This is a genomic window from Nocardia sp. NPDC059229, assembly GCF_042754165.1.
In the GTDB taxonomy this organism is placed as follows: Bacteria; Actinomycetota; Actinomycetes; order Mycobacteriales; family Mycobacteriaceae; genus Nocardia.
In genome coordinates, this window is sequence record NZ_JBHZAK010000001.1 from 933,327 (window position 1) to 990,997 (window position 57,671).

The 57,671-nt window shown below is 69.5% G+C and carries 46 protein-coding genes (2 of these 46 cut by a window edge); 22 read left to right on the forward strand and 24 right to left on the reverse strand.

Annotation, left to right across the window (positions count from 1 at the left end; genetic code table 11):
• The 5 genes from ACFXHE_RS04360 to ACFXHE_RS04380 form a co-directional block, all read left to right on the forward strand.
• Positions 1 to 1,025, forward strand: the 3' end of a protein-coding gene (locus ACFXHE_RS04360; protein ID WP_379379643.1) for a DUF5682 family protein. Its footprint begins 1,318 nt before the window's first position; only the last 1,025 of its 2,343 coding nucleotides appear in the window; the start codon falls outside the window, past its left edge; it ends in the stop codon at positions 1,023 to 1,025.
• A 47-nt stretch (positions 1,026 to 1,072) separates the two neighbouring features.
• Positions 1,073 to 2,245 (forward strand): VWA domain-containing protein, encoded by a 1,173-nt coding sequence (locus ACFXHE_RS04365; protein ID WP_379379645.1) that lies wholly within the window; start codon positions 1,073 to 1,075, stop codon positions 2,243 to 2,245.
• 97 nt (positions 2,246 to 2,342) lie between these two features.
• Entirely contained in the window at positions 2,343 to 3,788 is a 1,446-nt protein-coding gene (locus tag ACFXHE_RS04370) for a protein kinase (RefSeq protein ID WP_379379647.1), read from the forward strand.
• A gap of 172 nt (positions 3,789 to 3,960) precedes the next feature.
• The gene (locus ACFXHE_RS04375; RefSeq protein WP_379379649.1) at positions 3,961 to 4,890 is read left to right on the forward strand and encodes a DMT family transporter; all 930 of its coding nucleotides are present in this window, start codon (positions 3,961 to 3,963) and stop codon (positions 4,888 to 4,890) included.
• Positions 4,891 to 4,950: 60 nt separating this feature from the next.
• Positions 4,951 to 5,823: an SDR family oxidoreductase gene (locus ACFXHE_RS04380; protein WP_379379651.1), complete on the forward strand. Its 873-nt coding sequence runs from the start codon at positions 4,951 to 4,953 to the stop codon at positions 5,821 to 5,823.
• A 643-nt stretch (positions 5,824 to 6,466) separates the two neighbouring features.
• Here ACFXHE_RS04380 and ACFXHE_RS04385 read toward each other — a convergent pair.
• Together ACFXHE_RS04385 and ACFXHE_RS04390 are read right to left on the reverse strand one after the other, a co-directional pair.
• Entirely contained in the window at positions 6,467 to 7,387 is a 921-nt protein-coding gene (locus ACFXHE_RS04385) for an alpha/beta hydrolase (RefSeq protein ID WP_379379653.1), read from the reverse strand.
• Positions 7,384 to 8,460 carry a saccharopine dehydrogenase NADP-binding domain-containing protein gene (locus ACFXHE_RS04390; RefSeq protein ID WP_379379655.1) on the reverse strand — a complete coding sequence of 359 codons (1,077 nt, stop codon included), beginning with the start codon at positions 8,458 to 8,460 and terminating at the stop codon, positions 7,384 to 7,386. The genes ACFXHE_RS04385 and ACFXHE_RS04390 overlap by 4 nt, the downstream gene beginning before the upstream one ends.
• A gap of 63 nt (positions 8,461 to 8,523) precedes the next feature.
• On the opposite strand from ACFXHE_RS04390, the gene ACFXHE_RS04395 reads away from it, so the two are divergent.
• Positions 8,524 to 9,132, forward strand: a complete 609-nt coding sequence (locus ACFXHE_RS04395) for a TetR/AcrR family transcriptional regulator (RefSeq protein WP_379379657.1) — start codon at positions 8,524 to 8,526, stop codon at positions 9,130 to 9,132.
• 177 nt (positions 9,133 to 9,309) lie between these two features.
• Here ACFXHE_RS04395 and ACFXHE_RS04400 read toward each other — a convergent pair whose 3' ends face one another.
• From ACFXHE_RS04400 to ACFXHE_RS04435, 8 genes are all read right to left on the reverse strand, one after another.
• Positions 9,310 to 10,206, reverse strand: a complete 897-nt coding sequence (locus tag ACFXHE_RS04400; protein ID WP_379379659.1) for an exonuclease SbcCD subunit D — start codon at positions 10,204 to 10,206, stop codon at positions 9,310 to 9,312.
• The gene (locus tag ACFXHE_RS04405) at positions 10,203 to 11,918 is read right to left on the reverse strand and encodes an ABC transporter permease (protein WP_379379661.1); all 1,716 of its coding nucleotides are present in this window, start codon (positions 11,916 to 11,918) and stop codon (positions 10,203 to 10,205) included. The genes ACFXHE_RS04400 and ACFXHE_RS04405 overlap by 4 nt, the downstream gene beginning before the upstream one ends.
• Positions 11,915 to 12,967 (reverse strand): extracellular solute-binding protein, encoded by a 1,053-nt coding sequence (locus tag ACFXHE_RS04410; RefSeq protein ID WP_379379663.1) that lies wholly within the window; start codon positions 12,965 to 12,967, stop codon positions 11,915 to 11,917. The genes ACFXHE_RS04405 and ACFXHE_RS04410 overlap by 4 nt, the downstream gene beginning before the upstream one ends.
• Before the next feature lie 40 nt (positions 12,968 to 13,007).
• Complete coding sequence (locus ACFXHE_RS04415) at positions 13,008 to 14,018, reverse strand: ABC transporter ATP-binding protein (RefSeq protein WP_379379665.1); 1,011 nt, start codon at positions 14,016 to 14,018, stop codon at positions 13,008 to 13,010.
• Positions 14,019 to 14,176: 158 nt separating this feature from the next.
• The gene (locus tag ACFXHE_RS04420; protein WP_379379667.1) at positions 14,177 to 16,705 is read right to left on the reverse strand and encodes an ABC transporter permease; all 2,529 of its coding nucleotides are present in this window, start codon (positions 16,703 to 16,705) and stop codon (positions 14,177 to 14,179) included.
• Positions 16,705 to 17,478 carry an ABC transporter ATP-binding protein gene (locus tag ACFXHE_RS04425; protein WP_379379669.1) on the reverse strand — a complete coding sequence of 258 codons (774 nt, stop codon included), beginning with the start codon at positions 17,476 to 17,478 and terminating at the stop codon, positions 16,705 to 16,707. The genes ACFXHE_RS04420 and ACFXHE_RS04425 overlap by 1 nt, the downstream gene beginning before the upstream one ends.
• A gap of 100 nt (positions 17,479 to 17,578) precedes the next feature.
• On the reverse strand, positions 17,579 to 19,300 hold the full coding sequence (locus ACFXHE_RS04430; protein ID WP_379379671.1) for a serine/threonine-protein kinase: 1,722 nt from the start codon (positions 19,298 to 19,300) through the stop codon (positions 17,579 to 17,581).
• Positions 19,301 to 19,507: 207 nt separating this feature from the next.
• Positions 19,508 to 21,403: a serine/threonine protein kinase gene (locus ACFXHE_RS04435; protein WP_379379673.1), complete on the reverse strand. Its 1,896-nt coding sequence runs from the start codon at positions 21,401 to 21,403 to the stop codon at positions 19,508 to 19,510.
• Positions 21,404 to 21,627: 224 nt separating this feature from the next.
• On the opposite strand from ACFXHE_RS04435, the gene ACFXHE_RS04440 reads away from it, so the two are divergent.
• From ACFXHE_RS04440 to ACFXHE_RS04455, 4 genes are all read left to right on the forward strand, one after another.
• Positions 21,628 to 22,398 (forward strand): deoxyribonuclease IV, encoded by a 771-nt coding sequence (locus ACFXHE_RS04440; protein WP_379379675.1) that lies wholly within the window; start codon positions 21,628 to 21,630, stop codon positions 22,396 to 22,398.
• Positions 22,399 to 22,545: 147 nt separating this feature from the next.
• Complete coding sequence (locus ACFXHE_RS04445; protein ID WP_379379677.1) at positions 22,546 to 23,496, forward strand: TauD/TfdA dioxygenase family protein; 951 nt, start codon at positions 22,546 to 22,548, stop codon at positions 23,494 to 23,496.
• A 276-nt stretch (positions 23,497 to 23,772) separates the two neighbouring features.
• Complete coding sequence (locus tag ACFXHE_RS04450; protein WP_379379679.1) at positions 23,773 to 24,984, forward strand: CaiB/BaiF CoA transferase family protein; 1,212 nt, start codon at positions 23,773 to 23,775, stop codon at positions 24,982 to 24,984.
• The gene (locus tag ACFXHE_RS04455; RefSeq protein ID WP_379379681.1) at positions 24,981 to 25,907 is read left to right on the forward strand and encodes a hydroxymethylglutaryl-CoA lyase; all 927 of its coding nucleotides are present in this window, start codon (positions 24,981 to 24,983) and stop codon (positions 25,905 to 25,907) included. The genes ACFXHE_RS04450 and ACFXHE_RS04455 overlap by 4 nt, the downstream gene beginning before the upstream one ends.
• A gap of 11 nt (positions 25,908 to 25,918) precedes the next feature.
• Here ACFXHE_RS04455 and ACFXHE_RS04460 read toward each other — a convergent pair whose 3' ends face one another.
• Positions 25,919 to 26,164, reverse strand: a complete 246-nt coding sequence (locus ACFXHE_RS04460; RefSeq protein WP_364607325.1) for a hypothetical protein — start codon at positions 26,162 to 26,164, stop codon at positions 25,919 to 25,921.
• A gap of 303 nt (positions 26,165 to 26,467) precedes the next feature.
• Here ACFXHE_RS04460 and ACFXHE_RS04465 point away from each other — a divergent pair, with 303 nt between their 5' ends.
• Complete coding sequence (locus ACFXHE_RS04465) at positions 26,468 to 26,965, forward strand: hypothetical protein (protein ID WP_379379683.1); 498 nt, start codon at positions 26,468 to 26,470, stop codon at positions 26,963 to 26,965.
• Between the two features lie 22 nt (positions 26,966 to 26,987).
• On the opposite strand, the gene ACFXHE_RS04470 is transcribed toward ACFXHE_RS04465, so the two are convergent.
• From ACFXHE_RS04470 to ACFXHE_RS04480, 3 genes are all read right to left on the reverse strand, one after another.
• Positions 26,988 to 27,761 carry a hypothetical protein gene (locus tag ACFXHE_RS04470; protein ID WP_379379685.1) on the reverse strand — a complete coding sequence of 258 codons (774 nt, stop codon included), beginning with the start codon at positions 27,759 to 27,761 and terminating at the stop codon, positions 26,988 to 26,990.
• Between the two features lie 230 nt (positions 27,762 to 27,991).
• A complete protein-coding gene (locus tag ACFXHE_RS04475; RefSeq protein WP_379379687.1) occupies positions 27,992 to 29,119 on the reverse strand; it encodes an acyl-CoA dehydrogenase family protein in 1,128 nt (375 codons plus the stop codon).
• Between the two features lie 9 nt (positions 29,120 to 29,128).
• Positions 29,129 to 30,298 carry an acyl-CoA dehydrogenase family protein gene (locus tag ACFXHE_RS04480; protein WP_379379689.1) on the reverse strand — a complete coding sequence of 390 codons (1,170 nt, stop codon included), beginning with the start codon at positions 30,296 to 30,298 and terminating at the stop codon, positions 29,129 to 29,131.
• 228 nt (positions 30,299 to 30,526) lie between these two features.
• On the opposite strand from ACFXHE_RS04480, the gene ACFXHE_RS04485 reads away from it, so the two are divergent.
• Positions 30,527 to 31,270 (forward strand): hypothetical protein, encoded by a 744-nt coding sequence (locus ACFXHE_RS04485; RefSeq protein WP_379379691.1) that lies wholly within the window; start codon positions 30,527 to 30,529, stop codon positions 31,268 to 31,270.
• A gap of 81 nt (positions 31,271 to 31,351) precedes the next feature.
• Here the strand turns inward: ACFXHE_RS04485 and ACFXHE_RS04490 are convergent, their stop codons facing one another.
• Positions 31,352 to 33,154 (reverse strand): DEAD/DEAH box helicase, encoded by a 1,803-nt coding sequence (locus ACFXHE_RS04490; RefSeq protein ID WP_379379693.1) that lies wholly within the window; start codon positions 33,152 to 33,154, stop codon positions 31,352 to 31,354.
• Positions 33,155 to 33,369: 215 nt separating this feature from the next.
• Here ACFXHE_RS04490 and ACFXHE_RS04495 point away from each other — a divergent pair, with 215 nt between their 5' ends.
• Both ACFXHE_RS04495 and ACFXHE_RS04500 read left to right on the forward strand, forming a co-directional pair.
• Positions 33,370 to 34,230, forward strand: coding sequence for a carbon-nitrogen hydrolase family protein (locus ACFXHE_RS04495; protein ID WP_379380405.1), 861 nt, complete (start codon positions 33,370 to 33,372; stop codon positions 34,228 to 34,230).
• 42 nt (positions 34,231 to 34,272) lie between these two features.
• A complete protein-coding gene (locus tag ACFXHE_RS04500) occupies positions 34,273 to 34,920 on the forward strand; it encodes a phosphoribosyltransferase (RefSeq protein WP_379379695.1) in 648 nt (215 codons plus the stop codon).
• Here the strand turns inward: ACFXHE_RS04500 and ACFXHE_RS04505 are convergent.
• Positions 34,914 to 35,441 carry a gamma carbonic anhydrase family protein gene (locus ACFXHE_RS04505; RefSeq protein WP_354833823.1) on the reverse strand — a complete coding sequence of 176 codons (528 nt, stop codon included), beginning with the start codon at positions 35,439 to 35,441 and terminating at the stop codon, positions 34,914 to 34,916. The two genes, ACFXHE_RS04500 and ACFXHE_RS04505, sit on opposite strands and share 7 nt — an antisense overlap.
• A 36-nt stretch (positions 35,442 to 35,477) precedes the next feature.
• The gene (locus ACFXHE_RS04510; protein WP_379379697.1) at positions 35,478 to 36,200 is read right to left on the reverse strand and encodes an alpha/beta hydrolase; all 723 of its coding nucleotides are present in this window, start codon (positions 36,198 to 36,200) and stop codon (positions 35,478 to 35,480) included.
• A gap of 390 nt (positions 36,201 to 36,590) precedes the next feature.
• On the opposite strand from ACFXHE_RS04510, the gene ACFXHE_RS04515 reads away from it, so the two are divergent.
• Positions 36,591 to 40,175, forward strand: a complete 3,585-nt coding sequence (locus tag ACFXHE_RS04515; RefSeq protein WP_379379699.1) for an AAA domain-containing protein — start codon at positions 36,591 to 36,593, stop codon at positions 40,173 to 40,175.
• 21 nt (positions 40,176 to 40,196) lie between these two features.
• Here ACFXHE_RS04515 and ACFXHE_RS04520 read toward each other — a convergent pair whose 3' ends face one another.
• Together ACFXHE_RS04520 and ACFXHE_RS04525 are read right to left on the reverse strand one after the other, a co-directional pair.
• A complete protein-coding gene (locus tag ACFXHE_RS04520) occupies positions 40,197 to 41,375 on the reverse strand; it encodes an amino acid deaminase/aldolase (RefSeq protein ID WP_379379701.1) in 1,179 nt (392 codons plus the stop codon).
• 64 nt (positions 41,376 to 41,439) lie between these two features.
• Positions 41,440 to 41,922 (reverse strand): TetR family transcriptional regulator, encoded by a 483-nt coding sequence (locus tag ACFXHE_RS04525; protein WP_354833816.1) that lies wholly within the window; start codon positions 41,920 to 41,922, stop codon positions 41,440 to 41,442.
• Between the two features lie 375 nt (positions 41,923 to 42,297).
• Between ACFXHE_RS04525 and ACFXHE_RS04530 the strand changes: the two genes are divergently transcribed.
• On the forward strand, positions 42,298 to 43,032 hold the full coding sequence (locus ACFXHE_RS04530) for a tyrosine-protein phosphatase (protein ID WP_379379703.1): 735 nt from the start codon (positions 42,298 to 42,300) through the stop codon (positions 43,030 to 43,032).
• A gap of 32 nt (positions 43,033 to 43,064) precedes the next feature.
• On the opposite strand, the gene ACFXHE_RS04535 is transcribed toward ACFXHE_RS04530, so the two are convergent.
• Positions 43,065 to 44,303 carry a class I adenylate-forming enzyme family protein gene (locus ACFXHE_RS04535; protein WP_379379705.1) on the reverse strand — a complete coding sequence of 413 codons (1,239 nt, stop codon included), beginning with the start codon at positions 44,301 to 44,303 and terminating at the stop codon, positions 43,065 to 43,067.
• 355 nt (positions 44,304 to 44,658) lie between these two features.
• The gene (locus ACFXHE_RS04540; protein WP_379379707.1) at positions 44,659 to 45,453 is read right to left on the reverse strand and encodes an enoyl-CoA hydratase/isomerase family protein; all 795 of its coding nucleotides are present in this window, start codon (positions 45,451 to 45,453) and stop codon (positions 44,659 to 44,661) included.
• Positions 45,454 to 45,530: 77 nt separating this feature from the next.
• Here ACFXHE_RS04540 and ACFXHE_RS04545 point away from each other — a divergent pair, with 77 nt between their 5' ends.
• A complete protein-coding gene (locus tag ACFXHE_RS04545) occupies positions 45,531 to 46,586 on the forward strand; it encodes a glutathione S-transferase family protein (RefSeq protein WP_379379709.1) in 1,056 nt (351 codons plus the stop codon).
• Here the strand turns inward: ACFXHE_RS04545 and ACFXHE_RS04550 are convergent.
• A complete protein-coding gene (locus tag ACFXHE_RS04550; protein WP_379379711.1) occupies positions 46,562 to 46,981 on the reverse strand; it encodes a VOC family protein in 420 nt (139 codons plus the stop codon). The two genes, ACFXHE_RS04545 and ACFXHE_RS04550, sit on opposite strands and share 25 nt — an antisense overlap.
• Positions 46,982 to 46,985: 4 nt before the next feature.
• Positions 46,986 to 47,825 carry a helix-turn-helix domain-containing protein gene (locus tag ACFXHE_RS04555; protein ID WP_379379713.1) on the reverse strand — a complete coding sequence of 280 codons (840 nt, stop codon included), beginning with the start codon at positions 47,823 to 47,825 and terminating at the stop codon, positions 46,986 to 46,988.
• 126 nt (positions 47,826 to 47,951) lie between these two features.
• Here ACFXHE_RS04555 and ACFXHE_RS04560 point away from each other — a divergent pair, with 126 nt between their 5' ends.
• The 3 genes from ACFXHE_RS04560 (at position 47,952) to ACFXHE_RS04570 (ending at position 50,480) form a co-directional block, all read left to right on the forward strand.
• A complete protein-coding gene (locus tag ACFXHE_RS04560) occupies positions 47,952 to 48,668 on the forward strand; it encodes a hypothetical protein (protein WP_379379715.1) in 717 nt (238 codons plus the stop codon).
• Positions 48,665 to 49,612, forward strand: coding sequence for an ABC transporter ATP-binding protein (locus ACFXHE_RS04565; RefSeq protein WP_379379717.1), 948 nt, complete (start codon positions 48,665 to 48,667; stop codon positions 49,610 to 49,612). The genes ACFXHE_RS04560 and ACFXHE_RS04565 overlap by 4 nt, the downstream gene beginning before the upstream one ends.
• A 79-nt stretch (positions 49,613 to 49,691) precedes the next feature.
• Positions 49,692 to 50,480 carry an ABC transporter permease gene (locus ACFXHE_RS04570; RefSeq protein WP_379379719.1) on the forward strand — a complete coding sequence of 263 codons (789 nt, stop codon included), beginning with the start codon at positions 49,692 to 49,694 and terminating at the stop codon, positions 50,478 to 50,480.
• Here ACFXHE_RS04570 and ACFXHE_RS04575 read toward each other — a convergent pair whose 3' ends face one another.
• Positions 50,481 to 51,014, reverse strand: coding sequence for a VOC family protein (locus tag ACFXHE_RS04575; protein ID WP_379379721.1), 534 nt, complete (start codon positions 51,012 to 51,014; stop codon positions 50,481 to 50,483).
• A 142-nt stretch (positions 51,015 to 51,156) separates the two neighbouring features.
• Here ACFXHE_RS04575 and ACFXHE_RS04580 point away from each other — a divergent pair, with 142 nt between their 5' ends.
• Positions 51,157 to 54,903 (forward strand): ABC transporter ATP-binding protein, encoded by a 3,747-nt coding sequence (locus tag ACFXHE_RS04580; RefSeq protein ID WP_379379723.1) that lies wholly within the window; start codon positions 51,157 to 51,159, stop codon positions 54,901 to 54,903.
• A 112-nt stretch (positions 54,904 to 55,015) separates the two neighbouring features.
• On the forward strand, positions 55,016 to 57,671 hold the 5' portion of the coding sequence (locus ACFXHE_RS04585) for a multifunctional oxoglutarate decarboxylase/oxoglutarate dehydrogenase thiamine pyrophosphate-binding subunit/dihydrolipoyllysine-residue succinyltransferase subunit (RefSeq protein ID WP_379379725.1). It continues 1,130 nt past the right edge of the window; only the first 2,656 of its 3,786 coding nucleotides appear in the window; the start codon lies at positions 55,016 to 55,018; its stop codon lies beyond the right edge, outside the window.

Genomic DNA, 57,671 nt, shown 5'->3' on the forward strand with positions numbered 1-57,671 from the left:
GATCGCGCCTGCTGCACCGGCTCCGGCTGCTGGGTATCGGGTGGGGCAAGCTGACCGACAGCCAGGTGCGCAATACCGGCACCTTCCGGGAGACCTGGACGCTGCGGTGGCGGCCGGAGCTGGCGATCTCGATCGTCGAGGCGTCGCGCTGGGGTACCACGCTGCCGTCGGCGGCCGAGGCGAAAATCCTCGATACGGCGCACGACCCGGACGCGACGGTCGGGAAGGTGGCGTCCGCGCTGGAGGAGGCGCTGCTGGCCGATCTCGGCGGGGCCACCGATGGGCTCATCGTGCGGCTGGAATCGGTTGCGGCACTGGATCACGACGTCACCCATCTGATGTCCGCGCTGCCCGGATTGCTGCGCATCGTGCGCTACGGCGATGTGCGCGGCACGGACAGCGCGGCGCTGACCCGGGTGGCGGACAGTCTGCTGGTTCGCAGTTGCGCGGGTCTGCCGGGCACGGTGACCGGGCTCGATGCCGATGCGTCCGCTGCGCTGCGGGCTCAGATCGATGCGGTGCATCTGGCGCTGTCGGCACGTGACGACGAATGGGCCACCGGGACTTGGCTGTCCACGCTGGAGACCCTCGCCGATCGCGATGACGTCAACGGCGGGATCGTCGGGCGCGCGGTCCGCCTGCTCTGCGATGCCGAGCGCATCGACGGCGCGGAATCCGGGCGCCGACTATCCGCGGCGCTGTCGGTCGGGCGCACCGCTCCCGACAAGGCGGCCTGGATCGACGGCTTCCTGGGCGGGCGCGGTCTGCTGCTGGTCCACGACCGAAACCTGTTGTCGCTCATCGACGATTGGTTGTGCGGGCTCGACGAGGCGCAGTTCGTCGCAACCCTGCCGCTGCTGCGCCGGACCTTCGGAGCGTTCGAATCCGGCGAGCGGCAGGCCATCGGCCAGGCCGTACGGCACGGCGCGCCAACGGCTTCGGGCGCCCGCAGCACCGACTACGACACCGGCCGCGGCGAGCTCGCCATGCGCGGGGCGGCCGAGATCCTCGGAGTGGCGCGATGACTGCACATCGAAACCGGGGCGTTGCCGAAACTTTCGAGGGGATGGTCATGAACGAGATCGACGAGGCACAGGGGCGGCGGTGGCGGCTGGTGCTCGGCAGCGCCGGCGAGGCCGGGCTCGGGGGCGACGGGCTGGGCAATGCCGACGATCAGGCGATGGATCGGGCGCTGGGGGCGCTCTACGATTCCGGCGGGCAGGGCGGGAGCGGGCGACGCTCGGGCGGGCTCGGGGGTTCCGCGCCGCAGGTGTCGCGGTGGCTGGGCGATATCCGCCGGTACTTCCCGTCGACGGTGGTGGAGGTGATGCAGCGGGACGCGGTGGATCGGCTCAACCTCACCGAATTGCTGCTCGAGCCCGAGCTTTTGGAGGCGGTCGAGCCGGATGTGCATCTGGTGGGGACACTGCTGAGCCTGAACCGGGTGATGCCGGAGACCACCAAGGCCACCGCCCGCATGGTGGTGGAGAAGGTGGTGCAGGAGATCGAGCGGCGGATCGCGGCGGCGACCGTGGCCGCCGTGGGCGGGGCGCTGAACCGGGCGGCGCGGGTGTCGCGGCCGAAGCTGCGGGATATCGACTGGGACCGGACCATTCGCAAGAACCTGGCGAACTATCTGCCCGAGCATCGGACCGTGGTGCCCGAGCGGCTGGTCGGGTACGGGCGCAAGGCGCAGGCGGTCAAACGGGATGTGGTGCTGGCCATCGATCAGTCGGGGTCCATGGCGTCGAGCGTGGTGTACGCCTCGGTGTTCGGCGCGGTGCTGGCGTCCATGCGGTCGCTGCGCACCTCGCTGGTGGTATTCGATACGGCCGTCGTGGATCTCACCGAGAAGCTGGCGGATCCGGTGGAGGTGCTGTTCGGCACGCAGCTGGGCGGCGGCACCGATATCAATCGCGCCATCGCCTACTCGCAGTCGCTCATCACCCGGCCGGCCGACACGCTGTTCGTGCTGATCTCCGACCTGTACGAGGGCGGCGTCCGCGCGGAGATGCTGCGGCGCATTCGCGCCATGAAGGAGGCCGGGGTGCAGGTGGTGGTGCTGCTGGCGCTCTCGGACGAGGGCGCTCCGGCCTACGACCGTGACAATGCGGCGGCGCTGACCGCGCTGGGTGTGCCCGCGTTCGCCTGCACTCCGGACCGCTTCCCCGACCTGCTCGCGGTGGCTCTGGATCGCGGCGATGTTGGGGCGTGGGCACACAAGGCTCTGCACTGCCAGACATAATGGGCACGCACCACGTGGTGACCCAGCCATGACGTGCACTGGATGATGGAAAGCCGCCCGGAGCGAAGCGGAGGGCAAAAAGATTCGGAGGGCTGATTTGCGCTCTGGTGATGTGTTCGCCGGTTACGTCATCGAACGCGAGCTCGGTCGCGGCGGTATGGGCTCGGTGTATCTGGCCAAGCATCCGCGGCTGCCGCGCATGACGGCGCTGAAGCTGCTGAATCAGGAGATGTTCGCCGACGACGAGATTCGCGCCCGCTTCATCCGCGAGGCGGATCTGGTCGCCCGGCTGGACCACCCGAATATCGTCACCGTGTACGACCGCGGTGACGAGGGCGAGCAGCTGTGGATCTCCATGCAGTACATCGACGGGATCAACGCCTCCTCGATCACCCCCGGCACGCTGCCGCCGCTGCGCGCTGCCCAGATCATCGGCGAGACCGCCAAGGCACTGGACTACGCGCACGGTCTGGGTGTCCTGCACCGCGATGTGAAGCCGGCCAATATCCTGCTGGCCCGCTCGTCGTCCAAAACCGGCTCCGGCGAACGTGTCTACCTGACCGACTTCGGCATCGCCCGCCTGCGTGATGACACCGGCCACCTCACCCAGACCGGCACGGTCACCGCCACGCTCGCCTACGCCTCGCCCGAGCAGTTGACCGGCGCGTCGCTCGACGGCCGCTCCGACCAGTACTCCCTGGCCTGCACGCTCTTCCAACTCCTCACCGGCACAGTCCCGTTCGAGGGCACCAGCCCCGCCGCGGTCATCCGCGGCCACCTCCAGCAGCCCCCGCCGCCGGCGAGCCCGCTCCGCCAGGCGCTGCCGCGCACCATCGACGCGGTCCTCACCAAGGCTCTCTCCAAGCGGCCGGCCGATCGGTACCGCTCCTGCGTCGAATTCGCCGCCGCCGCCGAACGTGCCCTCCAGGCGCCCCGCACCGCGGCGCCCCCGCGCCCGCCGACCCCCGCGCATCCGCAGCCGGTCGTCGCCCCGCGCCCGCCGACGCCCGTGCGCCCACAGCCGGTGATCCAGCAGCCGCCCAATCCGACACCGTCGACGCCGCGCCCGCTGGTGGGCCCAGGCCCGGGCCCGTCCTACCCGAACCAGGCCCCGTCCTACCCCAGCCCGGGCCCCGCGTACCCGGTCCCGCCCACGTCGAACCCGTCCTTTCCCAACCAGCCGATTCCGAATCAGCAGGTATCGACCCCGGCGTACACGAATCAGCCCGCGCCGCAAACCTTTTCGAATCCGGCGGTAGCCCCGGCCCCGTCGTACAACCAACCGCAGGCCTACACCCCGCGGACCAACCCACCCCCGACCTACACTCCCCCGCAACACAATTCGAACACGACGGCCTGGCTGATCGCCGCCATCGTCACCGTCCTGGTCATCGTCATCATCGTGATCGCGGTGATCATCAAGAGCAGCAAGTCCAAGGCCGACGCCCCGCAACACCCGGACACAGTCGTCACCCTCGCCTTCGCCGACGCCCTGACCCCCGACAACGCCCTGGGCGACAAGCCCTTCCACATCACCCTCTGAACCAGCCCTGCCGGCCAACCGAGTTCCACCACAGCCAGGCACCACCCGCCCGGCGGCGATGAGCCGTCGGCGGAGCAGCGGCCCCGCCGGTAGGCGTCGCAACGGGCGGCTTCGATGACGCACGTCAGAAATTCGGTGGTCGGATGCGCAATCACGCGGTCAGACTGCACCGGTGGCGACGACGGAAAGGGTTGGGCGGCCGCCGATCCGAGTCCAGGCGACCGGGTGGGCTCTGACCTCATGCGCACTGTTCGCGAGTTCCGGTCCGGTGGCCAAGGCGGTGATGGCGACGGGCTGGTCCCCGGCGGCGGTGACTTCGGTTCGGATCACGTTGGCCGCAGTATTCCTCGTCCCGGTGGTTGCCGTATTGCGGCCGTGGGCGCTGCGGTTCCGCCGTGCCGACCTGTGGTTACTGCTCGGCTATGGGGCGCTCGGCGTCGCCGGGGTGCAAATGTTGTTCTTCGTTGCGGTGGCCCGGATTCCGGTTGCGGTAGCGATGGTGCTGGTCAATCTCGCGCCCGTGCTGGTCGCGCTCTGGGTGCAGACAGCACGGCACACTCGACTGCCCGCGCCGGTTTGGCTGGGCATCGGATTGGCGCTGACCGGCTTGGCCCTGGTCGCACAGCTCTGGCAGAGCACCCACCTGAACATGCTCGGTCTTGCCGCCGGTCTGGGCTCGGCGATCTGCTCGGCCGGATACTTCCTGCTCGGCGAACACGGTGCCGGCAGGCACGACCCGGCCGGGCTGACTGCCCTCGGATTGACCATCGGCGCGGTGGTGGTGGCCGTGTTCACCCCGCCGTGGACGCTACCCACCCACTTACTCACAGCCCCTGCAGTATTGGGCGGTCTGCAGGCTCCGGTGTGGCTGCTCTTGCTGACCCTGGCCGTCGCCGGCACCGTGCTGCCCTACCTGGCCGGACTCCGAGCCCTCCGCGACCTGCCCTCAGCTCCGGCGAGCGTGCTGGCCGTGGTGGAACCGCTGGTCGCCGCCGTCCTGGCCTGGCTGCTGCTCGGCCAATCGCTCGGACCGACACAGATAGTCGGGGCGGTGATCATGCTGATCGGCGCAATACTCGTGCAACTGAACACCTCGAGGTAGTACGGGAAATAACGAATTCTCGTGATGTGGTGGGGTGGTCTTCAGCGGAAGTATTCATGCATGAGCAGCACAGAGATTCGCAACTCCCGCCCGACCGTTCTCGTCACCGGAGCGACCGGGGGCGTCGGTCGTCACCTTGTCTCCACCCTCCTCGCTCGCGGCGTCGCGGTCCGCGCGCTGACCCGTAAGCCCGAGGACGCCAACCTGCCCGAGGGGGTCGAGGTTGTCGCGGGTGATCTCGCTGACGCCTCGACCCTCGGGGCGCAGGTGTTCGAGGGTGTTGATCGCGCCTTCGTGTTCCCGGCGCGGGGCGTCGACACCTTCATGGAAGCGGCTGTGGCCGCTGGAGTGGACCGGTTCACGGTGTTGTCCTCGCTGGCCGCGGCGATGGAATTCCCCCGTGACCACGGCTCGGCGAGCCAGCTGCACCACAGTGCCGTGGAAGCCGCCGTCACCGAGCGCACCGACGGGTGGACGATCCTGCGCCCCGGCACCTTTGCCAACAACCTGCTCGAATGGCGGTGGCAGATCAGCTCGGGTGCGCCGATCCGGGCACCGTACCTGGCGTCCGCTCAGGCCCCGATCCACGAATTCGACGTCGCCGAGGCCGCGGCCGAGACGCTGCTGTCCGACGAGCACATCGGCCAGATCATCCCGATCACCGGCCCGCAGGCGCTCGCCCGCACCGAGCAGGTCGCCACCCTCAGCGCCGCGCTCGGCCGGGAGATCCCGCTGATCGAGATCACGGCCGACGAATTCCGCGCCGAGACAGCGCAATTCATCCCCGAGCCGATCATGAAGATGCTGCTCGACTACTGGAGCGACACCCTCACCACCCCCGACCGGGTGCGTCCCGCCACCGCGGTGACCGGCAAGCCCGGACGCACCCTCGCCGAGTGGGCCGAAGACCACCGCGCCGACTTCGGCGCCTGACAACTCCACCGATCACGTGGCCCGGCCATCCAGACCGGGCCACTCCGTCGTACCGTCGCCGCTCTCGCTTCACGATCCCCCTCCTTCCGCCGAGGGAGGGCAGTATGAGGAACCGGGGAGGTGAAGTTGTCAAGGCTGAGGACGGCACGTAAGCACTTGCAAAGGAACATGATTCGCCGGATGCAAGGCTGCATGAAGGGCTACGATCACGAGCGTTACTGGGCCGCCATCTCACCTGCGTGCCTGCCGTGAAGCGCATCGAACGGAGGCACAAGTGCCATTCGGACCGCGCGGGTCGCGGCATGAGCGCGCACTCGAGTTCGCTGGAGCCAGCCAGGTGATGTGGCCGCAGGGATGATCCCAGGGCGGTGCCGGGGCGAGCGGATGAGGTGAGGGAGCTGGCGCTATTTCGTCAGACCCAGCATCGCGGCCATGAGTCCGAAGTTCGCTGCAGGCTGTCAGTCGGTGCACAACCCTCTATCCCAGCCGTCCGACTTCATCTGGATGCGTTCGCCGGACTGTTGTTTCCACAGTGATTGCGCTTACCGCCGTCCTTTCGATGTTTTCATCGCGGGATCTTTCGAACGGTCGCCGAATCGCCGACGGGGTTGCGGCGAACCAGGCGAAATTCATCCGGTTCGCGCTACGAGGAGGTTGGGCGTGCCGATCGGGCGTGCCTGGTGAGGAATTCCAGCTCTACTCTGAGCACGTCGGAGTGGTCGATCCCGCCGTCATAGACGTCGTAATGCCCGCCGCGGCTGCGGTAGAGCTCGCCGCGGGGCGCTCGCGCGGCGGCCTGGGTGGCGGGTCCGGTAGGGGCCATGGTGTCGGATTCGGCGACGACCATCAGTAGGGGGCATTGGATTCGGTGGGCCGTTCGGACGGGGCGGTGGACGGCGATGTCGAGCAGTGATCGTGCGGTGATGCGGTTGGGCCAGGGCTCTCCGTCGGTCGGGGTGAGTCGATGTAGTCCAGTCAGTGAGTCGTTTGTCGCGATCACGCCGAGGCTGTCGGGTCCGACGCTGAGCGGCAGGTATTTCGGCGGGTTGCCGGCGACGCCCGAGAGCGCGTCTGCCACTGCGGTGGCGGTCAGGCGCAGCGCGCGCGGTGGAGCCACATTCCCCATCCCGGCCAAGCCGTCGACGAGGGGGCATTGCGCGATGGCTCCGGCCAGTGCCGGATCGGTGGCGGCGATATCGAGGATGTGCATGCCGGCGAAGGAGGTTCCCCAGATGAACAGCCGGTCGTTGTCGAGCGAGTCGTGGCGACGCGCCCACGCGAGGGCGGTGCGGTAGTCCTCGCGCTGGCGGCGGATCGACAGGAACTCGCGTGGTTCGCCGCCGGAGCGGCCCCAGTGCCGGTAGTCGAATACGAGGGCAGCAAAGCCGTTGTCGGCGAAGAACTCCGCGAACGGTGCCAGCCCGGCCGCCTTGACTCCGCCGATGCCGTGCGCCATCACCACCGTCGGATGCGGAGCCGGTGACGACGGCAGGTACAGCCAGCAGTCCAGTTCGGTGTCCGCGCCTGCGGGGATACGCACGTGCTCTCGGGTGGTGTTGGTCATCGCGGGTCCTTCGCCGTGGAGTCGACAGTGATGGTGCCGCCCGCGGAGCGGGCGAGATCGGGGCCGAACAATGCGCCGGGGGTGAACGCGCCGGGGCGGCCGTCGCCGCCGGCGAGCCGGGCCGCGACCGTGGCCGCGACCCGGCTGGTGAACGCGTAGCCCTCACCGGTCTGCAACCACGCCTGGCGTGTTTCCCCGCCCTCCCATTCCGCGCACGCGTACGCCCACGAGATCTCACCGGGCGTGCTCGGTGGTGTCAGTTGCCAGCGGTCGATGAGCCGGATCACGGTGCGCCGCAACGCATCCACCCGAAGCGCCGCGCCCACCATCGGCAGCGAGGCTCGCGCCATACGGCCGGTGGGCACCTCACTGGAAGTCGCGATCACCGCACCGGCGCCCGAGGCGCGCAGCGCCGCTACCAACTCACCGGTGGGTACCGCCACTGTGGCACGCGCGGTGCCGTCGGGCAGCGGAGTGTGTTGCAGGTGAGCGCCGAGCCGGGTCCGCACGAGGCGGCCGTCCCGGTAGATCAGCCCGCCGGTCGCCGCCGCATCCACCACGCTGGCCAGCACCGCCGGACCCAGGCCGTCCACGACGGGCATCGCCGCGACCCGGACCCGGATCGGGGCCGGGCGCCCCGCGCACAGCTCGTAGACCAGCGCTTCGCTGGCGAGGGTGCCGAATCCTGCACCGGTGACAAGGGTCGCCCCTGCGGCCCGGGCCGCCGAATCCAGCTCCAGCAATGACTGCACGGGCTGGAATTCGTTGGCCAGATCCACGTAGTGACTGCCCGCGGCCACACAAGCCTGCGCGGTCGGGACCGTCGTCGTACCGAACGGCCCGACCGTGTTGACGACGACGTCCGGTCTGCCCGCAGCGATTTCGCCGAGCGGATCATCGGTGACCAGCGTCCGTGGCGGTACCCCGCCCGACGCCTCGATCGTCGCGGCGGCCTCGGCCAGCCGCTGAGCATTGCGGCCGACCAGCACGATCCGATGCCCACCGGCACGTAATTCGGCACTGATGTTTCGCCCGGCGCGGCCGGTCGCGCCGATGATCCAGATTTCACCCATGCACATACGCTACGTTGTGTAGCGTATGTCTGGCAAGAGTTAATCCGATACAATCCGTAGCGTATGTCTGACAAGGGTAAATCCGCCGGGATGGGCCGCCCCCGCAATACGGCCCTGGACACCGCCATCGCCACCGCCGTCGAACAGCTGCTGCTGACAGACGGTTACAGCGCAGTCACCATCGACCGCGTCGCTACCGTGGCCGGTACCACACGCACCGCGCTGTACCGCCGCTTTCCTGGGCGCGTCGCCCTCATCGCCAGCGCCCTGGCCGGGCATTTCGGCACCGATCCAGCACCCGACACCGGTACCCTGCGCGGCGACCTGATCGAGCTGCAACGCCTACAGGTCGAGTTCTTCCGCACCCCGGTCGTCGCAGCAGGCATCGCCGGCCTGCTCGGCGACCTCAGCGGCGACCCGCAATGGAGTGCGTTGTTCCACGAAGCCTTCATGGCGCCACGCCGCCGATCGACCCAGGCAATGTTCCAACGCGCCGTCGACCGCGGCGAGATCCCACCGTTCACTCATCCCACCGTCGTCTCCGACATCCTGACCGGCCCCCTGCTGCTGCACGCAATGCTCCCCGCCACCGGCCCCCTCGACGACACCCTCGTCGCCGCCACCGTCGACGCAGCCCTGCACCTCCTCAACGTCGGTATTCGCGACGCGTAACCCGCCACACCCCGGAGCCTTCGGCCCCCGGCAGCCCGATATTCGAGCCGACTCGCCGCTGCCCACGTCGGTCGAGCAACTGGGCCGTGTGTGGCCATCACGCGACGCAGCAGATCAGCCGAACGCACGCTCTTCGGCCAGGCGGCAATGCGGGTCGCCGGCAGCGACATCCGGCGATCAGGGGAGCGCCACTGCGAAGTTGGGGTAGTTGCGGGCTGCGGCGCGGGCGGGGGCGAGGAGGTGGGTGGGGGCGTTCAGGGTCCAGATCACGAGACGGGCGGTCGGCGGGTAGTTGTCGAACTGCTTCCAGATGTCGTCTTCTGTTGTGGCGGTGAGAGGTTCGCGGATGACCGGCGAGGTGTCGACGGGGTGGGTAGTAAAGGTGCCGGAAAGGCGCAGTTCGAGGTAACCACGCGGGCCCGTCTCGGACTTGCGGGCGGGATGGGGGCTTCCCGCGTAGGAGGCCGGGCCGAGGTGGGTGCGCTGGTGGACGTGGCCCAGGGCCCAGTAGTCGTAGCCATGCGCGGCCAGCGTGGCGAGAGTGGTTGGGGCGCAGGCGCGGCGGCTGTGTTCGCCGGTGAGGCTGGTGTGGAGGAGGGCGATGTTGGTCGCGGCGGCGAGGGGCGTGGGGTAGCCGACGGCGAGGTCGCGGAGGTCGTCGCGGGCGGCGATGGATTGGGCGTGCAGGGCGATGCCGAGGTCGGGCCAGTGGTGGGTGGCAGGGTTGCCGGCGGGGGCGAGCCAGGTCGTGGGTGGGAGCCGGAGGTGTTGCGGGAGGGTGGATTCGGCGTCGTGGTTGCCCCAGATGAGGGCCACGGGGATGCCCGCATCGTGCAGGTCGGCCAGCGCCTGTTCGGCGGTGGCGAGGGCACGCGGGGTGGCTTCGTGCCGGTCGAAGAGGTCGCCGGCGAGGAGGACGCCGTCGTAGCGCTCGTCGAGAATCCGTTGCAGGAGAGCGGCGAAGGCGGCGTAGGCGTCCTCGACCGGATCGATGGCGGGGCATCCGGGATAGTCCGGGACCGCCCGCAGGCGGGCGCCCAGGTGGATATCGGCGACGTGTGCCAGCCGGATCATCGGGTGGACCGGTCGGTGAGGCAGCGCCGCCACCACTCCAGGATCACCAGGACAACGGTCGAGCTGAGCACGCCGATCACCGTCATGGCCATGGCCTCTGCACGGTGGCCCTGATCGAATTGGCCGAGAATCCACGGCGACAGCAGCGGCAGCGAGGACGGCCGCACCATCGAGGACGCGACGACCTCACGCACACCGAGCAGGAACGCCAGCAGCCAGCCCGCGACGATGCCGGGGACGAGCAGCGGAATCGTGATGCGGCGCAGGATCTGCCAGGTGTTCGCGCCCGCGGCGGCCGCGGCCGCCAGCAGGGTGTCGTCGATGGCGGCATAGGCGATCTTCACCTGCTGCAACGCCATGGGCAGGGTGATGACCACATAGGCGAGCACCACCATCGCGCGCGTGTTGTACGGCGTGACCGGCAGCCAGGGCGCGTTCCAGAAGAAGATGAAGCCGATGACCAGAACGATGGTGGGCACGGTGTCGGGCGCGATACCGAGCAGATCGACGCCTCGCCGGGCCGCGGATCGCGCCCGCGGCACGGCATCCCGGCCGCGCCGGACGATCACCAGGGCGCAGGCGACGGCCAGCACGGTCGTCACGGTGGCCGCGATGAAGGCCAGCACCACGCTGTTCTGCAGCGCCTCCAGCCCCCGGCCCGGACGCAGTACCCGCGCGAAGTAGTCGAAGGTGAGATTGTCCGGTGTCGGCGGTTTGGACCGCAGAATCGTCATGGCGCCCAGCAGGATCGCGATATACGGCACCACCACCGACACCAGCAGCACCAGGCCCGGCCACAGCAGCGCGGCCGCGGTCCAGCGACCGGTCCCGACGGTGGCGCGGCGCGCGGCGCGGCCGCCGAACCCGATATCGCGGCGGCTCACCCACTGCTGCAGCCCCCACACGGTCATGCCCATCGCCAGCAGCAGGCTCGACAATGCGGCGGCCCGCGGGAAATTCAGCGGGTCGATGGTGACGTTCCCGTAGATCTCCGACACCAGCACCGGGAAGCCGATCTGATTGCCGAGCGTGACCGGTGTGCCGAATTCGCCTGCGGCGCGGATGAACACGATCAACGCTCCCAGCGCATAGGTGGGTGTCAGCAGCGGGGCCAGCACCAGCCGCAGCCGCTGCCCGGCGGATGCCCCTGCCACCGCGGCCATTTCATCCGCGCTGGCGGGGATGGTGTCGAGCCGGTTGCGCAGCAGCAGGTACAGGAAGGTGAAGATTTCGCACGCCATGATGGCCGCCATCCCGACCGGGGTCTCCACCACCGCGCGCAACCCCGCGCCGAACGGCCCGAACCACCGCTCGGCGAGACCGTTGACGCGGGTGAAGTCCAGCCACGCCATGGCCGCCACATACGGCGGGGTGAGAAACGGGACCATGACGGCGATGTCGATCCACCGGTGCCGCCGCAGCGGCGTCCACGACATGAGGAAGGCGAGGGGCGCGGCCATCACGGTGGCGATGACCACGACCAGCACACCAAGCAAAACCGTATTGCCGACGATCCGCAGATTCGCCGATTCGGTGAGCTGCCCGAGCGCGGACGGCCGCCCGTCGTAGCCGGTCACCGCCCGGATGAGCACCGCCACCAGCGGCGCGGCCACACCGACCAGCAGCAACGCCAGCAGGGCGTAGACCCCGCCGCCGGTGCGCGGGCGGGTGGCCGCGCGACCGGGTGCGGCCTCGTCGAGGCGTGCGGTCACGCCGCGCCCAGATAGCGCTTGGTGAATTCGGCGAGCACGTCGCTGCCACTGCTCTTCACCTGGTCCCAGGTGAACGAAAGCTGCTTGACGTCCTCGTATTTGCGGGTGCCGTCGGCGACGGACACCTCGGGCCGCGCCGGAATCATCTTGTGCGCGGCCGAGATCTGCTGACCCTGCTGGGCGAACATGAAGTCGAGGAACGCCTTCGCCGCGGCCGGGTTCTTGGCGGTCTTCAACACGAACACCGGGCGCGGGGTGATGGTGGTGCCCGAGGACGGCGAGATCACCTGCAGCGGTTCGCCCTTGGCGATGGCGTCGTAGGCGGAGTAGTCGACGCCGCCCAGGATCACGGCGTGCGATCCGGCGGTGACATCGTCGAGGGCCGGACCGTTCGCCCCGTGCACCACCATGCCGTTGGCGAAGAGCTTGTCGAACCGCTCCCAAGTCTTGTCCTTGCCCCAGGCCGCGACCATGGCGGCGATCAGGTCACGGGCGGTGCCGGATTCACGTGGGTCGGGCATGATCACCTTGCCCTTGTAGTCCGGCCCGGCCAGATCGGCCCAGTCCTGCGGGCGGGCGGTGGTGGCCTTGGTATTGACCACCAGCGTCAGCGCCGAACCGTCGCGGCCGACGAAGGCGTCGTCCTTGCCGGCCCAGCCGGCGCGGATCTGGTCGGATCCGGCCGGGCGGTAGGGCAGGGTGCGGCCGTCGGCGGCGTACTTCGCGGCCGGGGTCCAGGAGGCCAGGTAGGCGATATCGGCCTGCGGATTCGCCCATTCGGCATCGAGTTTCGCGGTGATCTTGCCGGTCTCACCGGCGAAGACGTTCACCTTCACGCCGGACGCCTTGGTGAAGGCGGCCACCAGGTCGTCGGTGAGTTCCTGCGGGTTGGCCGAGTACAGGGTGAGTTCGCCCGACAGGCCCGCCGGGGCGGTCCAGGTGCTGGTGACCGCGGTCTTCGCGGTGTCATCGGCGGCCGAACCGCAACCGGCGAGTACGAGCGCCGACGCGAGCGTGGCCGCGGCGAAAGCGCGACGGGACATCGACATTTCGGGGATTCCTTTCGAAAAAGCCTGGTGGAGAGCGGGTTCAGGCAGCGGGAGTGACGACGTCGGCTGCCCGCACCGCCAGCCGCAGTTCGGTCCCGGCCGCGTGCGCACGCCGGTCCGGAACCGTCCAGAGCCGGTCGACGCCGTCGACCGCGCAGCGCAACTGATATGCGCCGCCGGTGAAGACGGACGACCGGACCGTCCCCGACACGGTCACTTCGTCTGGCGCGGCGGGCGTGTCGCCGAGGACCCGCACGGCCTCGGCGCGCACACCGCCACCGGACGGCAGCGGATTGAAGGTGCCGACGAACTCGGCCACGAACAGATCGGCGGGCCGGTGATACAGCTCCTCCGGACTACCGTGTTGCAGCACGCGCCCGGCCCGCATCACCACGATGCGGTCGGACATGCTCAACGCCTCCGCCTGATCGTGGGTGACGAAAACCGTGGTGAGACCCAATTCCGTGGTCAGCGAGCGAATCTCGGTGCGCAACTGCTCCCGCAGCGCCGCATCCAGCGCCGACAGCGGCTCGTCCATCAGCAGCAGGCTCGGCCGCGCCACCAGCGCCCGGGCGATGGCCACCCGCTGCTGCTGCCCGCCGGACAACTGATGTGGCATCTTCTCCGCCGCCGCGGCCAGCTCGACCCGCGCCAGCGCCTCGGCCACCCGCTGCCCCGCCTCGGCGCGCGCGACGCCGGTAACCCGCAGCGGGAACCCGACATTCGCCGCGACAGTCAGATGCGGCCACAACGCCAGGTCCTGGAACACCATCCCCAGACGCCTGCGCCGCGGCGGCACGAAATCCCCCCGCCCGACATCGCAGACCACCTCGTCACCGAGCCGAATCCGCCCCCGCTGCGGCCGATCCAACCCCGCCAGCAGCCGCAACAGCGTGGACTTCCCACACCCGGACGGCCCCAGCACCGACACGAACTCCCCGGGTTCGATCACCAGATCGGTGGGCAGCAAACCGGTCCCGTCCGAATAGGTACGGCTCAGTTCCTCCAGGACGACCCGCGTCCCGAGTCCCTCCCCGGCCACAGCAAACATGGCGGCTGACAGTAGGCAGCAAATCTGACTTCTTCGGGCGCGCCGGGTGAACGTCCGATGACAACTCGTCTCAGCCCCGGCAGCGAGGCCGCGGCAGCGGAGACGAAATGGGCCCCTCGGGATCGAAATCCCGAGGGGCCCAGATCGATCCGGAGTGCTTACAGGTCGGCGATGGCGGCCAGTGGGGGTGTGCGGGCGGCTCGCACGGCGGGCCAGAGGGCGGCGAGGACGCCGACCACGCCGGAGGCGAGGAGCATGAGCACGATTTGAACCCAGGGCACGGCGATGGTGGCAATGCCCAGGTCGGCAAGGGTTTTGAGGAAGCCTACGCCGAGAGCGAGGCCGAGGATGACGCCTACCACCGCGCCGAAGATGGCGATGAGCATGGATTCGAGATAGATGCTGCGGCGGACCTGGGCCCGCTGCATGCCCACCGCGCGGAGCATGCCGATTTCGCGGCGGCGCTCCACCACCGACAGGGCCAGCGTGTTGACGATGCCGAGGATGGCGATGACCACCGCCAGCGCCAGCAGGCCGTAGAGGATGGCCAGCAGGGTGTCGATCTGTTTGCCCTGGGCGCCCTTGAAGTCGTTGCGGTCCAGGACCTGGACGATGACGTACTGCTCGGTGGCCTTCTCCAGGTTCTTCCGCATGGCGGGGAGGTCGGCGCCGGGCTGGGCGGCGACCAGGACCAGGAAGCTGGACTGGTAGCTGACCGGAACCGTCTTCTGGTACAGGGCCATGGGGGTGACCATGTTCTGCAGCAGCTGGGTGTCCTTGTAGATGCCGGCGACGGTGACCTTGAACTTCTTGTAGTCCATGCTGGAGATCTCGACGCTCTCGCCGAGCTTCCAATCATGGTCGGAGGCATAGGTTTCCGACACCATGATGTCGTCGTCGCCGAGCTTGTCGGTGCCCTGCTCCACGGTGTAGTTGAGCACCTTGGCCATCGGCCCCTCGGGCGCGGTGCCGATCACCTGCTTGCCGTCGACCCTCAGGGCGACACCGTGGAAGGCCACCACGTCCTTGACCTGCGGCACCTGCCCGACGGTGGCGGTGGCGGCCAGCGGGACGCCGATGATGCCGCCGGGCGGCCCGGCCAGGATGTAGTCGGCCTTCACGCCCTTGTCGACCAGGTCGCTCACACTGGCCTTGGCCGAGGAGCCGAGCATGCCGATGGCGGACACCAGCATCAGGCCCAGGGTCAGCGCGAAAGCGGTCGCGGCGGTCCGGCGCGGATTGCGAATCGCGTTGTTGCGCGCCATCCTTCCGACCGGACCGAACGGCCGCACCAGCACACCCAGCCCGCTCACCACCGGTCGCGACAACGCCGGGGAGGCGAACAGCACCGCGAAAATCAGTGCGGCAGCGCCGATTCCGACCACCGTGGCCGCACTGCCGCCGGTGCCGCGCGCACCCAGCACCACCAGCACCGCGCCGGCCACCGCCAGCACCGCGCCGATAATGGTGCGCAGCCGCAACGACTCTCCGGCCGAGTTGGACTCCGAGCGCATCGCCTCCACCGGCGGCACCTTGGCCGCCCGCCGCGCCGGCGCGTACGCACTGAGCACCGTCACCACGGTGCCGACGCCGAGGGCCACCAGCACGGTGCGCGGCTGCAGCGACATGGTGCCGGTGGGCAGCCCCAGCTTGAAGGCATTCAGCAGCCCGGACAGGCCGAACGCCAGGCCGACGCCCGCCGCCAGACCCAGTGCGCTGCCGATCAATCCGACGATCAGCGACTCCCCCACCACCGACCGCGAGATCTGCCCGCGGCTCGCGCCGACCGCGCGCAGCAGCGCCAGCTCGCGCAGCCGCTGCGCCACCAGCATGGAGAAGGTGTTGTAGATGATGAACGTGCCCACCAGCAGTGCGATGGACCCGAACGCCAGCAGGAAGTAGTTGATGAACTTCAGCGCATTGCCGAGCTGCGCCTTGAGGTCGTCACGCACCTGCTGGGCGTCCTGCACCTTGTAGTCGGGCAGCGCCGCCTTGAGCCGATCGCGCAGATCATCGGCCTTCAACCCGGGCTGGGCCGCGATGTCCACGTACGCCACGTGCAGGCCGTCGGTGAACAGCTGGCGGGCCTGCGCATCCTCGAACTGCAGCGCGACGAACCCGCCGGTATTGGAGGCGTCGATGTCGTAGATGCCGGAGATGGTGACGTCGATATTGCCCTTGGACGGCACCAGCACCGTGGTGTGATCGCCGACCTTCAGCCCGGCCCGCTCCGCACCGCCCTTGTTGATGGCGACCTGACCCGGCTGGGCGGGCGGCACGCCGTCGATGAACTTGTCCGGCTCGGCCACCGACTTGCCCGGCGGCAGATACGACTGCCCGAAACTCGGTGCGCCACCGGTCTGTACGGCGTGCCCGTCCTTCAGCAGCACCACCGGGCCGTTGACGCTGGGCGCGACGGTCTTGACGCCGTCCAGGTGGGAGAGCTTGTCCACCACGTCGTTCGGCACACCGAGCGACTGCTGCTCCTTGGGCTGCACCCGCACGTCCACGCCCTTGGCCTGGGCGGCGAAGATGCCGTCGAAGGTGCTCTGCAACGTGTCGGTGAAGATGAATGACCCTGAGATGAAGGCGGTTCCGAGCACCACCGACAGCACGGTCAGCACCAGGCGCACCTTGTGCGCGGCGAGATTGCGCAAGGCGACCTTGCGCATCGGGGAGGCAGCCATCAGAGCGTCTCCAGCGACTTCATCTTGTCGAGCACGGAATCGGCGGTGGGCTCCCGCAATTCGTCCACGATCTGACCGTCGGCGAGGAAGACGACCCGGTCGGCGTAGGAGGCCGCGCGCGGATCGTGGGTCACGATCACCACCGTCTGCCCGAACTCGTTGACCGCCGCCCGCAGGATGCTGAGCACCTCACCGGAGGAGTGCGAGTCCAGGTTGCCGGTCGGCTCGTCACCGAAGATGATGTCCGGCTTGCCCGCCAGCGCGCGAGCACAGGCCACGCGCTGCTGCTGACCGCCCGACAGCTCGGCGGGCCGGTGGGTGAGCCGGTCGCCCAGGCCCAGGCGCTTGACCACCGTCGCCAGCCACTCCTCGTCGGTCTTGCGGTTCGCGATATCCAGCGGCAGCGTGATGTTCTCCAGCGCGGTCAGCGTGGGGACCAGATTGAACGCCTGGAAGACGAAGCCGATGCGGTCGCGGCGCAGCGTGGTCATCTGCTTGTCCGAGAGCTTGGTCAGGTCGGTGTCACCGATGTGGACCGCGCCCGCGGTGGCGGCATCGAGACCGGCCAGGCAGTGCATGAGGGTCGACTTGCCCGAGCCCGAGGGCCCCATGATCGCGGTGAACTCGCCCTTCGCGAACTCGGCCGTCACCCCGTCCAGCGCACGAACCTGTGTGTCGCCCGATCCGTAGATCTTCACAAGATCGGTCGCTCGGGCGGCGACCGCGGCCGTGCTCTGCTCGAGCGTGGCGGATTCCGAGACGTTCGAAGTCATGATGTCCAGTGTGTCTAGGTTCTGGGATGGACGCCATCCGGGATGTCCCGGATGCCGATGTCCTCACAGACTCCACACGAACACCCGCGTCGAAAAGCCCTCAATTGATGGGGGCGGACCGCCACCAATCCAGCAGCTGGTCGTCGGTGGCGAGGAAACCGGTGCTGTACATCAGGAAAGCGTGCTTGCCGTCCTGGGAGTGGAACTCCGTCACCAGGCGCGGACGCAGCAGGGCGCTGTCGCTGAGCTGGTAGTTCGTGTACAGGTTGCCGCGCACCTTGACGTCGGACCGGGAGAACCCCGACAGCGTGTTCAGGGCGTCCTCGGCATCGGCGGCCGACCGGTACATGACGAAGCGGTAGCTCGGGTGGCCGACACCGCCCGCACAGTTCCAGGCCACCGCCCAGTTGCCCAGGTCGGGATCGCCGGATCCGGTGTCGGGCGGGGGCGCGGAATGCTGGTAGGTCGAGCAGGCCGCGCCCTGGTAGCCGGTGCCGGAGTTCGAGTCGGCGTTCGGGTCGGACTGCGGCAGCATCTGCGGGAAGCGCTGGCTGAGCACCTGCGCGTCGGTGCCGGAATGCTCCGGGATACCGGCGGCGGGATCGGTGGTCTCGGTCGGGGTCGGCTCGTCGTCGGTGGTCGGCGTGGGCGCCTCGGAGGTGGTCGCCGGGGTGTGCGAGGTCCCACTCCGATCCAGCGCGGCCAGACACCCGCCGACCGCCACCAGCGGCAGCACCACGACGGCCGCCGCGCCCAGCAGGCAGCCCCGCAGCTTCGAACGCTTCTTCCGCGGCGGCGCCGAACGCGGCGCGGGCGGGGCGGGCGCCGGCGCCTGGGCGGTGTAGCGCATGGTCGCGGGCGGCTGCTGTCCGGGAACGGAATTCGGATCGACACCGTACGGGGTCGTCGGCGCGGGACCGAATTGCCCTGGCGCCGCCGGTGATCCGCCGGACTGCGCAACGAACGGCGAGTGCGCCACCACGGTGGCCCCGGCCGGATTCTCCAGCGCCTGCTGGGCGGCCGCGGCGAACTCGCCGCACGAATCGAACCGTCCCTCAGGGTGTTTGGCGAGCGCGCGGGCCAGCACGGCGTCCAGCGCCTGCGGCAGTCCGGCCCGCAGCGCGCTGACCGGCGGCGGCGCCTGATTGAGGTGACCGTGGATGATGCCCACCGGATGCTCGGCGGCGAACGGCACATCCCCGGTCAGCAACCGGAACAGCGTGCAGGCCAGCGAATACTGATCCGAGCGCGGATCCAGCGGCTGACCCGAGAGCTGCTCCGGGGAGGCATAGGTCAGCGTCGCGGTGAACGAGCCGGTCTGGGTCAGCTTGGTGGCGTCGTCGCGCAGGCGGGCAATGCCGAAGTCCGCCAGGAACACTCTCTCCTCGCCGTCCAGCCGTTCGAGCAGGATGTTGGCGGGCTTCACATCCCGGTGCAGCACGCCGCGGCGATGCGCGAAATCCAGGGCTCGCGCGGTCTCGGCGATGATCCGGATCGCCTGGTGCGGCGGCAGATTCGCGGCCTCCAGCTGGGACGCGTCGGGACCGTCGATGTAGCGCATGGCGATCCACGGCTGCGCGTCGTCGATGCCCCGGTCGTAGACCGGCACGATATTGGGGTGATCCAGCCGCGCGACGAGATCACCCTCCCGCTCGAACCGCCGCCGGATCTCGATATCGCCGAACACGTCCCGGCTCAGCAGCTTCAGCGCGATCAACCGCGGAAGACGGGGGTGCCGGGCCAGATACACCGACCCCATGCCGCCGCGGCCGAGTTCGCGTTCGATCTCGTAACCCGCGAACACTTCCCCAGCGCGCAGCACAACGTCCCTTTCTGAATAAATTTGCCTCCGCTTCGCTGCGGCGGGTTCGCGGCCCTGAAGGTCTCGTTCTTCCCTTCTCCGCTCCTCCGCTTCGCTTCCCCCGCTACGTCAGTCCAGAACAAGCGCTCCATCGACCTGTGCTCGGGCCGCGAACCAGATACTGCGCCGACCCTAGCCTGATCGAGCCGGGGTTTCGAATGCCGCAGCTCAGTTGATGGGGGCGTTCTTCCACCACTTCAGGACCGGATCGAGGCTGCCGGTGAGGCCGTCGGTGTACATGAGGTACTGGGTGCGGTTGTTGTCGCCGGTGAAGGCGGTCACCAGCCGTGGGTGGCTGTCGTCGGTGAGCTGGTAGTTGGTGTAGGTCTTGCCTCCGTTCGCGTCCTGCGACTTGGTGTCCGGGGTCAGACCGCTCAGGACGGTCTGCACGGTGGCGGCCGAGTCGTAGGCGAAGATGCGGTAGAAGGGATCGTTGTTGTTGCTGCCGCCGTAGCAGCGCCACTGCACCTTCCAGTCGCCGAAGTCCGGGGTGCCGTCGGTGGCGTCGGAGGAGACCGGCGAGTCGGCCACCCAGCAGGTCGCGCCGTTGTAGCCCTTGCCGCCGGTCTTGACCGCGGGCAACAGCTTCGGGAACTGCTTGGCCGCGACCGACCAGTCGATCTGCTGGGCGCCACCGGGCGCGGCGCCCGCCGAGGTGTTCACCACACTGCCCGGCGCACCACCGGCCTTGGTGCCGCCGGCCTTGCTGCCCGCCGCCGCGATCACCGCGACCACCACGATGAGCAGCACCACCACCGCCAGCACGATGCCGATGATGAGGCCGGTATTCGACTTCGCCGGCGCCGCCGGCCGATGCGCCCCCACCGGCGCGACCGGCGGACGCTGCGGCTGCCCCGGGCTCGGATAGGTGTAGGACGGCGGCTGGGTGTACTGATTGGTCCCGCGCCCGGTGTAGTTACCGGCGACCGGCTTGGGCGGGGCCGGATTGACCTGTGTCGGAGCCGGATACGGCACCGCCGGGGACGGCGGCGCGGTCTGCGGACGCGGGCCCGCGGTCGGCATGGGCGCACCGGTCATCGGCACACCGGTCGAGTACGAGCCTCCGGTCACCGGATTGCCGGTCTGCATGGCGCCACCCGTATACCTGGGCATACCGGTCGGCATGGCGCCCCCGGTCGGGGACGGCGCCACCGGGTTCGGCCCGCCGGTGTACGGCATGACCGGCATCGGCGGCGACGTGCGCTGCACCAGCGGAATGGCCGGCGCGCTCGGATTGGCCAGGGCGTGGCGGGCGGCGGCCGCGAAGTCGCTGCAGCTGGGGAACCGATCCTCGGGACGCTTGGCCATGGCCTTGGCGATCACCATGTCCAGGCTCGGCGGCAGCCCGCCGCGCGCACTGCCCAGCGGCGGCGGCGGATTCTGCAGATGCCCCTGGATGACGGCCGCCGGATTGGTCGCCGAGAACGGACCTGACCCGGTGAACAGCCAGAACAGCGTGCAGGCCAGCGAATACTGGTCGGAGCGGCCGTCCAGCGCGGAGCCGGTCAGCTGCTCGGGCGAGGCGTAGGCCAGGGTCGCGGTGAACGTCCCGGTCTGGGTGAGGTGACCGCTGTCGTCGCGCAGCCGCGCGATGCCGAAGTCGGTCAGGTACACCCGCTCGCCCTTACCGCCGGTGGAGCGGGCCAGCAGGATATTGGCGGGCTTCACATCCCGGTGCAGCACCTCGTTGCGGTGCGCGTAGTCCAGGGCGTCGGCCATCTCGGCGACGATCTGCACGGCCCGCTCGGGCGGCAGCGTCTGCGGATTCACGCTGGCGGCGTCGATGCCGTCGATGTACTGCATGGAGATCCACAGCTGGCCGTCCTCGAGCCCGCGGTCGTAGACGGTGACAATATTGTGGTGGTCCAGTTGCGCGACCAGGTCGGCCTCGCGCTCGAAGCGGGCGCGGACCTCCTTGTCGAAGACCATCTCCCGATTCAGCAGCTTGAGCGCCGTCATTCGCGGCAGCCGCGGATGCTTGGCCAGGTACACCGAACCCATGCCACCCCGGCCGAGCTGCCGTTCGATGACATACCCAGCAAAAACGTCACCGTTGGACAGCATGACGATCTCCCACTTCCCATTCCACGTGCCGGGACCCACCAGCGCGCGAGGTACCACAGACGATCGGCGTGATCGTTCGGGCCGATCCGAAAACACCGAAACTGTAGCCGATTCGCGGCCTACCGAACTATCTACGCGCAGTCCGCTAACGCAACACTCAACGTTTGCTTATCGCCGCTGGTGACCCGGTCTGCGCTGTCGGGGGTCGGGGATACGCTGGCCGCATGCGCATTGGAGCTCACGTCCGAATGGACAGCGACCCGATCGGCTTCGGCGAGAAGCTCGGGGCCGACGTCATCCAGATGTTCGTGGTGGATCCGCAGAGCTGGGACAAGCCCCAACCCCACCCGCGGGCCGAGGAGATCAAGGCCAGCGATATCGACCTGGTGGTGCACTCCTCCTATCAGATCAATGTGGCCAGCCTGAACAACCGGCTGCGCATGCCCTCGCGCAACGCGGTGGCGCAGCAGGCCAAGGCCGCCGCCGAGCTCGGCGCCTTCGGGCTGGTCGTGCACGGCGGCCACGTGCGCTCCGACGAGGAGATGGCCGAGGGATTCGTCAACTGGCGCAAGCTGTTCGAGCGGCAGCAGGACAAGGGCGGATTCGCGGTGCCCATCCTCATCGAGAACACGGCCGGCGGAAACCACGCCATGGCACGGTATTTCGACGATATCGGGCAGCTGTGGGACGCGGTCGGCGACTTCGGGGCCGGGTTCTGCCTCGACACCTGCCATGCCTGGGCGGGCGGTGAGGAACTGGTCGGGATCGTGGAGCGGATCAAGGGAATCACCGGGCGCATCGACCTGGTGCACCTGAACTCCTCGCGGGACGCCTTCGATTCGGGCGCGGACCGGCACGCCAACTTCGCCGACGGGACCATCGACCCGCAGTTGCTGGCCGAGGTGTGCCGCACGGCCGGAGCGCCGGTGATCCTGGAGACCCCCGCCGACGGTGTCGCCGACGACCTGGCCTATCTCCGCGAACACCTCGGGTAGTTCTGCGCGAACACCTCGGGTAGCGCCGGGCGTTCGCTCACGAGCCTTTCGATCCGGCTGATCCTGAACCTGTTTCACCGGACGCCCCGATGGTGTGCTGGTTATGGCTCGAATCCGGGCCGGACTCCATCGGGCGAAAGGCATTGTATGTCCGTCGATTACGCCATATCCAACCTCACTGTCGTGCAGCTGGGCAGCAAGATCGGCGCGCGCATCGACGGCGTGCGACTGGGCGGCGATCTGGATTCGGTGACCGTGCAGGGCATCCAGGACGCGCTGCACAAGCACAAGGTCATCTTCTTCCGCGGGCAGGAGCACCTGACCGAGGACGGGCAGTACGAGTTCGCGCAGCTGCTGGGCGCACCGACCACCCCGCACCCGACCGTCACCTCCAAGGGCGTCAAGACGCTGCCCATCGACTCCGAGTACGGCCGCGCCAACAGCTGGCACACCGACGTCACCTTCGTGGACCGGATTCCGAAGGCGTCCATCCTGCGCGCGGTGCACCTGCCGCCCTACGGCGGCTCCACTACCTGGGCCTCGACCGTGGCGGCCTACGACTCGCTGCCCGCGCCACTGCGGGCCCTCGTCGAGAACCTCCGCGCCCGCCACACCAATGCCTACGACTACGCCGCCGACCGCACCGAGGTCGCGCGCGGCGAGAACGCGCAGGTGACGGCCAATATCAAGGCCTACCGCGAGGAATTCGAGTCCACCTACTACGAGACCGAGCACCCGGTGGTGCGCGTGCACCCCGTCACCGGCGAACGCGCGCTGCTGCTCGGGCATTTCGTGAAGAACTTCGTCGGCTTCTCCGCCGCCGAATCGCAGGCCCTGTTCCAGCTGCTGCAGAACCGTGTCACCCGGTTGGAGAACACCACCCGCTGGAACTGGCAGCTCGGCGATGTGGCGATCTGGGACAACCGCGCCACCCAGCACTACGCCATCGACGACTACGACGGCCAGCCCCGCCGCCTCACCCGCATCACGCTCGCCGGCGACGTCCCGGTCGGCGTGAACGGAGAAACCAGCACCATCATCACCGGTAATGCCGAGCACTACTCGATCATCGAGGAGGTCGCACCCCGCGCCGCCTGAAGCTGTGTTTGATTTGCCCTCCGCTTCGCTCCGGGCGGGTTCGCGGCCCTGAAGGTCTCGTTCTTCCCTCCTCCGCTCCTCCGCTTCGCTCCCCCGCTCCGAGCGCGGGGAGGCGGAGCGCAGTCCAGAACGAGACGGGCCGCGAACCGACAGGGTGATCCGAAATTTCGTGGAGTCGTTGTAGGTTCCGCGATCGGCACGCCGGTGCAACTGTCCTCTCGACCGTCGCACCGGCTTCGCCGTTTTCGGGGTACGCCCATCGTGCAGACTGTGAGCATGGATATTCGGCCGCTCGACGGCGTTCGGGTTCTGGAACTGGGCAACTACGTGGCCGCGCCGACGGCAGGGCGGATCCTCGGGGACTTCGGGGCCGAGGTGATCAAGGTGGAGCGGCCGAAAACCGGTGATGAGCTGCGGAATTGGCGGCTCTACGGCGGTGGCACGTCGATGCTGTACCGGACGGTCAACCGGAACAAGAAGTCCATCACGCTGGATCTGCGCACCGAGGCCGGACGCAGGATCGTGCTGGATCTGATCGAACAGTGCGATGTGCTGCTGGAGAACTTCCGGCCCGGGATGCTCGAGAAGTGGGGGCTCGGGCCCGAGGTCCTCAACGAGGCCAATCCGAATCTGGTCATCACCCGCATCTCCGCGTACGGCCAGACCGGTCCGCTCGCGCAGCGGCCGGGCTTCGCGGCGGTGGCCGAAGCGGTCGGCGGGTTGCGCGAACTCGTGGGCGATCCGGACCGGCCGCCGGTGCGGGTCGGCGTGTCCATCGGCGATTCCATTGCCGGGATCTACGCCGCGTTCGGCACCGTGATGGCGCTGTTCCAGCGCGAGCGGGTGCAGCGGGTTCCCTTGGAGCAGCGCGTCATCGACGTGGCGCTCAACGAATCCATCCTGTCGGTCATGGAATCCCTGGTGCCCGACTATCTGGCCTACGGCATCAATCGCGAACGCGTCGGCGGGCGCATGGAGGGCATCGCGCCCAGCAACGCCTATCCGTGCAGCGACGGCACCAGCATCATCATCGGCGGCAATGGCGACGCCATCTTCCAGCGGTACATGCAGGTCATCGACCGTCCGGACCTCGCCGCCGATCCGGAGCTGCAGGACAATGCCGGACGCTGGCGCCACCGCGAGCGGCTCGACGCCTCGATCGCCGAGTGGACACGGGTGCGCACCCGCGAGGAGGCGCTGCGGGTGCTGGAGGCGGCCGCGATTCCGTGCGGGCCCATCTACACCGCCGCCGACATCGTCTCCGACGAGCAGTACCGGGCGCGCAATATGATCCAGCCCTTCCGGGTGGACGTGGGCGAGCCCGAACCCAAGGAGGTCGGCTTCCCGGGCATCGTCCCGGTGATCGGCGGCCGTTCGCTGCCCATCCGCAATGTCGGCCCGGACCTCGGCGAGCACACCCGCGAGGTGCTCACCGGCCTGCTCGGCCTGACCGACGCCGATATCGATGCCCTGGAGGCGAACTCATGACCCTGCGCGATGTCACGCTGCGCGACGGCCTGCAGCTCACCGGGAAAGTGCTGCCCACCGAGCGCAAGGTCCAGATCGCGCGGCAGCTGCTGGCGCTGGGCGTGCCCGAGCTGGAGATCGGATCCATGGCGCGCCCGGATCTGGTGCCGCCCATGGCCAATACCCTCGATCTGGTCGCCCGGCTCACGCCCGCGGAACTGGAACGCTGCTGGGTCTGGGTGGCCACACCCCGGCACGTGGCGCGGGCCGCGGAGGCCGGCGTGCGCAATTTCCAGTACTGCTTCTCGGTGTCGGATGCGCACAACAAGGCCAATATCGGCCGCACCACCGAGGACAGCCTGGCCGCCATGCCGGAGGCGGTGCGGCTCGCGGCGGAGGCGGGCGGGCGCATTCAGCTCTGTCTGGCAACGGCTTTCACCTGCCCGTTCGACGGGCCCATGGATCCCGCGCGGGTCCTGGCCATCGCCGCCGATCCGCGCACCGAGGGGTCGGCGGACATCGTGGTGGCCGATACCCTCGGCCAGGCCCATCCGGGTCAGGTCGGCGGGCTCATCGGGGCGGTGGCCGCGACCGGGCACTGGGGAACGCCACAGCACCGCATCGTTTTTCACGGTCACGACACCTGGGGCATGGGCGTCGCGAATTCCCTGGCGGCCCTGGCCGCCGGCGCGGCCGTGGTGGACGGTTCGCTGGGTGGGCTGGGCGGGTGTCCTTTCGCGCCGGGCGCCTCCGGCAACACCTCGAGCGAGGATCTGCTGTTCGCTACCCGTCCGGAATGGTTTACCCCGTCCGTATTGTCGGATCTGGTGGGGATTTCCGAAGAGTTGCTGATGGAACTCGCTGAGCCCAACCGATCCCGGACGATTGAGGGCGCACGATCCGAAGCCGAAGCATTCGAATGGGTAATTGCCGCAAATGACTAATTCGCGGAGAATTAGCCAGTGTGCGCGTCGGCCCGAAGTTTGAGCAACACCAAACCCGCGGTGCAGGCGAGAATCAGTCCGGCGACGGTGATTTCGACGCGTAGCCCGGCAATGCCGAGTACCGCGCCGGCGAGCCCACCCAGGAAGATCAGCCAGGCGACGACGCGGGCCAGGATTGCCGACATCCGCAGCCCGGGGGCCGCAGGTTCTCCTGCACGCGCCGATGCGCGCAGCGGAGATGCCGAAAATGCACCCATCATCCACTCCTCGATGACGCCCGCCGGGTCTCGCGATTCTTCGGCGCGCCCCTCGGCAAATTTCGAGCGTCTCACGTGTAACTTTGGACACACATTACGGCTCTGCAACGGAAAGTCCATACGACACGTGCCCAAAACGCGGCGAGTTTACTAATTCGATATCTGAATCATGGCTGTTTGAGATATTTCCGAGGCCTACGGAATCGCCTGTGCTGTCCGGTTATCGAACCGACCACCCGCCTGGCCCCGCCCTGCGGCCTCCGTTAGGGTGAGCCCACTCGACACGAATCAGGAGTGCCACCAATGGACGGCAGCAACGCCGGCGCGGACGAGCGCGGCCTCACCCCGCTGCGTCACCTGCCCAAGCCCGTGGCGGGTGCCGCCGCAGCGGTCGGCGTGGTGTCGGCCGGGCTCATTCTCCTGGGCGCCTGCGGCCTCGGGCACACCGACACCTACGTCGCGCCGCCGCCGCTGAACGCCGATCTGCAAGCGGCGCCGGTGACTTCGACGAACAGCAGCGCGAGCACCACGCCCGCCGTCGTCATCCCGCCGTCCCCCACCTGGCGGGTGGCCGCCGACCAGCCTTCCCGGCGCGCGCCGATCTCCACCATCACGGGCACCCCGGACGACCCGGCCGCGGACCCGAATGCGAGCACCCGCTCCACGCCGTCGCGCGCCACCACCACGCGCCCGGCCACCACCGAAAGCCCGCGCGCCACAACCGAACTGCCGGTCACCACGGTCCCGCCGACCGCCCTCCCGACCACGGATCACCCGGCCTCGGACAACTCCGACGGGTAGCGCGGCCGGTCCCCCACCGAGCTCACCAGTCGCCGTCTTCGACCGGAGCGCCCTTCTGGTCGCCGAGCTGGTGTACCTGGCCCGGGGCCGGCGGCTGCCACGGTTCGTGGTCGTCGCCCAGCCAGTCACCGACCGGAGCCACCGCGGTGAGCGGGTCGGCGGGGGCCAGATCGGTTGCGTCCGAATCGAAGTGGTCGAACCAGGGTAGGCCCGCCTCGGTGTAGGCCCTGCGGTCGACCGGGGACGGCGGTGCGGCCTCGCCGGTGATCCGCTGCCAGTCGGGCGGGGTCACCAGATGGACGAAGATGCGGCCGGCAGGATCGGTGGCCCAATCCGTCAGGGCGCGTTCGTCTTTGTAGATCTCCTGCCGCATGGTGCCGCCGACCCCGAGACCCACGGCGGTGGCCCGCTTACGCGGTGCGGCGCGCGCGAACAGCCCGCGTTCGCCGCTGCCCGGTGCGGGCGGCGGGGGCGGCGGAGCTCCGAACCCGGGCGGCTGGCCACCGGCCGGAGCGGGCATACCGGGCGGCTGGGGCCCGAGCATGGGAACGTCATCCCCGTACGAGATCGCCCGCACCCGTTCACGATCGGCTTCCATCGTCTTGCGCCAGCGCGCGAGCTCGACCTCGTTCAACGCGAAGTTCTGGAGCTGGATGCCGCCATGGGTCTCCTCGCCGGTGACCTGACCCTCGACGCTCGCACCCAATCCCAGTGGCACCGCCACGAATTGGCGGATGGTGCCGGTGCCGGAGTTGATGCCGTCCAGCCAGGGCTGTTCGGGCAGCACCACCCCCACCGGGCAACACCACGGTGTTCCCGTCCAGCCGTACTGCTTCTCCTCCCGTACCCGAACCCTACGCCCGCCCCATCCGTCCCCGACACCGAAATTCCAGCTTCGCGCCCCTCGGCACCACCGAGAGCAGGAGCGAGCACAAGCACACCGAGATCCACTGTGCACCAGTGAATTCTGCGTCGGCCAACGCACCCGCTCCGGGGTGGAGCGGGGCGCGGCCTCGGTGGTGCGGGTCAGAACTCCACGAGGGTGTAGTCGCCCACGCGGTCGGTGAGAACACGCAGGTGTTCCAGGTCGCCACCCAGGGTGCGGGCGATGGCGGTGAGACGGGCAACGTAGTGACTGACCGGATATTCGGTCGTGATGCCGATACCGCCGTGCATCTGGATGGACTCTTGGCCGATGTGGCGGGCGGAGCGGCCGACCTGCAGCCGGGCGCGCGACGCCGCCACCCGGTCGGCGGAACCGTCGGCGACGGCGGCCGTGGCGTACAGGCTCATGCTGCGCGCGAGTTCCAGGGACACATACATATTGGCGGCACGCTGGGTCAGGGTCTGGAACTTGGACAGCGTGACGCCGAACTGCTTGCGCGTCCTCAGGTATTCGGCGGTCAGCCGCAGGGCCTCCTCCATCGCGCCGAGGGATTCGGCGCACAGGCTCGCCTGCGCCGCCACCTCCACCGCGTCCACCACCGGCTGCGCGTCACCGCCGTCGCCGAGGAGTTCGGCTGCGGCGGAGGCGAATTCGAGCTGCGCACCGCGACGCTCGTCGAAGGTGCGGTAGGGGGTGCTGGTGACGCCCTCGGCGTCGGCCGCGATCAGGAACAGGCCGATGCCGCCGCCGGGAAGGGCGGCGCTGACCACCAGCTGATCGGCGCAGTCACCGTGCGGGACGGGGTTCTTGACGCCGGTGATCCGATAGCCGTCACCGTCGCGGACCGCAGTGGTGGCCAGTTCGGTTGCGGGCCACCGGGTGCCGGGTTCCTGGTGCGCGAAGGCCAGCAGGGTCTCGCCGCCGACGAGCGCGGGCAGCACGCGCTGCCGCTGGTCGGCGGTGCCGGCGCGGGCCACCAGCCCGCCGGGTACGAGCACGGCGTCGAGGAAGGGCTCGGGGGCATTGCGGCGGCCGATCTCCTCCATGACCACCATGGTCTCGACCGGCCCGGCGCCCACGCCGCCGTCCTCCTCGTCGAAAGCCAGTCCGAGGACGCCCAATTCGGCGAGCTGCCGCCAGACGTCGCGGTTCCAGCCGAGGTCGGTGTCGGTGACCTTCAGGCGGGTCTCCGGGTCGTAGGCGCGGCCCAGCAGATCCCGGACCGTGTCCCGCAGCATGACCTGTTCATCGGTGAGTTCGAAATCCATGGCGGCGGCTCACAATCCGAGAATGGTGGAGGCGATGATGGTGCGCTGCACCTCGCTGGAGCCTCCGTAGATGGTGGTCTTGCGGAAGTTGAGATAGCCGGGACCGCTGCGCTGCGCCCAGCCGGGCGAGGCGATGTCCCCGGCGTTCACCGGCAGCGCGTCCGGCCCGGCGACGTCCAGCAGCAGCTCGGTGGCGGCCTGCTGCAGCTCCGAACCGCGCAGCTTCAGCACCGACGAGGCCGGATTCGGCTTGCCGTCATTGGAATTGGAGACCACGCGCATGAGCGTGAGCTCCAGCGCCAGCAGCTCGTTCTCGATCTCGGCCACGCGCGCGGCGAACGCCGGGTCCTCGAGCAGCGTGCCGTCGCCCGAACGGATCTGCGCCGCATACTCTTTCGCGACGCCCAGCTTCACCTTGGTGCGGCCCACACCGGTGATGCCGGTGCGCTCGTTGCCGAGCAGGAACTTGGCGTAGGTCCAGCCCATGTTCTCCTCGCCGACCAGCTGATCGGCGGGCACTCGGACGTTCTCGAAGAAGACCTCGTTGACCTCGTGGTGGCCATCGATGAGCTTGATCGGCCGGATGGTCACGCCGGGGCTCTTGACGTCGAAGAGCAGCATCGAGATACCGGCCTGCTTCTTGACGGTCGGGTCGGTGCGCACCAGGCAGAAGATCCAGTCGGCGTACTGGGCCAGGGTGGTCCAGATCTTCTGGCCGTTGACGATGTAGGAGTCGCCGTCGCGCACCGCGGTGGTGCGCACCGCCGCCAGGTCCGAGCCCGCGTCGGGCTCGGAAAAGCCCTGGCACCACCAGATGTCGAGATTGGCGGTGGCCGGCAGGAAGCGCTGCTTGAGCTCCTCGGAGCCGAACTGGGCGATGACCGGGCCGATCATCTGGGCGTTGAAGGTGAGCGGCTCCGGCACCGAGGCCAGCTGCATCTCGTCCTCCCAGATGTGCAGCTGCATGGGCGACCAGTCGCGGCCGCCCCACTGCACCGGCCACTTGGGCACGGCCAGGCCGTTCTCGTTGAGGATGCGGTGGGTGGTGACGATGTCATCGCGAGAGAGCTCGTGACCGTATTTCATGCGGTCACGGATCTCCGCCGGGATCTTGGTCCGGTAGACCTCGCGCAGGTCGTCCCGGAATTTCACCTCATCGGGTGATAGGGCCAGCTTCATTGCTTCTCCCGAGCGTCGCTGTGATGTCGCCATCAAACTTACCCCCCGGTAATGGTCTGATTGTCACCCGTATCACACCGACCGGACGGCCCGGGGCGCTCGGCTCGCAGCGACTCGACATCCCGGCTCTCGAGCTGAGCTGGTAGGTTGCCCAGGAATCCGATACCCGAATTCCGGGACGTCGGGCTGTTGTGGCTCGGCGAGAATATCGACGCAGGAGCAGCACGAGTGAACGGTTGGACTCTGTCCCGGCGCGCCCTGGCGGTCGCCGCCCTCACGGCCGCGGCCACCGTCGGCGCGACCAGCGCGGCCACCGCCGACCAGCCGAAGACGCCCGTCGAGAGCGGCATCGACCAGCTCACCCAGGCCGTCGGCGACAATGCCGCCGGCCGGGCCGCGGTCGCCGACGTCGCCCGATCGGCCCAGCTGATCGCCGCCGCGAAGCTGGAGAACGTTCAGTTCACGCCGTTCTCGTACCTGGCGCCCACCCTCGGCTGCGGCTTCAACATGCCGTTCAGCCTGACCTCGGCGATGGCCGTCACCGGTCCCAACACCTCGGTGTCGCTGCCGCCGGGCAATGTCAGCTTCCAGGTCATGGCGCAGCAGAACGGTTTTCCGACCGCCTCCGGCCTGAGCGTGGCCTGGCTGAATGTGAACAACGGCCGCAGCGGCATCACCGCCCTCGACGACCAGACCGAGTACAACCTGCCCTCGCTGTCGAAGACCGTCGATGCCGGCGCGGGCACCGTCGTCGCCTCGCTGTGGGGCACCATCGACTACCCGGGCGCGCGCTGCGTGGTGCTGCCGACCGTCGGCCTGTTCACCGTGTCCGACACTCCGCCCGCCCAGCCTGCCGCCCCCGCCACCCCGGACGCCTCGGCCCCGACCACCTCGGCCGCCCCGGCGACTCCGCCGACTCCGGCACAGGCTCCCGACGCCGCCCCCGCCGCGGGCGCGCCCGGAACCAACTGACCTACGGCGACGCCGCACCCTCGAAAACGCAACGCCCGCATCCCTTCCGGATGCGGGCGTTGATCGTTTCAAGCGGCGGGCTCAGAACCGCGGCTTGCGCCGGGCCTCCGGGCGCTTGCCCTCGCGGCGCGGGGCGCGGCTCATGGAGCGCCCTCCGGGCGGGCCCTGGTCCAGCTGGAGGTCGATGAGCTGACCACTGATCCGGGTTCGGCTCAGAGCATTCAGGGTTTCCTTGGACAGGTCGGCCGGCAGCTCCACCAGCGAGTGGTCCGGACGGATGCTGATGTGGCCGAAGTCGCTGCGGCGCAGGCCACCCTCATTGGCGATGGCGCCCACGATCGCGCCGGGGGCGACCTTGTGGCGCTTGCCGACCGAGATGCGATAGGTGACAAGCTCCGCGCCGGTCTGGCGATGCCGGGACGGACCGCTCGGCTCGCGACGCTCGCGGGGACCGCGTTCGCGGTCACGGTCGTCGAAGGAACGCGGGGCGCGTTCGCGGCGCTCGCGCGCGGTCGGCTCCGGATCGGGCTCCATGAAGAAGTTGTCGCCGTCGTGACCGCCCACCGCGAGCGCCGCGGCGATGTCCACCAGCGGGATATTGTGCTCGCGCTCGTAGTCCTCGATCAGCTTGCGGAACAGCGGCAGATTGGCCGAGGTCAGATTCTCGGTGATGGTGTCGCCGAACTTCTGCACGCGCTGGGCGTTCACGTCCTCGACGCTGGGCAGCTGCATCTCGGTGACCTGCTGGCGGGTGGCGCGCTCGATGGCGTCGAGCAGCCGGCGCTCGCGCGGGGCCACGAACAGCAGCGCGTCACCGGAGCGGCCCGCGCGGCCGGTGCGGCCGATGCGGTGCACGTAGGACTCGGTGTCGTGCGGGATGTCGTAGTTGACGACGTGCGAGATGCGTTCCACGTCCAGGCCGCGCGCGGCCACGTCGGTGGCGACCAGGATGTCGAGCACACCGGACTTGAGCTGGCCGATGGTGCGCTCACGCTGGGCCTGCGCGATGTCGCCGTTGATGGCGGCCGCGGAATACCCACGCGCGCGCAGCTTTTCGGCCAGCTCCTCGGTGGCCTGCTTGGTGCGCACGAAGATGATCATGGCCTCGAAGGATTCGACCTCGAGGATGCGGGTCAGCGCGTCCAGCTTGCGCTGATACGACACCAGCACCCAGCGCTGGGTGATATTGGTGTTCGTCGACGTCTTGGTCTTGACGGTGATCTCGGTCGGGTTCTTCAGGTACTGCTTGGAGATCTTGCGGATGGCCGACGGCATGGTCGCCGAGAACAGCGCGACCTGCTTCTCGTCGGGCGTGTCGGCGAGGATGCGCTCGACATCGTCCTGGAAGCCCATCTTGAGCATCTCGTCGGCCTCGTCGAGCACCAGGTACTGCAGCTGCGACAGGTCCAGGGTGCCGCGCTCGAGGTGGTCGATGACGCGGCCCGGCGTGCCGACGACCACCTGCGCACCGCGCTTCAGACCGGACAGCTGCACCGCGTAGTTCTGACCGCCGTAGATGGGCAGCACATGCAGGCCGGGAATGTGCACCGCGTAGCGGCCGAACGCCTCGGCGACCTGGATGGCCAGCTCCCGGGTCGGGGCCAGCACCAGCGCCTTCGGGGCCTTGCCGGTCATCTCGATGCCCATGAGGATCGGGATGGCGAAGGCCGCGGTCTTGCCGGTACCGGTCTGGGCCAGGCCCACCACGTCCGCGCCGTCGAGCAGCGGCGGAATCGTCGCCGCCTGGATGGGCGACGGCGATTCGTAGCCGACATCGGCGATGGCCCGCAGGATGCGGTCATCGATACCCAAATCAGCGAAGGACGGGCCGGAAACGTCCCTCTCGTCGTCAGTGGGAACGCTGTCGGCCGGTGAGGTACTCATTGCCACGGATTTTACTGCCTGCTAGCTGCGGGCTTGACCATCGGGTGAATACCCTGGGAGTCGTGCAACCGGACAACCCGCCCGCGCCCGCCGCCCCGACGCCCTCGAGTTCCGTGTCCGGACTCGGAAATCCCGAACCCGCTCCCGCTCGCAACTACGTCACCGGAACCCTGGCCACCGCCGATGCGGGCAGCTCGGGAGCAGTGGTGACGGCCGTGCACGAAACGGCCGCCGCGGCGGAGCGGCCCGCCGGGACCGAACCGGCCGGGTCGGTGGATGTGGCGGTGGTGCAGTTCGATCCGTACACCGACACCGTGGCCAATCTCACCGCCCTGCGCGCGGAGGTCAAGGCCGCCAGCGAACTCGGAGCGAAGGTGGTGGTGGCGCCCGAGTATTCGATGTTCGCCACCAAGCGCCTCGACGATCGGGTGCTGGCCGCCGCGGAACCGCTCACCGGACCGTTCGTCACCGGATTGCGCGGTATCGCAGCCGAATTCGGGGTGCACGTGGTAGCCGGCGTGGTCGAGTCCGGGGGCCCGGACCAGCCCGCCGGGCACGTCTACAACACCCTCGTCGCCGCCTCGCCCGACGCCGAATTCGCGGCCGTCTACCGGAAGGTGCACCTGTACGACGCTTTCGGATCGCGCGAATCCGATCTGCTCATTCCCGGCCCGCTGGACCAGTCCCAGACCTTCACCGTGGACGGCGTGGTGTTCGGGCTGCAGACCTGCTTCGATCTGCGCTTTCCCGAAGGCATTCGCCGGCTGGCCGCCGCGGGCGCGCACGTGCTGCTGCTGCCCGCCCAGTGGATTCCCGGTCCCGGCAAGGTCGATCAGTGGACCACGCTGCTGCGCGCCCGGGCCATCGAGAACACCATGTACGTCGCCGCCGCCGACCAGGCCGGACCGCGCGGGTCCGGCGCCTCCATGATCGTCTCCCCCACCGGCGCGGTGCTGGCCGAACTCGGCGACCAGCCGGGCATCGCCACCGCCCACATCGACCTGCACCACCTCACCGAGGTCCGCACGACGAATCCGAGCCTGGCGCTGCGCCGGTACACCATCCGCGGCGAGTGACCGGCGCGTGGGCGAGAGCCCACGGAACTAGACTGAACAGCGATGATCTATCCGGATCGGGCGGCCGCCGGACGCGCGCTGGGTGGGGTGCTGGGGCACCTGCGCGCGGCGGATCCGCTGGTGCTGGGGCTGCCCCGGGGCGGGGTGCCGGTGGCCGTGGCGGTGCGCGACGTGATCGGTGGCGACCTCGATGTGCTGCTGGTACGCAAGCTCGGGGTGCCGTGGCAGCCGGAACTGGCCATGGGGGCCATCGGGGAGGACGACGTCCGGGTGCTGAACTACGACGTGGTGCGGCATACCGGGGTGACGCCCGATCAGCTGGCGGACATCGAGCTCGTCGAGCGGGCCGAACTGGAGCGCCGCCGCGGGATACTGCGGGCCGGGCCGCCGATCGACCTGAAGGACCGGACCGTGGTGATCGTGGACGACGGCATGGCGACCGGCGCGACCGTCGCCGCCGCCTGTGAGATCGCCGGGCTGCACGAACCGCGCCGGGTGGTGGTGGCGGTGCCGGTGTCCTCGGTCGAAGCGCTGCACCGGATCCGGGAGATCGCCGACGAGGTGGTGTGCCCACTGGTGCCGCGGGCCCTCGGCGGAGTGGGCGGGGCCTACCGGGACTTCCATCAGCTCACCGATGCGGAAGTGGTGAAGCTGTTGCGCCCCACCGCTTCCCGGGATACGGATCAGTGAACCTCGGTGATGCCCGTGCGGTGTCGCTGCGCGAGGTCGGCGTAGAAGCTCGGATTGGTCTTGACCCACAGTTCGGCCGGGGTGCCCGCGAGCGGCTTCTTGACCTGGGCGGGTGAGCCGGCGGCCAGCACGCCATCGGGAATCTCCTGCCCCGGGCCGACCAGCGAGTGCGCGGCGATCATGACGCCGCTGCCGATCTTGGCCATGTCCAGGACCGTACTGCCATTGCCCACAATCGATTCCGCGCCCAACGTCGCGCCGTGGAACACCACCGAGTGCGCGATCGTCGAACCCGCGCCGATCTCCACGGTGACGTCCTGCGGCACGTGGATCACGGCGTTGTCCTGCACGTTCGCGCGTTCCCGAATGATGATGGGCGCCAGGTCCGCACGCAGCACCGCGCCGTACCAGACCGAGGCGCCCGCCTCGACGCGCACATCGCCGATCAGGGTCGCGGTGGGCGCGATGAACGCGGTCGGATCGACCGTCGGACGCTTGCCTTCGAATTCGTAGAGGGGCACGCCCTCACCGTAATCCTCAGGACCAGCGCGAATCCTTCAGACCAGCGAGCGGGCGTGCACGAATTCGACGATCTCCGCGGTGACCTCGGCGTGCGCGGGCTCGTGCAGCAGGTCGTGGCCGGCATTGGGGTAGGTCTGGAAACGCGCGCCGACCTGGGCCGACCACTCCCGCACCGGTTCCACCGGCGCCCGGCGATCATCCGCGCCGTGCACGATCAGCACCGGCAGGCCCGCGGGCAGCCGCGGTCCCGGCCAGTCCGACTCCTGCTCGGTCGCCAGTGCGGCACGCGAGCGGGAACCGCCCTGGGCGCGAGCATGATTCGCGGGTTCGGCGCCGCGGGCGGACTTCGGGGACCTGCCCTCCAGCACCGCCTTGGGCGTCCCGCACAGCACCAGTCCGGCGAAGTCGCCCGGCTGCGCGTCACGCAGCACGGCCAGCGTGGTGGCCGCGCCCAGGGAGTGACCCATCAGGAACGGGGTGGAAGTCGCGTGTGCGTGCACCTGGTCGAGGAACAGCCGGGCGTCGGCGGCCAGCTCGTGGATCGTGCCCGGCCTTTCGGGATCTCCTTCGCTGAGTCCGTGCCCGGAGGTGTCCAGGGCCCAGAGTTCGATGCCGCGGGCGGCCAGCGCCCGCGCGAATCGATGGTAGTGCGCGCTGTGCTGGCCGATTCCGGGTAAGAACGCCAGGACGGCCTGTGCATCATCGAGCTGCCATCGGCGGTAGTGAAGGCGGCCGCGAGCGCCCGCTAGGTAGAGCATCGGCAGATTGTGACAGACGCGCACAGGTTGCGGGGCCGCTCGAAACAAGCGACTGGCGAGTAACGAGCGAACCTGCCGGACAGCGACGCGCCGCCGGGCGGCCCACGGGGCGACACGCCGGAATGGCGATGCGATTTCTGGCGTCCGACCGGGCCTCGAGCCGCTGTCGGCGGCTGCGGGGCGCGCGAGTCGCGTTGTCTCCCAACATCGCCCGCAAACGCGTGCTGACGTGGGCGGGTCATGACGGGTCCGGACGGGTGCGCGCGCCGCACCTGGCAGCACATCACACCGCCCGCAGTCATTACGCTATGGCCCGACTCGGCCACGTGACGACGACCCCCGGCCGGGTGCGGGTGTCGGCGGAGGAGAGGCACAGGAGGGCCGCGATTGATGCTGTTCGGTGATCGTGTCGTGTGCAGCACCGGAGACCTGGTGGCGGCGGCGCGTTGTGAGTTCGCGCTGCTGCGCGCGCTCGACGCCGAACTGGGACTGGTGACGCCGGTCGAGTTCCCGTCGCCCGGCACGCTCACGCGCACCCCCGACCCGGCCGTCGAACACCGCCTCGCCGACCTACGCGACCGGTACGGGCCGGGCGTCACCCGCATCCGCCTCTCCGAGCCCGCGGCCGACGCCCTCGCCACGACCGCGCTCGTCTCCGAGGACCTGCGCGAGCGCGCGCTGGCCGGACTGCGGGACGCGCACGACCGGACGCTGACGGCACTGCGGGCGGAGGCCGAGGCGGTCGCGGGCGGCGTGGTGTTCGACGGGGACTTCGTGGCGCGCTGCGAATTCCTGGTGCGCGATCACGCCCCCGAGGGACACGACTACATCGTGGCCGGGGTCGCGGGCCGGCGCGGCGGGATCGCGACCCTGCTGGGCCTGGCCGCCGCCGCGGAGGCCCTGCGGCGCAACGGTTTCCGGTCCGCGCCGCAGGTACGAGTGTGGGAGGACGGCGTCCCGGTCACGTACACGCTCGCGGACATGGCGGTCGTCTACCAAGCGCGGCGGGCGCGGCTGAACCTCATCGTCGACACCAAGCTCGGCGAGCTACTCCCCGTGCAGTGGGGTGACCGGCGCTTCCTGGCATGCGGCCACTGCCCCACCTGCACAACCGAACTCGAGACCCGCCGGGATCTGCTGCTGGTGGCGGGAATGCGCCCGGCCACCCGCGCCCACCTGCGCGACGCGGGGATCACCACCGTCGACCGGCTGGCCGTCGCCGACGCCGCCGTCACCGGCATCCCGTCCGCCACCCTGACCACCCTGCGCCGCCAGGCCGAGGTCCAGATCCTGCGCGAGCGCACCGGCCGTCCGGTGCACGCCCTCATCGATCCGGCCGCACTGGCCGCCCTGCCCGCGCCGACCCGTGGCGACCTGTTCGTCAGCGTCACCCCGGTCAATCCCCCCGACACCGCCGACCTCCCGCGCGCGGGGTCCGGAATCGCCCGCACCGCAGGCGATGTGATCGTGCAGATCAGCGCGCTCGAACCGGCCGACCGGGCGCCGGCGGACCACCCGGCCGCGCAGGCCCTCCGCGTGGTCGAAACCTCCTCCGCGCCGGCGATATTCGTCCAGGAACCAGCGGAATCGGCCGACGGTGAGCAGTTCGCCGAACAGCGCGGCAGCGCCGCGGTCGCGACCTTCGAGCAGGGGCCCGGGGTGAGCACGGTCGCGCTGGGATTCGTGCCCGCGCCCGCCGTGCCGAAACCCGCGCGCACCTTCGTCATTCGAGCCGACGGCCCGGACACTCTCGGTCACGGGAGCCGTTCCCGCCGCCGCGACGACGCGGACGCGCTGCTGGAGTTCCTGATCGAGCGCCAGCGCGAATGCCCGGATCTGCGGATCCACCACTATCGCGGCGATCTGCGCGGCCTGCTGCACACCATCGGCGAACGCGATTCCGAGGGTGAGGATGTGGTGGCGGAGCTGCTACCCGCGCTGGCCGACCTGTACCCGGTGGTGCGGGCGGCGCTGGTGGTCGGCGAGCGGTCCTACGACCTGCACCAACTGCCGCCCAATCAGGAGGAGAGCGGCGGCGGCGCGGAAGCCGTACTCCGACTGCGGGATTGGCTGCTCGACCTGGCCGCCGGGCACGAGGTCCGGCCCAGCCGGCGGTGGTCCTACGACTACGCCGAGACGGGGCCCGACGAAATCGAGGCGGCCCTGCGGGAATTCGCGGAGAGCGACGGCGCGGAACGCGGCCCGGCGCAGGAGGCGGCCGGGCTCGCGGCGGCGGCGCTGGGCTATCACCGGCGCGAGCGGCGGCCGCTGCGCTGGGCGCACGACGACCGGCTCGACCATCCGGTGGCCGAATGGGCCGACACCGCAGGGGTTCTCGTCGCCGACTCCGGTTCGGTCGACACCGACTGGCACAGCACCGGCCAGCAGCCCATGCGGCGCTACCTGACCCTCAGCGGCCGGCTGGGCACCGGCAACGCACCGCCACCGGGCACAGCGGTGCTCACCCTCTACGACCGCCCCGCGCCCGGCATGACGGTCACCCCGGGCCTGCGCGCGGCGGCACACGCCACCGTCCTCGGCTGCGCGCTGGACACCAATTTCGAGGATGTGGTGCGGGTGGTGGAGATGCTGCCCGAGGGCTGCGAACCCTACGCCGAGCTGCCCGCGGCCATCGCGCCCTGCCCGCCCGACCACGACATCCATCTCGCGGAAGCCTTGGAGGACACCGCACATCAGCTGCTGGTGACCCTCCCCCAGGTGCCCGAGACCGCCGTCTTCGACATCCTGTGCCGCCGCCCGCCCCGGCTGCGCGCGGGCACGGCGCTGCCCGAGGTGTTCGGCGATCACGCCGCCGCCGTCACCGCCGCCGTCCTGGATCTCGACAATTCGTATGTGGCCGTGCAGGGCCCGCCCGGCACCGGCAAGACCGACACCACCGCGCGCGCCGTGGAACGGCTCGTCACCCGCTACCGGTGGCGGGTCGGCGTGGTGGCGCGCTCGCACCAGGTGGTCGAGCACGTGCTCGACGCCGTGGTGCAGGTGGGTGTGCTGCCGGAGCTCGTCGCCAAGGCCGACAGCCGGGCGGTGGCGCCGGAATGGCTGCCCATCGAGGCCTCGCGCTATCCGCGCTTCCTCGACAATGCCGTGAACGGCTGTGTGGTGGGCGGACTTTCGAGCGACTTCACCGATCCCGAGCGCATCGCGCGCGACAGCCTGGACCTGCTGGTCATCGTGGACGCCGGGAAATTCCCGCTGGCCGAGGCGGTGGCCGTGGCCGTGTGCGCCCGGAATCTGCTGCTGGTCGGCGACCCCGCGCCGCCGACGGGACACGGCGCGCATCCCGAGCCGATCGCCGAATCCGTGCTGGGCCGGCTGCTCGGCGCGCACCGCACCCTGCCCGCCGCCTACGGCTACTTCCTGGACCGCACCTGGCGCATGCATCCGCGTATGTGTGGCCCGGTGTCGCGGCTGCGCTACGACAATCGGCTGCGCTCCAATGAAACCGTCACCCTTGCAAGGGAACTCGACGGCATTCCACCCGGCGTGCGCACCGTGCCGGTGGAGCATCACGGCAACAGCACCGAATCCGCCGAGGAGGCACGGGAAATCGTGCGCCAGGTGCGCACGCTGCTCGGATTGCCCTGGCACACCGGCGCACTCACCCGCCGCCTGCATCCACATGACATCCTGGTGGTGGCCCCCTACCACGCCCAGGTGGCGCGCATCCGGACCCTGCTGTCGCGGGCCCGCATCGAGGACGTCCTGGTCGGCACGCCCGACCACTTCCAGGGCCGCGAGGCCGCGGTGGTGCTGGTCTCCATGACCACCTCCGCGCCCGAGGACGCCCCGCACGGGATCGGCGCGCTGCTGTCGCGGCACTGGCTGACCAGCGCGATCTCGCGGGCCATGTGGTCGGCGATCATCGTGCGCTCGCCGCTGCTGACCGAATACCTCCCGGCCACCACCGCCGAGCTGTCCGACCTGGCCGCGTTACTGCAGCTCGACCGGGTCTAGCCCGGGCCCGGCTCCCTCGGCTCAGCCGAAGCAGTGCCCTTCACCGCGATAGGTGGGCACCGTGGTGCGGCTGCCGTCCCCATCGATCAGATGCACCTCGTTGAAGCGCTCGCACAGCTCGCCCGCCTTGGCGTGCCGGAACCAGACCCGGTCGCCGATCTCCAGGCCGTCGGCGCCCGTCAGCGGGGTCTGCACCTCGCCCGCGCCCTCGGTCCCGATCAGTTTCAAGCCCAAGGGCCACACCGGTTTCGGCACCCGCGAGGCCCCGGTCGGCCCGGAGGCGATGTAGCCGCCGGAGAAGACAGTGGCGATGCCCGGCGCCGGCCGGCGCAGCACCGGCGTGGCGAAGTACATGGACGGCCGCGGCGCCAGATTGCGGTAGCCGTCGAACAGGGTCGGCAGGTACAGGCCCGAACCCGCGGTCACCTCGGTGACGCCCGGGTCGGTAATGCTGACCTCGATGGACCCGGTGCCGCCGGAGTTGACCAGCTCGAGTTCACCGACCGTCGACCGCACCGCCTCCAGCACCTGGCGGCGGCGCTTCCCGATCTCCGCCGCAGACGCCCACTTCACCAGGCGCACAGCGGGATTGGTGTCCGGAAGACCCGCGATCTGAGCCTCGTAGGTCATCACGCCGACGACCCGGAAACCGCGGGAACGGGTTTCGGCGGCCAGCCGGGCGGCCTGCTCGGGGGTGCGGATGGGCGAACGGCGCACACCCAGGTGCAGTGGGCCGAGGCGCAGGGAGGCGTCCACATCCAGACACACACGGGGAGAGACCTTTTCACTGCCGACGGCCTCGCGAATCAGGTCGAGCTGGGCGGTGTCGTCGACCATGAGGGTGATGGAGTCCAGCAGCAACTGGTCGGAGGCGAGTTCCGCCAGGGCGTGCCGGTCGGCGGTGGGATAGCCGAGCAGTACATCGCGCGCGCCCTCCCGGACCAGCCAGATGGCTTCGCGCAGTGAGTAACCCATGATGCCCGCGAAGCCGCCGGAGGCGGTGAGCTTGGGCCCGAGGACTTCCTCGAGAACGGCGCGGCAGCGCACGGATTTGCTGGCCACCCGGATCGGTACGCCGCGGGCGCGGCGCACCAGATCGTCGGCATTGGCGCGCAGGGCGGTCATATCGACCGCGGCGAGCGGAGGTTCGAGGTCTGCGGTGGCCGCGTGCAGCCCGCTGATCGGCGACGAATCGGTCACCAGATCATTCGACCATGAACCTGGTCAATCGTCCAGCATTAAGTTTCGGGGCAGGCCGGGTGTGTCAGGGCAGGTCGACGGCCTTGGTCGACAGGTACGAGACCAGGTCGTCCAGCACCACCAGTGAGATCTCGTCATCACAGTCGGCCAGCCAGCGCAGCACCATGCCCTGAATGACGGCCAGTAGATAGGCGGCGATGGCATCCACCGGCTCCAGCCACTGGGTTCCCGAGCGGCTGGCGCAGTGGTCCAGGAAGGACGTCACGTCGGCGTCCAGCTCCCGGAACATGGCCGTGGCGACCGGGTCCGGGACACAGGTGGCCTGGTTCTCCCAACGCCGCCGCAGCACCGCCAGGGTGGACTCGTAGGCACGGATCTGCCGGTCCGGAGAGGATTTCAAGATCGGCCACAGCGTGCTGAGTCCCGCGTGCAGCAGGATGCGCAGGGCACGATTACCCCTGAAATCAAGCGACACGGCCGCGGTCTCGATGGCCTCGGTCATGGCCGGACGAAGTCCGACCTGGGTGATTTCTCCACTTGCGCTCAACGACGACTCCCTTTGGCAAAGAACTCGCGCACCTCGCCTGCGCGGCTCGCTCAACGGGTGTTGCAGATCGGCACTGATCTCCGGCTTGTACGCCGACGTACCCGTTCAACGGGTATTGATGTTACGTCTTTTTCTGGCCCGGCAACCAGCTTTGATAGCTGATTCCATACCTCAAGAATGTTTTGTTACCTAATTGGAACAGGCTTGCGACCGGATGGGAATGATCAAATTGAACGATCGCCCGGTAAAGCCGTTGTTTGGACCGGACGGTATTTTATCGGCGGGTGTGCGATGAAACATAGCGGGTGTGCGCGAACCCACAACGCTCCACTGTTCGACACTCTGGCGTTACCCGCCCACCGATAGCCTGACCGGGTGACTTCTGCGCGCCATGACCAATTCCTGATCTCCGGCACCTTCAATTTCCGTGATCTCGGCGGCGCCCGCACCGCGGGCGGTTCCACCATGCGGGACGGAGTGCTGCTGCGGTCCGCCCAGCTCAGCCGGCTCGACGAGACGGGCCTCACCACCCTCGGCAAGCTGGGCGTCACCGACGTCCACGACCTGCGCGGGTTCGCCGAGATCGACCACATCGGCCACGACGTCGTCCCGGACGGCGTGCGTTTGAAGGTCACCCCCTTCGACCCCCGCATGGGCGAGACCCCGCCGCACGAGGCGCGCCGCCACAGCAGCGCCTCCGGCCACATGCTCGAGGTCTACCGGCTCTTCCCCGCCCTGCCCGAGGCGCACGTCGCCATCCGATCGCTCGCCGACTCCGTGCTGAACGGCACCGCGCTGGTGCACTGCGCCGCGGGCAAGGACCGCACCGGGTGGGCCGTGGCCACACTGCTGCGGGCGGTCGATGTCATCGAAGAGGACATTTACGCCGACTACCTGCTCAGCAATGACGCTGTCCCCACCCTGCGCGCATTGATGACCGCGGGCACCGACGAGGAACTCTCCGACGATCTGCTCGGCGTCCGCCCCGAATACCTGGAGTCGGGCACCAACTCCATGAACGCCATGTACGGCGGCCTGGACGGCTATCTCGCCGAGATCGGCATCACCCAGGAGCTGCGCGACGCGCTGCGCGCCCGGATGCTCGTCTGACCGCTGCGGTTGTTCTCCGTGGCAGCGCGCGATCAGTCCGCGTTCGACCGGCGGACCAGGCCGTTGCGGTCGATGCTGACCTGGTTTCCGGTGTGGAACCAGGAGCCGGTGAAGCGGGACTCGGTGGTCTGCGGGTCGTTCCAGTAGCGGGGGCTGACATTCGGCCCCCGGCACAGCAGCTCGCCGTGGCCGACGGCCGCGAGCGGGCCCCACAGCGCGAGTTCGGTTCCGCCGAAGGCGAATCCGAGCGCGTCCCGGCCCGGAGCGGTGTCGTCACGGGCCAGCCCGATGCCGGAGGTCTCGGTCGCGCCCCACACCGACCACTGCCGGGCCTCCCCGAAGACCGCACGCAGGGAGTTGGCGACGGATTCGGAGGTGGCCGGGTCGGCGGCGGCCAGTTCGGCGCGATGCCCGGCACTGCAGATCTGCCGGACCCGCTCCACCCGCAGCCCGGCCAGGCCGGGCAGCAGTCCGGCGAAGATGCGCGGGGTCGCGGCGACCATGTCGATGCGTTCGGCGACAAGGGCTTCCGGCACCGCGGACCGGTCGGGGGTGAGCACCACGGTGCCGCCGACCGCGAAGGTGGGCAGCAGCTGGTCGACGCAGCCGCTGGCGTGCGCGAGCGGCAGCAGCACCAGATTGCGCAGGCCGTCGGTGGGCAGATCCAGCGCGCCGACCACGGAACGGACCGCGGAGAGCAGGTTCTCGTTGGTCAGCTCCACCCCGCGCGGGCCCGCCCCGGAGCAGGGGCTGGTGTAGCTGAGCAGTGCCAGTTCGCCGAGGGACGCGCCGTCGTCGATGAAGGCCGCGCCGTCGGGCAGCGCGTCGCGGAAGCCCGCCGCGCGGCCGCCGCCGTCGAGTACGAAGTCGGCGCGGGCGTCGTGAATCACGCGGTCCGCCACGGCATCCGGCAGGCCGTCGTGAACCAGCACCGGCACCGCCCCGGAGAGCAGCGCGCCCAGGAACGCCTGCACCCAGCGGGCGCCGACCGGCATGCGGACCGCGACCCGGTCGCCGTAGCCGATGCCGTGTTCCTGCAGGCCGCCGGCGATGCGGGAGGCCGAGTACCAGAGTTCGCGGTAGGTGAGCCGGGGGCCGCCTATCTCGACCACGGCCTCGCGGGCGGCGAAGGTGTGGACCTGGACGTCGAGGAGTTCGGTGAGCGCGGGCCTGAGGTTGCCGTAGCGCAGGATGCCGTCGGCGGCGCGGGCAAGCGGGTTGTCGCACCAGCCGTTTCGCGTCTGCGGATATTCCACGAGTAACTGCGACATCGTCGTCCCTCCGGGTACCTCGAAGCCCTGCAGGCAAGAGTGACTATATGATGCAGATCACATCGATGGGCGGATTGTCGGCAAACGGATGTCAGGCTTTCACACCACGGAAACAGATCGCCGCCCGATCAACCCCACATTCCCCCGATCGGGCGTGCGGAAACATCGAATTTGCGGTGTCTTCGCAACAGTCGCACCGGGATTCCCCGCCGGGCGGTCTCGTGCCACCCCGATCCCATACCACTGCAGGTAACGGGCTTGACACGCCCGGGCGGCAGCCGACACGCACGGACGCACACAGTCGATCGTGTTGTTCTTCGAGCAGAAGCGCGGCCGCGGCCCGGCCGATCGGCGCCTACTGGCCCGTGTACGTGGCCTTTCCGGGGCCGACCTCGAGGAAGCTGCGCACCGCGCCCCGCAGATCCGCGGTGCCGAAAAGTTGCCCGGACACCTCCGGAGTCACCGAATCCGCGTGCGCCACACCACCGGAGCGCCAGGCCTCGATGATCGCCTTGGTGGCGGCGTGCGCGCGGGTCGGGCCCTCGGCGAGCCGGGCCAGCAGCGCCCGGGCCGCGGTGTCGACATCCTCGTGCACCGCATTGACCACACCCCACTCGGCCATGGTGGCGGCGGAGTAGGTGTCACCGGTCATGACGAACTCGCGGGCGCGGCCGGAACCGGCGCGCTCGGCCAGCCGCTGCGGGCCGCCCATCGACGGGGTCAGGCCGACCACGGTCTCCACCAGGCCGAACTTGGCCTTGGGCGCGGCCAGGATGATGTCGCAGGCCAGCGACATCTCGAAGGCCGCGGTCAGGGTCAGCGAGTGCGCGGCGAAGATGACCGGGCAGGGCAGCGCCTCCAGCGGGTGGATGATGCGCGCGAACAGGGTCCGCCACAGCTGCGCGCCCTCCGCCTCCGACAGGCCGTCGAAGACGTGCACGTCGACGCCGCCGGAGACCAGCTTGCCGTCGGCGCGGATCAGCAGCGCGCGGGGCGGATTCGCCGACAGCTCGTCGATATCCGCGGCCAGCGTGTCCATCAGGGCCTTGTCGAAGAGGTTCAGCGGCGGATTGTCGATGGTGAGGATCGCCGCGTCCGCGCCGCCGTCGGTGACGATGCGCTCCAGGCGGGTGGGCTTCGAGTCAGTCATGACCCTGAATGTATGCGGACGCTTACTTTTGCGACAGAGCGGACGGGAAATTTCGCCGAGACAACTAACCTGATCATGTGACGACCTCGAAATCCGAGCCGGGGACCTACGTCGAACCGGGCGAATTCAAGCGCGATACGAACTACATCGAGACACGGATCACCGCCGACGGCCGGGACGGGTATCCGGTCGAGCCCGGCCGGTATCGGCTGGTGGCGGCGCGGGCTTGTCCGTGGGCCAATCGCACGCTCATCGTGCGGCGGCTGCTCGGACTGGAATCGGTGCTGTCGCTGGGACTGTGCGGGCCCACCCACGACAAGCGCAGCTGGACCTTCGATCTGGATCCGGGCGAAGTGGATCCGGTGCTGGGCATCCACTTCCTGCAGGACGCCTACTTCAAGCGGTTCCCCGACTATCCGCGCGGCATCACCGTGCCCGCCATCGTGGACGAGCGCACCGGCGCGGTCGTCACCAACGACTACGCGCAGATGACCCTCGACTTCTCCACCGAGTGGGCGCAGTACCACCGGCCCGGCGCGCCGCGGCTGTATCCGGAAGACCTTCGCGCGGAGATAGATTCGGTGAACCGCCGCGTCTACACCGAGGTCAACAACGGCGTGTACCGGTGCGGGTTCGCGGGCGGGCAGGACGCCTACGACGCCGCCTACGACCGGCTCTTCACCGCGCTCGACTGGCTGTCCGAGCGACTGGCGACCCAGCGGTACCTGGTGGGCGACACCATCACCGAGGCAGACGTCCGGCTGTTCACGACCCTGGCCCGGTTCGATCCGGTCTATCACGGCCACTTCAAGTGCAATCGGCAGAAACTCACCGAGATGCCGGTGCTGTGGGCCTACGCCCGCGACCTCTACCAGACCCCAGGGTTCGGCGACACGATCGACTTCGTGCAGATCAAGCAGCACTACTACATCGTGCACACCGACATCAACCCGACCCGGGTGGTGCCCAAGGGGCCCGAGCTCGGCAACTGGCTGACCCCGCACGGCCGGGAAGCCTTGGGCGGCAGGCCCTTCGGCGACGGTACCCCGCCGCCCCCGCCGGTCGAGGCCGAGCGCGTGCCCGCAGGACACGCCCCGGCCCGACCCGGCTACTCGCCGGCCGCACCCCGGTAGGTGCCGAAGCTCCAGTAGACGCCTTCGGGGTCGCGGCAGGTGAAACCCCGTGACTCGTAATCGGTTTCATCGCGCAGCTCGCGGGTGATGGTGGCGCCCGCGGCCTGCGCCCGGGCGTACAGGGCGTCCGCGTCGTCGACGGCGATGTACACCGAGCCGACGCCGGGCGGCTGGCAGTTCAGCGCCATGCCCTCGCGGACGCCGCCGAGCATGATGGCGCCGCCGCCCGGCCAGGCGAGTTCGGCGTGCGCGACGGTGTCGCCCTCGTCGTAGCGGGCGGTGGTCTCGAAGCCGAAGGCACGCTCCAGGAATGCGATGGCGGCCGGGGCGTCGCGGTAGACCAGGGTCGGCCAGACGACGGTGCCGGTCTCGATGGGAGTTGTCGTTTCGCTCATGGGACTAGCCTCCGACCTCGGCGGCCTGCTGGTCTTGGACGAATGGGAACTCCTCGCGTTCCCGCCACACCGACGGCGGCATGCCCGCGAGTTCTCGCCATTCGCGGGCCATGTGCGCCTGGTCGTAGTACCCGGCGGCGGCCGCCACCTCGGCGAGCGGGGGCAGGATCGAGTCCCGCAGCAGGCGGTGCGAGCGTTCGAAGCGCGCCACCCGGGCGGCGTCCTTGGGGGTGATGCCGAATTCGGCACTGAAGCGGCTGCCGAGATGTCTTCGGCTCCAGCCGATCTCGTCGGCCACGGCGGCCACCCGCACCGCCGGGTCGGGGCCCGACAGCAGCGTCCAGGCGTGGGTCAGCTCGGCATCCCAGTGCACCGGATCCACCTGGCGCAGCAGGATTTCATCGATGACGGCGAAGCGCCGCGGCCACGAGCGCACCGACGACAGCCGCTCCCGCAGCTCCGTCGCGCGCGGCCCGAGCACGTCGGCCAGATCCACGATCCACGACCCGAACGCCGCCGCGGGCATCCCGAACAGCGCCCGGCAGCCCAGCGGCGTGAGGTTCAGCTGTACCCCGTGCTGGAACCCGTTGTGCGCGATCACCGCCGGCCGCACCGTGAGCCCGCTGGCCAGCATGTCCCAGTGACCGCCCGCCTGCTCCGGATGCGAGGACACCGGCACGTGGATGGGCTCGTCGATGGTGATGATCACGGTCAGCGCCGCCGCGGGCATCCCGACATGCGTACCCGGCGCGAAGCCGTGCAGCAGATAGCCCTCGTACCCGAGGACGTACGCGCGTAATCGCGGGTCGGGCACTCCCGACGCGCCTTCGGACACGCCTGCCACGCCGTCCACCCTAGGCCGATGGTCTCCCGCGTGGGCCCCTTCCGGAACCGGTCTATCTCGCGAATCGTTGTCGAGGTGCCATAGAGTTTCGGTCTGGAGGACCGCACGAAGAAGGGGTTGTCGTCGATGTTCAAGACCGGGCTCGAAAAGGCGGTCGTCTCGCTGCTCGACAACGGGTCCCAGGTACAGGCCCCGGCTGTCACGAAATACGTGGGCAAGCTGCGGGATGCGCATCCGGGTGAGACTCCCGGGCAGATCATCGCCCGCATCGAGAAGCTCTACCTCAATACCGTGACCACCTCCGGCACGGCGGTCGGCGCGACCGCGGCGGTGCCGGGCGTCGGGACGGTGGCGTCGCTGGCGGCCATGAGCGCGGAGACCGCTTTCTTCCTGGAGGCGTCCGCGGTGTTCACCCTGGCGGTGGCGGCCGTGCACGGAGTCGCGCCCGAGGACAAGGAGCGCCGCCGCGCCCTGGTGCTGGCCGTGGTGCTCGGCGAGAGCGGCATGGAGATCGTGCAGAAGAGCGTCGGGCACTCGGCCGCGAACTGGGGCGGGCTGCTGGCGGGCAAGATCCCCGGCCTGAGCGCCATGAACGATTCGCTGCTCAAACGGTTCATGATCCAGTTCATCGCCAAACGCGGCGCGCTCATGGTCGGCAAGGTGATTCCGGCCGGAATCGGCGCGGCCATCGGCGGATTCGGCAACCGGGCGATCGGGCGCGGCGTGGTCGACAATGCCCGCAGGGCGTTCGGCGCGCCGCCGCTGACCTGGCCCCAGCCCCTGGTCATCGACGCCGATCCGCTGCCCGCGGTGGAGGCGCCGACCCGGACCCGGCAGCCGTGAGCGCGCGGCCGCTCGCCTTCGCCGCCGGAGGCCTGACCAAGACCTTCGAGAGCGTCACCGCGGTCGAGGACGTGAGCTTCGTGGTGCCCGCCGGCAAGGTGGCCGCCCTGGTGGGCCCCAACGGCGCGGGCAAATCCACGGTGCTGCGCATGCTGCTCGGACTGCTCACCCCCACCTCCGGAACCGCGAGCGTGGGCGGACCCGGCTCCGGCGTGCGGGCCGGACGCCAGGTGGTGGGGGCCATGCTGAATCCGCGCGGCCTGCACCCGGCCCGCCGGGTGTTCGCCCAGCTGCGCGTCTACGCCTCAGCCGCAGGCGTTTCCGATGCCCGGGCGGAGGAACTGCTGGCGCTGGTGCGGCTCACCGATGCCGCCGACCAGCGCATCGGCGGCCTGCCGGAGGGCATGCGGACCCGGCTGGCGCTGGCCGTCGCGCTGCTCGGCGATCCGCCGCTGCTGGTACTCGACGATCCGGCCGCCGGGCTCGATATCGGGGAGACCGCCTGGCTCAACGACTATCTGCGCGGCCACGCCCGCCGCGGCGGCACCGTGCTGCTCACCTCCCGCATACTCAGCACCGTGCTGCCCATCGCCGACGAGCTCCTGGTGCTGGACCGCGGCCGCATCGCCTACCAGGGCAGCCCGGCCCGGCTGCGCCGCAGCCACCCGGACCGGCTGCTGGTGAAGGCCTCCAGCCCGATCGCGCTGGCCACCACCCTGGCCGCGCAGGGTTTCACCGACGCGGTCATGCGGCCCGACGGCCGCCTCGCCATCGCGGAAGCCTCGCTCTCGCAGCTGGAATCGGCCGCTTCCACGGCTCGCGTCCAGCTCACCGAGATCACCCCCGAACACATTCATCCCGACCAGGTCCTGGCCGCCCTCACCCACAGCGGGCCCCCGTCCCCCACGTACCCGGGCCCGGCCGCCTACCGGACGTATCGGTGAAGTCGTTGCGCCACAACGCTATCCGCCATGGGAACACGGTCCGCCGCCGGGCCGACGACCTCCCGCGAAAGGACATTCGATGATCCTCACTGTGCCGCCGGTGGTGGTCCGGGCCGCGAATTCCGAAGTGCGGAAGGTGACTTCGGTGCGGTCGAACTGGCTGATCGGCGGCGGGGTCATCGTGGCGGGCGTGATCGCGTTCGTGGCGCTGGGCACCGGATTCCAGCCCGGCGACGAGCATGCGCAGGGCTTCAGCTCCGGATCCGGCTGGGCGGCGCTGCTGACCACCTGGGTGCTGGTGCTCACGGTCGCGGCGGCGGCCACCTTCGGGGCGCTGGGTGCCGGCACCGAATTCCAGTCCGGATCGCTGGCGATGAGCTCGCTGTACACCCCCGACCGCACCCTCCTGCTCGGCGCGAAACTCGCGGTGGCGGGGGCGTTCTCGCTCGGCACCGTGCTGCTGATGGAGGTGCTGGGCGGGGCCGCCATGCGGCTGGCCGGCGGCTCCCGGGTGCCCCTGGACGGCGGTTTCTTCGGCGTACTGATCGGGGTGGCGCTGGCGGCGGTGTGCTGGGCGGTGATCGGCACCGCGATCGGTGTCGTGTTGCGCTCACCCACCCGGGCGCTGGCCGCCGTGCTGGGCTGGGCCGTGCTGGAGCCGCTGATCTGGATCACCGCACGCGCCATCGGATTCGGCGGGCTGGCGGCCGTCCTGCCGGTGTCCTCGACGGTCGGGGCGATCAGTGGCGGCCGTTACGCCAAGAGCGCGCTCATCGCGCCGACCCCGGCCGCCATGGCGCTGCTGGTGCTGTGGAGCGCCGCGGCGGGTGCGGCGGCCTGGTGGATGCTCACCCGCCGCGACCTCTGATCAGGCGCGGCCGGAGAACAACCGCCGCCACACCTCGTGATCGGTGCGCGGGCCGCCGGGAGTGTCCGCGCCGTACCTCGCGATGAGGCCCGGCAGGTCCAGCGGGAGGCTCGGCGCGGTCATGGCGGCCAGCTCCACTTCCACCGCGGAGTCGGGAACCAGCCAGCAGACCTCGAATTCGATGCCGTCGGGGTCGGCGGCGTAGAGGGCCTTGGTGGAGGCGTGGTCGGAAGCCCCGGTGAGCGCGCCCGCCGCGACCAGGGCGTCGCGCACCCGCTGCAGTTCGCTCAGCGTGTCCACCTCCCAGGCCAGGTGATAGAGGCCGACCCGGCCGGTGCGGTGCGGGACCGACGGGTCCGGCGACTGGAACAGACCGAGGTCGTGGTCGTTGGCCGACCCGGCCGCCTGCAGGAACGCCCCGCCCGGAAATCCGCCGGGCAGCCGGCGAAAGCCCAGCACCTCGCTGTAGAAGGCGACCGAGCGCTCCACGTCGGAGACGAACAGGACGGCGTGATTGAGACGCTGAATCGGCATGGGGGCGACTCCGTTTCGAAGGACCGTGACGGTCCAGCCGACCACGGCGCGCCGCGCCGCACAAGCCACCGTCCCGGCACACTGGACAGGGCGGCACGACGACGGGAACAAAGTGGGGGTGGGGAGACAGTTGTTCTCCGGGATGACTTCGAAGGATGTGAACAGGGTGCGCGGCTGGCTGCGCAGGTTGTGGGAACGGTGCGCCGGGCACCCGTGGATGCTGTCCGGGCTGGGGCTGGCCATCGTGCTCGGCGCGGTCGTGGAGGTGACCGGGCCGCTGCTGGCCAAGCGCGCCCTCGACGGCGCGACCGCCGGGAACACCGGCATCATCGCGGCCATGGCCGTGGCGCTGGGCGTGCTCGCGGTCGGCCGCTTCCTCGCCTCCTTCGGGCGGCGCATGCTCGCCGGGCGGCTCGCCCTCGACGTCCAGCACGAACTGCGCGTGGATCTGCTGTCCGCGCTGCAACGGCTGGACGGGCCCGGACAGGACGGGCTGCGCACCGGGCAGGTCATCTCGCGCTCGATCAGTGACCTGACCCTGGTGCAGGGCCTGCTGGCGATGGGTCCCTGGTCCGCGGTGGCGGCACTGCAATTCGTGCTGGCCGCGGGCGTCATGCTGTGGCTCTCGCCGCCGCTGGCCCTGGCCGCGCTGCTGGTGGTGCCGGTGCTGGCGCTGGTGGTCTACCGGGTGCGGCCGCGGCTGTACGCGGCCACCTGGTCCGCGCAGCAGCGCGCCGCCGACCTGGCCCAGCATGTCGAGGAGACCGTCACCGGTGTGCGCGTGGTGAAGGGCTTCGGGCAGGAGGCCCGCATGGTCGACGTGCTCGAACAGCACGGCCGCACGCTGTACGCCGAGCGCATGCGCGCCGCCCAGATCGATGCTCGCTTCAGCCCCACCCTGGGATCGATTCCGCAGGCCGGTCTGGTCGCGGTGATCGCGGCGGGCGGGCTGCTCGCCTTCCACGGCAGCATCGGACTCGGAACCTTCCTGGCCTTCGTCGCCTATGTGTCGACGATGACCAACTCCACCCGGATCGTGTCGTATGTGGTGGTCATGGCGCAGCTGACGCGCGCGGCGGCCGAACGCGTGAATCAGGTCATCGACAGCGCGCCCGAACGCATCGATCCGGAGCACCCGGTGGCGGTGCCCGAGGGACCGCTCGGCATCGAAATCGACGATCTCACCTTCGGTTTCGAGCCCGGCCGACCCGTACTGCGCGACTTCACACTGAACATCGCACCCGGCGAGACGGTGGCCGTCATCGGCCCGGCGGGCTCGGGCAAATCCACCCTGAGCCTGCTGCTGCCCCGCTTCTACTCCCCCGGCTCCGGCCGGATCACCCTGTACGGCAAGGACTCCCGCGCCGACATCGCCGACCTGCGCGCCGCCGACCTGCGCTCGGCGGTCGGCGTGGTCTTCGACGAGGCCTTCCTGCTCTCGGACACCATTGCCGCCAATATCGCCCTCGGCCGGCCCGAGTCCACCGAGGCGGAGATCCAGGCCGCCGCCAAACAGGCCGCAGCCGACGACTTCATCAACGCCCTGCCCGATGGCTACGAGACCGTGGTCGGCGAACGCGGCCTGACCCTCTCCGGCGGTCAGCGGCAGCGCATCGCGCTGGCCCGCGCCCTGCTCGCCGACCCGCGCATCCTGGTCCTCGACGACGCCACCTCCGCGGTGGACGCCGTCACCGAGGCCGCCATCTTCGCCTCCCTCCCCGCCGATTCCGGACGCACCACCCTCATCCTGGCCCACCGCGAATCCACCCTCGCCCACGCCGACCGCGTGATCCGGCTGCCCGCACCGGAATCCGGCGATGAGCAGGTATCGGTGATTGCGGACGCGCGGGACGTGACCGCGGAAACGGCTGCCGGAAGCCGGCATTCGGTCGATCGGGACACGCCGGCGGAAGTGCGGCGGGTGCTGGGGAAGCTGCCGCCGGCCACCGAGCGGCCGGGGCTGGACGCGGCCGAGCTGCGCGAGCCCGACCCGGGCTTCCGGCTGAGTCATGCGCTGCGGCTGGTGAAGTGGCTGGTCGCCGGCACCATGGTGCTGCTCGCGCTGAACGCGGTGGTCGGCGTGGGCTTCCCGTCCGTGGTGCGGTACGCGGTGGACTCGGGCGTCGGCAAGCACGACGGCTGGGCGCTGGTGCGGGCCACCGTGATCGGGGCCGTGCTGGTCGGGCTCGGCTGGCTGGTCGCCTCGACCTCACTGCTGTGGAGCAACCGGGCCGGGGAGCGCGTGCTCTTCGGGCTGCGGGTCCGCAGCTATGCCCACCTGCAGCGGCTCGGGCTCGACTTCTACGAGCGAGAACTGTCCGGCCGCATCATGACCCGGATGACGACCGACATCGACGCCCTGTCCACCTTCATGCAGACCGGACTGCCGGACGCGCTCGTCGCGCTGCTGACGGTGGCCGGCATCGCGGTGGCACTGCTGGTGATCGACTTCCAGCTGGCGCTGGTCGTGTTCGTGACGCTGCCGCCGCTGCTCCTGGCCACCTGGTGGTTCCGCAAGGTCTCCGATTCCGCCTACAGTGCCGCGCGCGAACATTCGGCCACCGTGAACGCCGACTTCGCCGAGAATGTCGCGGGTCTGCGGGTGGTGCAGGCCAATCGGCACGAGGCCATCTCCGCACGCCGGTTCGCCGGGTACTCCGACAATTTCCGGGTCAGCCGGATGCTGGCCCAGCGGGCCATCGCCACCTTCTTCGCCTTCGTCGGCATGTGGGCGGATCTGGCGCTGGCGTCGGTGGTCTTCACCGGGGCGTGGGCGGTCGCGCACGGGTCCACCACGCCGGGCACGCTGGTGGCGTTCGTGCTCTATCTGCAGCTGCTGTTCGGGCCGATCATGCAGCTGTCGCAACTGTTCGACGGGTATCAGCAGGCACGAGTCGGGTTGCGGCGCATCGGGGAACTGCTGCGGACCCGGTCATCCATCGCGCCGGACCCCGCGGACGCGGCGCCCATCGACGGGCGGCTGCGCGGGGAGGTCGTCTTCGACAATGTCCGCTTCCAGTACCCGGGCGCGGTGCGGCCCGCGCTCGAGGGCGTCAGCCTGACCATCCCGGCGGGCGGCAGCCTGGCACTGGTCGGCGAGACCGGCGCGGGCAAGTCGACCATCGTGAAGCTGCTTGCCCGGCTCTATGACATGCCCCGGACACCGGGTGACCACACAGCCCGGACAACGGGTGACGGGAATCACGAACTTTCCCGCAGTGTTACGCCGTTCTCCATAGCGGATATGCATGACAGTGGCCATGATCCGGACGGCACCGGCGCAATTCGCGTGGACGGCGTGGATATTCGCGACTATCGGCTCGCCGAGTTCCGCTCGCGGCTCGGCGTGGTCCCTCAGGAAGCTCACCTGTTCACCGGCGACATCGCCAGCAACATTGCATTTGGCAAACCTTTTGCGAGTCCCGGGGAAATCGAGGCGGCCGCCGCCGCGGTCGGGGCGCTGGACGCCATCACTGCCCTGCCCCAGGGCATGCGGCAGCCGGTCGGCGAACGCGGACGCGGGCTCTCCGCCGGTCAGCGGCAGCTCATCGCCCTGGCCCGCGCCGAACTGGTCCGCCCCGATCTGCTGTTGCTCGACGAGGCCACGGCCGTGCTGGATCCGGCCGCCGAGGCATCGGTGCTGGTCGCGAACGAATCGGTGACGCGCGGCCGCACCTCGGTCATCGTCGCGCACCGGCTGGCGACCGCCGCCCAGGCCGATCGGATCGCCGTCGTGCAGCACGGCCGGATCAGCGAAATCGGCGGCCACGACGAACTCCTCGCGGCACAGGGCCCGTACTCGCGTTTGTGGGCTGCGGCGCAGGCGACGGAAGGAATATTCTCGGGCGAGGACGAGTCGTCATCAGAGAATGTGTCCGCTCGGTGGTAGCCATGCCCGACGGCGAACAGGGGTGGGCATATCCTCAGTGGGGGCGCATCGGCGCGCATCCGCCGATTACCCGTGCCGGGCACGTCACAAACGTCGCAGCGCGAAGAACGAAATGAGGCGAACACCTGCTGTGAGCAGCTCAACAGACCAGTTCGGACAGAACCAGTGGCTTGTCGACGAGATGTACCAGAAGTACAAGCAAGACCCCTCGTCCGTCGATGAGAGCTGGCACGAGTTCCTGGCGGACTACACGCCGGAGAACACTGCCGAGATTGGTAACAACAGCCAGGCGGCCGCCGCCGTCGCTCCGGCACCCGCCGCAGTGCCTACTGCCCCCGGACCCGCCCAGAGCGCCCCCGCCGTGAATTCCACCCCCGTCGCCACCCCCGCCCCGGCCGCCCCCGCCCCGGCTCCGGCCCCCGCCCAGGTGCGCACCCCCCAGACCACTCCCGCCCCCAGCTCCAACGCGGCCCCGACCTCGGGCGGCCCCAAGCCCACCGCCGAGGACGAGACCAAGGTGCTGCGCGGTCCCGCCGCGGCCGTCGTCAAGAACATGTCGGCGTCGCTGGCCATCCCCACCGCGACCTCGGTGCGTGCCATCCCGGCCAAGCTGATGATCGACAACCGCCTGGTCATCAACAACCACCTGGCCCGTACCCGCGGTGGCAAGATCTCCTTCACCCACCTGCTGGGTTACGCGATCGTGCAGGGCATCAAGGCCTTCCCGAACATGAACCGGCACTTCGCCGAGGTCGACGGGAAGCCGAACGCGGTCACCCCCGCGCACACCAATCTCGGTCTGGCCATCGACCTTCCGGGCAAGGACGGCAGCCGTGCGCTGGCGGTCGCGGCCATCAAGAACGCCGAGGGCATGACCTTCGCGCAGTTCCACAGCGCGTACGAGGACGTCGTGCGCCGCGCCCGTGACGGCAAGCTGACCAACGACGACTTCGCCGGTGTCACCATCTCGCTGACCAACCCCGGCACCATCGGCACCAACCACTCGGTGCCGCGCCTCATGCTGGGCCAGGGCGCGATCATCGGCGCGGGCGCCATGGAGTACCCGGCCGAGTTCCAGGGCATGAGCGACCAGCAGCTCGCCGAAATGGGTATCGGCAAGCTGATGACGCTGACCTCCACCTACGACCACCGCATCATCCAGGGCGCGGAGTCCGGCGACTTCCTGCGGACCGTCCACAACCTGCTGATCTCGGACGAGTTCTACGACGAGATCTTCCACGGCATGGGTGTCCCCTACGAGCCGGTGCGCTGGCGCAAGGACATTCAGGAACGCGGCATCGACAAGTCGACCCGCGTGCAGGAGATGATCAACGCGTACCGCAGCCGCGGCCACCTGATGGCCGACACCGACCCGCTGCGGCTGGTGAAGGACAAGTTCCGCTCGCACCCTGACCTGGATGTCACCCAGCACGGCCTGACCCTGTGGGACCTGGACCGCGAATTCAATGTCGCGGGCTTCCACGGCCAGGAGCGCATGAAGCTGCGCGACGTGCTGTCCATCCTGCGCGACGCCTACGCCCGCCACGTGGGTGTGGAGTACACCCACATCCTGGATCCCGAGCAGCTCAAGTGGATTCAGGAACGCGTGGAGCAGAAGCACGCGAAACCCACTGTGGCCGAGCAGAAGTACATCATGTCCCGGCTCAATGCGGCCGAGGCGTTCGAGACCTTCCTGCAGACCAAGTACGTGGGCCAGAAGCGCTTCTCGCTGGAAGGCGCCGAGTCGGTCATCCCGATGATGGACGCCGTCATCGACCAGTGCGCCGAGTACGCCCTCGACGAGGTCATCATCGGTATGCCGCACCGCGGCCGCCTGAACGTGCTGGCCAATATCGTCGGCAAGCCCTACTCGAAGATCTTCACCGAGTTCGAGGGCAACATGAACCCGGCCGCCACCCACGGCTCCGGCGACGTGAAGTACCACCTCGGCGCGCGCGGCACCTACCTGCAGATGTTCGGCGACAACGAGATCGAGGTCTCGCTGACCGCCAACCCCTCCCACCTCGAGGCCGTCGACCCGGTGCTGGAGGGTCTGGTCCGCGCCAAGCAGGACCTGCTCACCAAGGAAGACATCGTCACCAAGGGTGAAGAGGCGCGGTCGTTCTCGGTCGTGCCGCTGATGCTGCACGGTGACGCGGCCTTCGCCGGCCAGGGCGTGGTGGCCGAGACCCTGAACCTGTCGGGTCTGCGCGGCTACCGCACCGGTGGCACCGTGCACATCGTGGTGAACAACCAGATCGGCTTCACCACCGCGCCGGAGTACTCGCGCTCCACCGAATACTCCACCGACATCGCGAAGTTCATCGGCGCCCCGATCTTCCACGTGAACGGCGACGACCCGGAAGCCTGTGTGTGGGTGGCCAAGCTGGCCGTCGACTACAAGCAGAAGTTCAAGCGCGACGTCGTGATCGACATGATCTGCTACCGCCGCCGCGGCCACAACGAGGGCGACGACCCGTCGATGACCCAGCCGGGCATGTACGACGTGATCGACACCAAGCGCTCGGTCCGCAAGGCGTACACCGAGAGCCTGATCGGCCGTGGCGACATCTCCATGAAGGAAGCCGAAGACGCCCTGCGTGACTACCAGGGTCAGCTGGAGCGGATCTTCAACGAGGTGCGCGAGCTGGAGAAGTTCCCGCCGGAGCCGTCGGAGTCGGTCGAGGACGAGCAGCAGCTGCCGCCGAACCTGGTGACCTCCGTGGACAAGACGGTGCTGCAGCGCATCGGCGACGCGTTCGTGAACG

Excerpts from the sequence above, each read along its gene's own strand:
- ACFXHE_RS04575 (WP_379379721.1), bottom strand. The coding sequence starts at position 51,014 with ATGCCGATTCAGCGTCTCAATCACGCCGTCCTGTTCGTCTCCGACGTG.
- ACFXHE_RS04570 (WP_379379719.1), top strand. The coding sequence starts at position 49,692 with ATGATCCTCACTGTGCCGCCGGTGGTGGTCCGGGCCGCGAATTCCGAA.
- ACFXHE_RS04425 (WP_379379669.1), bottom strand. The coding sequence starts at position 17,478 with ATGACTTCGAACGTCTCGGAATCCGCCACGCTCGAGCAGAGCACGGCC.
- ACFXHE_RS04550 (WP_379379711.1), bottom strand. The coding sequence starts at position 46,981 with ATGAGCGAAACGACAACTCCCATCGAGACCGGCACCGTCGTCTGGCCG.
- ACFXHE_RS04560 (WP_379379715.1), top strand. The coding sequence starts at position 47,952 with ATGTTCAAGACCGGGCTCGAAAAGGCGGTCGTCTCGCTGCTCGACAAC.
- ACFXHE_RS04400 (WP_379379659.1), bottom strand. The coding sequence starts at position 10,206 with ATGATCCGGCTGGCACACGTCGCCGATATCCACCTGGGCGCCCGCCTG.
- ACFXHE_RS04460 (WP_364607325.1), bottom strand. The coding sequence starts at position 26,164 with ATGGGTGCATTTTCGGCATCTCCGCTGCGCGCATCGGCGCGTGCAGGA.
- ACFXHE_RS04445 (WP_379379677.1), top strand. The coding sequence starts at position 22,546 with ATGTCCGTCGATTACGCCATATCCAACCTCACTGTCGTGCAGCTGGGC.
- ACFXHE_RS04440 (WP_379379675.1), top strand. The coding sequence starts at position 21,628 with ATGCGCATTGGAGCTCACGTCCGAATGGACAGCGACCCGATCGGCTTC.
- ACFXHE_RS04510 (WP_379379697.1), bottom strand. The coding sequence starts at position 36,200 with ATGCTCTACCTAGCGGGCGCTCGCGGCCGCCTTCACTACCGCCGATGG.
- ACFXHE_RS04410 (WP_379379663.1), bottom strand. The coding sequence starts at position 12,967 with ATGTCGATGTCCCGTCGCGCTTTCGCCGCGGCCACGCTCGCGTCGGCG.
- ACFXHE_RS04475 (WP_379379687.1), bottom strand. The coding sequence starts at position 29,119 with ATGGATTTCGAACTCACCGATGAACAGGTCATGCTGCGGGACACGGTC.
- ACFXHE_RS04580 (WP_379379723.1), top strand. The coding sequence starts at position 51,157 with ATGACTTCGAAGGATGTGAACAGGGTGCGCGGCTGGCTGCGCAGGTTG.
- ACFXHE_RS04415 (WP_379379665.1), bottom strand. The coding sequence starts at position 14,018 with ATGTTTGCTGTGGCCGGGGAGGGACTCGGGACGCGGGTCGTCCTGGAG.
- ACFXHE_RS04480 (WP_379379689.1), bottom strand. The coding sequence starts at position 30,298 with ATGAAGCTGGCCCTATCACCCGATGAGGTGAAATTCCGGGACGACCTG.
- ACFXHE_RS04540 (WP_379379707.1), bottom strand. The coding sequence starts at position 45,453 with ATGACTGACTCGAAGCCCACCCGCCTGGAGCGCATCGTCACCGACGGC.
- ACFXHE_RS04450 (WP_379379679.1), top strand. The coding sequence starts at position 23,773 with ATGGATATTCGGCCGCTCGACGGCGTTCGGGTTCTGGAACTGGGCAAC.
- ACFXHE_RS04435 (WP_379379673.1), bottom strand. The coding sequence starts at position 21,403 with ATGCTGTCCAACGGTGACGTTTTTGCTGGGTATGTCATCGAACGGCAG.
- ACFXHE_RS04500 (WP_379379695.1), top strand. The coding sequence starts at position 34,273 with ATGATCTATCCGGATCGGGCGGCCGCCGGACGCGCGCTGGGTGGGGTG.
- ACFXHE_RS04490 (WP_379379693.1), bottom strand. The coding sequence starts at position 33,154 with ATGAGTACCTCACCGGCCGACAGCGTTCCCACTGACGACGAGAGGGAC.
- ACFXHE_RS04380 (WP_379379651.1), top strand. The coding sequence starts at position 4,951 with ATGAGCAGCACAGAGATTCGCAACTCCCGCCCGACCGTTCTCGTCACC.
- ACFXHE_RS04385 (WP_379379653.1), bottom strand. The coding sequence starts at position 7,387 with ATGACCAACACCACCCGAGAGCACGTGCGTATCCCCGCAGGCGCGGAC.
- ACFXHE_RS04535 (WP_379379705.1), bottom strand. The coding sequence starts at position 44,303 with ATGTCGCAGTTACTCGTGGAATATCCGCAGACGCGAAACGGCTGGTGC.
- ACFXHE_RS04465 (WP_379379683.1), top strand. The coding sequence starts at position 26,468 with ATGGACGGCAGCAACGCCGGCGCGGACGAGCGCGGCCTCACCCCGCTG.
- ACFXHE_RS04515 (WP_379379699.1), top strand. The coding sequence starts at position 36,591 with ATGCTGTTCGGTGATCGTGTCGTGTGCAGCACCGGAGACCTGGTGGCG.
- ACFXHE_RS04395 (WP_379379657.1), top strand. The coding sequence starts at position 8,524 with ATGTCTGACAAGGGTAAATCCGCCGGGATGGGCCGCCCCCGCAATACG.
- ACFXHE_RS04420 (WP_379379667.1), bottom strand. The coding sequence starts at position 16,705 with ATGGCTGCCTCCCCGATGCGCAAGGTCGCCTTGCGCAATCTCGCCGCG.
- ACFXHE_RS04390 (WP_379379655.1), bottom strand. The coding sequence starts at position 8,460 with ATGGGTGAAATCTGGATCATCGGCGCGACCGGCCGCGCCGGGCGAAAC.
- ACFXHE_RS04455 (WP_379379681.1), top strand. The coding sequence starts at position 24,981 with ATGACCCTGCGCGATGTCACGCTGCGCGACGGCCTGCAGCTCACCGGG.
- ACFXHE_RS04365 (WP_379379645.1), top strand. The coding sequence starts at position 1,073 with ATGAACGAGATCGACGAGGCACAGGGGCGGCGGTGGCGGCTGGTGCTC.